The sequence below is a fragment of the Sphingobium sp. genome, from assembly GCF_003248505.1.
Classification (GTDB): domain Bacteria; phylum Pseudomonadota; class Alphaproteobacteria; order Sphingomonadales; family Sphingomonadaceae; genus Sphingobium.
In genome coordinates this window covers 115344-167733 of the sequence record NZ_QFOA01000002.1, presented here as the reverse complement: position 1 = coordinate 167733, position 52390 = coordinate 115344, and the positions used below count along the sequence as shown (strand labels likewise).

General features: G+C 64.7%; 48 protein-coding genes and 2 tRNA genes (1 of these 50 running past the window's edge). 24 read left to right on the top strand and 26 right to left on the bottom strand.

What is annotated here, in order from left to right:
- Window positions 1-330: 330 nt before the first annotated feature.
- Window positions 331-687: a nuclear transport factor 2 family protein gene (locus DI606_RS01890; RefSeq protein ID WP_293979334.1), complete on the top strand. Its 357-nt coding sequence runs from the start codon at window positions 331-333 to the stop codon at window positions 685-687.
- On the opposite strand, the gene DI606_RS01885 is transcribed toward DI606_RS01890, so the two are convergent.
- The 3 genes from DI606_RS01885 to DI606_RS01875 form a co-directional block, all read right to left on the bottom strand.
- Window positions 688-1602 carry an AraC family transcriptional regulator gene (locus DI606_RS01885; RefSeq protein ID WP_293979332.1) on the bottom strand — a complete coding sequence of 305 codons (915 nt, stop codon included), beginning with the start codon at window positions 1600-1602 and terminating at the stop codon, window positions 688-690.
- A gap of 218 nt (window positions 1603-1820) precedes the next feature.
- On the bottom strand, window positions 1821-4181 hold the full coding sequence (locus DI606_RS01880) for a TonB-dependent receptor (RefSeq protein ID WP_293979330.1): 2361 nt from the start codon (window positions 4179-4181) through the stop codon (window positions 1821-1823).
- Window positions 4182-4261: 80 nt separating this feature from the next.
- On the bottom strand, window positions 4262-4603 hold the full coding sequence (locus DI606_RS01875) for a hypothetical protein (protein ID WP_293979328.1): 342 nt from the start codon (window positions 4601-4603) through the stop codon (window positions 4262-4264).
- A gap of 299 nt (window positions 4604-4902) precedes the next feature.
- Here DI606_RS01875 and DI606_RS01870 point away from each other — a divergent pair, with 299 nt between their 5' ends.
- Window positions 4903-5439 carry a hypothetical protein gene (locus DI606_RS01870; protein WP_293979326.1) on the top strand — a complete coding sequence of 179 codons (537 nt, stop codon included), beginning with the start codon at window positions 4903-4905 and terminating at the stop codon, window positions 5437-5439.
- Between the two features lie 67 nt (window positions 5440-5506).
- On the opposite strand, the gene DI606_RS01865 is transcribed toward DI606_RS01870, so the two are convergent.
- Complete coding sequence (locus tag DI606_RS01865; RefSeq protein WP_293979324.1) at window positions 5507-6172, bottom strand: SDR family NAD(P)-dependent oxidoreductase; 666 nt, start codon at window positions 6170-6172, stop codon at window positions 5507-5509.
- A 266-nt stretch (window positions 6173-6438) separates the two neighbouring features.
- Between DI606_RS01865 and DI606_RS01860 the strand changes: the two genes are divergently transcribed.
- Window positions 6439-7524, top strand: coding sequence for a catalase family protein (locus tag DI606_RS01860; RefSeq protein WP_293979322.1), 1086 nt, complete (start codon window positions 6439-6441; stop codon window positions 7522-7524).
- Here the strand turns inward: DI606_RS01860 and DI606_RS01855 are convergent.
- A complete protein-coding gene (locus DI606_RS01855) occupies window positions 7497-8480 on the bottom strand; it encodes a DUF2520 domain-containing protein (protein WP_293979320.1) in 984 nt (327 codons plus the stop codon). The two genes, DI606_RS01860 and DI606_RS01855, sit on opposite strands and share 28 nt — an antisense overlap.
- A gap of 43 nt (window positions 8481-8523) precedes the next feature.
- On the opposite strand from DI606_RS01855, the gene DI606_RS01850 reads away from it, so the two are divergent.
- The 3 genes from DI606_RS01850 to DI606_RS01840 all read left to right on the top strand — a co-directional run bounded on the left by DI606_RS01850 (window position 8524) and on the right by DI606_RS01840 (window position 10787).
- Window positions 8524-9198, top strand: coding sequence for a glutathione S-transferase family protein (locus DI606_RS01850; protein WP_293979318.1), 675 nt, complete (start codon window positions 8524-8526; stop codon window positions 9196-9198).
- A 1-nt stretch (window position 9199) separates the two neighbouring features.
- A complete protein-coding gene (locus DI606_RS01845) occupies window positions 9200-9856 on the top strand; it encodes a hypothetical protein (RefSeq protein WP_293979316.1) in 657 nt (218 codons plus the stop codon).
- A gap of 67 nt (window positions 9857-9923) precedes the next feature.
- A complete protein-coding gene (locus tag DI606_RS01840; protein WP_293979354.1) occupies window positions 9924-10787 on the top strand; it encodes a sulfite exporter TauE/SafE family protein in 864 nt (287 codons plus the stop codon).
- A gap of 40 nt (window positions 10788-10827) precedes the next feature.
- Here DI606_RS01840 and ndk read toward each other — a convergent pair whose 3' ends face one another.
- Window positions 10828-11250, bottom strand: a complete 423-nt coding sequence (gene ndk / locus DI606_RS01835) for a nucleoside-diphosphate kinase (RefSeq protein WP_293979314.1) — start codon at window positions 11248-11250, stop codon at window positions 10828-10830.
- A gap of 155 nt (window positions 11251-11405) precedes the next feature.
- Between ndk and DI606_RS01830 the strand changes: the two genes are divergently transcribed.
- Window positions 11406-12056 carry a YoaK family protein gene (locus tag DI606_RS01830; RefSeq protein WP_293979312.1) on the top strand — a complete coding sequence of 217 codons (651 nt, stop codon included), beginning with the start codon at window positions 11406-11408 and terminating at the stop codon, window positions 12054-12056.
- Window positions 12057-12076: 20 nt separating this feature from the next.
- On the opposite strand, the gene DI606_RS01825 is transcribed toward DI606_RS01830, so the two are convergent.
- Together DI606_RS01825 and DI606_RS01820 are read right to left on the bottom strand one after the other, a co-directional pair.
- Entirely contained in the window at window positions 12077-12514 is a 438-nt protein-coding gene (locus DI606_RS01825; RefSeq protein WP_293979310.1) for a DNA polymerase III subunit chi, read from the bottom strand.
- Between the two features lie 10 nt (window positions 12515-12524).
- On the bottom strand, window positions 12525-13967 hold the full coding sequence (locus DI606_RS01820) for a leucyl aminopeptidase (protein WP_293979308.1): 1443 nt from the start codon (window positions 13965-13967) through the stop codon (window positions 12525-12527).
- 199 nt (window positions 13968-14166) lie between these two features.
- On the opposite strand from DI606_RS01820, the gene DI606_RS01815 reads away from it, so the two are divergent.
- The 5 genes from DI606_RS01815 (at window position 14167) to DI606_RS01795 (ending at window position 20430) form a co-directional block, all read left to right on the top strand.
- Window positions 14167-16437 carry an LPS assembly protein LptD gene (locus DI606_RS01815; RefSeq protein ID WP_293979306.1) on the top strand — a complete coding sequence of 757 codons (2271 nt, stop codon included), beginning with the start codon at window positions 14167-14169 and terminating at the stop codon, window positions 16435-16437.
- Between the two features lie 84 nt (window positions 16438-16521).
- Window positions 16522-17910 (top strand): peptidylprolyl isomerase, encoded by a 1389-nt coding sequence (locus tag DI606_RS01810; protein ID WP_293979304.1) that lies wholly within the window; start codon window positions 16522-16524, stop codon window positions 17908-17910.
- The gene (gene pdxA / locus DI606_RS01805; protein ID WP_293979352.1) at window positions 17888-18916 is read left to right on the top strand and encodes a 4-hydroxythreonine-4-phosphate dehydrogenase PdxA; all 1029 of its coding nucleotides are present in this window, start codon (window positions 17888-17890) and stop codon (window positions 18914-18916) included. The genes DI606_RS01810 and pdxA overlap by 23 nt, the downstream gene beginning before the upstream one ends.
- Window positions 18909-19745 (top strand): 16S rRNA (adenine(1518)-N(6)/adenine(1519)-N(6))-dimethyltransferase RsmA, encoded by an 837-nt coding sequence (gene rsmA / locus DI606_RS01800; RefSeq protein ID WP_293979302.1) that lies wholly within the window; start codon window positions 18909-18911, stop codon window positions 19743-19745. The genes pdxA and rsmA overlap by 8 nt, the downstream gene beginning before the upstream one ends.
- Window positions 19746-19881: 136 nt before the next feature.
- Window positions 19882-20430, top strand: a complete 549-nt coding sequence (locus DI606_RS01795) for a pseudouridine synthase (RefSeq protein WP_293979300.1) — start codon at window positions 19882-19884, stop codon at window positions 20428-20430.
- Window positions 20431-20438: 8 nt separating this feature from the next.
- Here DI606_RS01795 and DI606_RS01790 read toward each other — a convergent pair whose 3' ends face one another.
- The 7 genes from DI606_RS01790 to tilS all read right to left on the bottom strand — a co-directional run bounded on the left by DI606_RS01790 (window position 20439) and on the right by tilS (window position 27479).
- Complete coding sequence (locus DI606_RS01790; RefSeq protein WP_293979298.1) at window positions 20439-20957, bottom strand: tetratricopeptide repeat protein; 519 nt, start codon at window positions 20955-20957, stop codon at window positions 20439-20441.
- A 72-nt stretch (window positions 20958-21029) separates the two neighbouring features.
- The gene (locus DI606_RS01785) at window positions 21030-22208 is read right to left on the bottom strand and encodes an RsmB/NOP family class I SAM-dependent RNA methyltransferase (protein ID WP_293979297.1); all 1179 of its coding nucleotides are present in this window, start codon (window positions 22206-22208) and stop codon (window positions 21030-21032) included.
- Between the two features lie 12 nt (window positions 22209-22220).
- Window positions 22221-23678, bottom strand: a complete 1458-nt coding sequence (guaB, locus tag DI606_RS01780) for an IMP dehydrogenase (RefSeq protein WP_293979296.1) — start codon at window positions 23676-23678, stop codon at window positions 22221-22223.
- Window positions 23679-23841: 163 nt separating this feature from the next.
- On the bottom strand, window positions 23842-24027 hold the full coding sequence (locus tag DI606_RS01775) for a hypothetical protein (protein WP_293979295.1): 186 nt from the start codon (window positions 24025-24027) through the stop codon (window positions 23842-23844).
- Between the two features lie 111 nt (window positions 24028-24138).
- On the bottom strand, window positions 24139-26088 hold the full coding sequence (gene ftsH / locus DI606_RS01770; RefSeq protein WP_293979293.1) for an ATP-dependent zinc metalloprotease FtsH: 1950 nt from the start codon (window positions 26086-26088) through the stop codon (window positions 24139-24141).
- A gap of 100 nt (window positions 26089-26188) precedes the next feature.
- Window positions 26189-26380 carry a hypothetical protein gene (locus tag DI606_RS01765; protein ID WP_293979292.1) on the bottom strand — a complete coding sequence of 64 codons (192 nt, stop codon included), beginning with the start codon at window positions 26378-26380 and terminating at the stop codon, window positions 26189-26191.
- Window positions 26381-26516: 136 nt separating this feature from the next.
- Complete coding sequence (gene tilS / locus DI606_RS01760; protein ID WP_293979290.1) at window positions 26517-27479, bottom strand: tRNA lysidine(34) synthetase TilS; 963 nt, start codon at window positions 27477-27479, stop codon at window positions 26517-26519.
- A 120-nt stretch (window positions 27480-27599) separates the two neighbouring features.
- Between tilS and DI606_RS01755 the strand changes: the two genes are divergently transcribed.
- Window positions 27600-28526, top strand: a complete 927-nt coding sequence (locus tag DI606_RS01755; RefSeq protein WP_293979289.1) for an ABC transporter ATP-binding protein — start codon at window positions 27600-27602, stop codon at window positions 28524-28526.
- Between the two features lie 46 nt (window positions 28527-28572).
- On the top strand, window positions 28573-30177 hold the full coding sequence (nadB, locus tag DI606_RS01750; protein ID WP_293979287.1) for an L-aspartate oxidase: 1605 nt from the start codon (window positions 28573-28575) through the stop codon (window positions 30175-30177).
- Here nadB and DI606_RS01745 read toward each other — a convergent pair.
- Window positions 30174-31013 carry an alpha/beta hydrolase gene (locus tag DI606_RS01745; RefSeq protein WP_293979286.1) on the bottom strand — a complete coding sequence of 280 codons (840 nt, stop codon included), beginning with the start codon at window positions 31011-31013 and terminating at the stop codon, window positions 30174-30176. The two genes, nadB and DI606_RS01745, sit on opposite strands and share 4 nt — an antisense overlap.
- A gap of 175 nt (window positions 31014-31188) precedes the next feature.
- On the opposite strand from DI606_RS01745, the gene DI606_RS01740 reads away from it, so the two are divergent.
- Entirely contained in the window at window positions 31189-32322 is a 1134-nt protein-coding gene (locus DI606_RS01740) for a serine hydrolase (protein WP_293979284.1), read from the top strand.
- Here the strand turns inward: DI606_RS01740 and DI606_RS01735 are convergent, their stop codons facing one another.
- The gene (locus DI606_RS01735; protein ID WP_293979282.1) at window positions 32323-33126 is read right to left on the bottom strand and encodes a transporter; all 804 of its coding nucleotides are present in this window, start codon (window positions 33124-33126) and stop codon (window positions 32323-32325) included. It lies immediately after the preceding gene.
- A gap of 119 nt (window positions 33127-33245) precedes the next feature.
- Between DI606_RS01735 and polA the strand changes: the two genes are divergently transcribed.
- On the top strand, window positions 33246-36032 hold the full coding sequence (polA, locus tag DI606_RS01730; protein ID WP_293979281.1) for a DNA polymerase I: 2787 nt from the start codon (window positions 33246-33248) through the stop codon (window positions 36030-36032).
- 310 nt (window positions 36033-36342) lie between these two features.
- A complete protein-coding gene (cysS, locus tag DI606_RS01725; RefSeq protein ID WP_293979279.1) occupies window positions 36343-37860 on the top strand; it encodes a cysteine--tRNA ligase in 1518 nt (505 codons plus the stop codon).
- Between the two features lie 4 nt (window positions 37861-37864).
- On the opposite strand, the gene DI606_RS01720 is transcribed toward cysS, so the two are convergent.
- From DI606_RS01720 to DI606_RS01700, 5 genes are all read right to left on the bottom strand, one after another.
- Window positions 37865-39733: an ABC-F family ATP-binding cassette domain-containing protein gene (locus DI606_RS01720; protein WP_293979277.1), complete on the bottom strand. Its 1869-nt coding sequence runs from the start codon at window positions 39731-39733 to the stop codon at window positions 37865-37867.
- Window positions 39734-39784: 51 nt separating this feature from the next.
- Window positions 39785-40795 (bottom strand): fatty acid desaturase family protein, encoded by a 1011-nt coding sequence (locus DI606_RS01715; RefSeq protein WP_293979276.1) that lies wholly within the window; start codon window positions 40793-40795, stop codon window positions 39785-39787.
- A 76-nt stretch (window positions 40796-40871) separates the two neighbouring features.
- A complete protein-coding gene (locus DI606_RS01710; RefSeq protein WP_293979350.1) occupies window positions 40872-43148 on the bottom strand; it encodes a glycoside hydrolase family 3 N-terminal domain-containing protein in 2277 nt (758 codons plus the stop codon).
- 204 nt (window positions 43149-43352) lie between these two features.
- Window positions 43353-43428, bottom strand: a tRNA-Lys gene (locus DI606_RS01705).
- A 44-nt stretch (window positions 43429-43472) separates the two neighbouring features.
- A tRNA-Tyr gene (locus DI606_RS01700) sits at window positions 43473-43559 on the bottom strand.
- 103 nt (window positions 43560-43662) lie between these two features.
- On the opposite strand from DI606_RS01700, the gene DI606_RS01695 reads away from it, so the two are divergent.
- The gene (locus DI606_RS01695) at window positions 43663-44403 is read left to right on the top strand and encodes an RNA methyltransferase (protein WP_293979274.1); all 741 of its coding nucleotides are present in this window, start codon (window positions 43663-43665) and stop codon (window positions 44401-44403) included.
- A gap of 18 nt (window positions 44404-44421) precedes the next feature.
- On the opposite strand, the gene DI606_RS01690 is transcribed toward DI606_RS01695, so the two are convergent.
- The gene (locus DI606_RS01690) at window positions 44422-44739 is read right to left on the bottom strand and encodes a 2Fe-2S iron-sulfur cluster-binding protein (protein ID WP_293979273.1); all 318 of its coding nucleotides are present in this window, start codon (window positions 44737-44739) and stop codon (window positions 44422-44424) included.
- Window positions 44740-44819: 80 nt separating this feature from the next.
- Between DI606_RS01690 and DI606_RS01685 the strand changes: the two genes are divergently transcribed.
- The 4 genes from DI606_RS01685 (at window position 44820) to DI606_RS01670 (ending at window position 47703) form a co-directional block, all read left to right on the top strand.
- A complete protein-coding gene (locus DI606_RS01685; protein WP_293979272.1) occupies window positions 44820-45437 on the top strand; it encodes a DNA-3-methyladenine glycosylase 2 family protein in 618 nt (205 codons plus the stop codon).
- Between the two features lie 2 nt (window positions 45438-45439).
- Window positions 45440-45691 carry a DUF2188 domain-containing protein gene (locus tag DI606_RS01680; RefSeq protein WP_293979270.1) on the top strand — a complete coding sequence of 84 codons (252 nt, stop codon included), beginning with the start codon at window positions 45440-45442 and terminating at the stop codon, window positions 45689-45691.
- Between the two features lie 167 nt (window positions 45692-45858).
- Window positions 45859-47202, top strand: a complete 1344-nt coding sequence (locus tag DI606_RS01675) for an IS1182 family transposase (RefSeq protein WP_293979268.1) — start codon at window positions 45859-45861, stop codon at window positions 47200-47202.
- A gap of 27 nt (window positions 47203-47229) precedes the next feature.
- Complete coding sequence (locus tag DI606_RS01670) at window positions 47230-47703, top strand: response regulator (RefSeq protein WP_293979348.1); 474 nt, start codon at window positions 47230-47232, stop codon at window positions 47701-47703.
- Here DI606_RS01670 and DI606_RS01665 read toward each other — a convergent pair.
- Window positions 47651-49177: a PAS domain-containing protein gene (locus DI606_RS01665; RefSeq protein WP_293979266.1), complete on the bottom strand. Its 1527-nt coding sequence runs from the start codon at window positions 49175-49177 to the stop codon at window positions 47651-47653. The two genes, DI606_RS01670 and DI606_RS01665, sit on opposite strands and share 53 nt — an antisense overlap.
- Window positions 49170-50453, bottom strand: a complete 1284-nt coding sequence (gene murA, locus DI606_RS01660) for a UDP-N-acetylglucosamine 1-carboxyvinyltransferase (protein WP_293979264.1) — start codon at window positions 50451-50453, stop codon at window positions 49170-49172. The genes DI606_RS01665 and murA overlap by 8 nt, the downstream gene beginning before the upstream one ends.
- Before the next feature lie 209 nt (window positions 50454-50662).
- On the opposite strand from murA, the gene DI606_RS01655 reads away from it, so the two are divergent.
- The gene (locus tag DI606_RS01655; protein ID WP_293979262.1) at window positions 50663-51394 is read left to right on the top strand and encodes a Crp/Fnr family transcriptional regulator; all 732 of its coding nucleotides are present in this window, start codon (window positions 50663-50665) and stop codon (window positions 51392-51394) included.
- A 15-nt stretch (window positions 51395-51409) separates the two neighbouring features.
- Here DI606_RS01655 and DI606_RS01650 read toward each other — a convergent pair whose 3' ends face one another.
- Window positions 51410-51976: an HNH endonuclease gene (locus DI606_RS01650; protein WP_293979261.1), complete on the bottom strand. Its 567-nt coding sequence runs from the start codon at window positions 51974-51976 to the stop codon at window positions 51410-51412.
- Window positions 51977-52071: 95 nt separating this feature from the next.
- On the opposite strand from DI606_RS01650, the gene gluQRS reads away from it, so the two are divergent.
- A protein-coding gene (gene gluQRS / locus DI606_RS01645; protein ID WP_293979260.1) for a tRNA glutamyl-Q(34) synthetase GluQRS crosses the window boundary here: on the top strand, window positions 52072-52390 show its 5' end (the start). The gene runs 587 nt beyond the window's last position; only the first 319 of its 906 coding nucleotides appear in the window; it begins with the start codon at window positions 52072-52074; its stop codon lies off the right edge, out of view.

The following is a 52390-nucleotide window of genomic DNA, read 5'->3' as shown; positions in this document are numbered from 1 at the left end:
CCATCCATGCCGGCCTCCTTCACCAGCACGGATTCTGAATCAGAAATCGCGTCCGAAGGGAATCCCAGACCGATTCAGAACGGTCGAAAACCGCTCTAATATCGCGACGATTCTTCGTCCGCTCTTATGACTTCCAGGTCTAGCGCCCCCCCGGCAGCGGGCAAGGAAGGCCTATGTCGCCGGGCCGCATCGATATCGCCCAGTTGCACCAGAATTTCGCCTACAGTCTTGCACGTCAACGACGCGCCCGGCACCTCGCGCCCCAGGGTCGAAGATGCCACACAGCCATCAGCCGGCGTCACCGCCGCTTGCATCTTTGAGGAGAATATCATGGCCGCCCCGACATCGGAACAGATCCGGCAGTTCATCGAACAACAGGCCGCCTTGTGGAACGCGGCCGATCACGATGCCTTCTTCGCGCTGTATCACGACTTCTGCCCCGGCGGTTTCAGCTTCGAAAGCCCCGCGAATTCGGGCGTCCACAAGGGCTGGGAGGCTTTGGAAGCGATGTGGCAACGGGCAGCGGGCAAGGTGCGCATCGACATGCGCAACCTGTTCGTGAACGGCCATGAGGCCGCGGCCCTGATGGCCAATGTGTTCGTGGACGGCAGCCAGTCCGACATGCTGACCATCGAAACCTATCATTTCAACGAGGACGGTTCGTTTCACGCCCGCTACTATCAATAGTCAGCTTAACCGTCCCATCCCGGTCTGTTCACGATAGGCGGCGGGCGTCATGCCCGTCGCCTTCCGGAACGCAGCGACGAAGGCGGACGAACTTCCAAAGCCGCTGTCGTAGGCGATCTGCTTCACCAGAGAATCGGACGTTCGCAGCAGGGTCTGCGCCCGCTCCAGTCGCATCGCGGACATGAAGCTGCGCAAGGTGACGCCCGTCGAACGGCGGTAGGATTCCGCCAGACGGCGGCCCGGCATACCGCAGGCACGGGCCAGTTCCGGAACGCTGGGACCAGGCCCGTTCATGTCGAGCAGCATCGACCGGATCAACGCCTGCTGTTTGGGCGACATGACATATTGGCCCTGTTCCTCGGCAGGCTTCGCCGCCTCCGACCGGCCTTCCATGCCCCGCCTCAGATCGGTGGCCACGGAAACGAGGGCCGCTTCGATCCGCGCGACACTGGCAAAGCCGGGCGCCAATATTTCGTCGGCGATACGCCGCATGGCGATCCTGACCTGGTCGCTTCCCGCCGACAGGCTACGTGCCCGGTCGAAGTCGGGCCATTCCCAGTCCAGTTCCCACCGTTCGCCGATCACCGCCATGTCGAACGTGCAGGATACGCTGCGTTGCCGTCCCTTGCGCCACCGGCAATAGAGCGGTTCTTCGCCTGTGAGGAACATCACGTCGCCAAGTGGCCGATAGTCGGCCTCGCTCGACGGCGTGCTGTAGGACGCGCCGACCACCGATCCGTGGCTGAGGAACATCTCGACGAAAGAAGACGGCGACTGGAATACCCCCTCGCCCGTATCGCTCCACCGGGTGTTGTAGATGCTGCAATGGAAACCGGCGCCACTCGCCCCGCCTTCCACAAGGTTATGCATCCCCCCCTTGTGCGCCAGTTCCGCGCCGTTGAGCGAATTCCGCATGCCGATCTCTCCATTTATATGCGAACGCTTTAACCCGGCGCGCCGCTTACGCCGGGATCGTTCGTCAGGTCATACGATGCCAACGTGCAGAGCCGTTGCCAACCCGCTATTTGGAAAGCATCGAGTGACCGGTATGGCATGAAAAAATGCCGGACGAACTGTCGAAAGACAGGTCGCCCGGCACCATGACCTGCGATAGCCCCTTTTCTATTGCAAGCCTATTCCCCGAACCGATAGCGGAGTTGGACGCCATACATGCGCGGCTCTGTATAGATGCCGGAGAGCACCGGGAGAGTCGGCGCAATCAGGGAACCGGTGACCAGCGCCGTCTTGTCGAAGACATTGCGCATGAAGAGGCTGAGGTCGACGCCGCGCCCGCCGACATTGTTCAGATCGATGCGCGCGTTGACGAGCCCATAGGACGGGGCGAGATAGGTGTTGAGCAACACCTTGCCGCTCCAGAAATAATCCACGCCGAAGGCGAGGTTACCCCCGAAAACATCGCCGGGAACGACGTAACGACCGTTGACGGTATAGCTGTGCTTGGCCTGCAGGGTGAACGGAATTTCGGTCGAGGAGGAAATGTTGGACGCGACCGCTGCAGGCGCGTCGAGGCGCGTCGTCTTCTGATTGAGGATAGAGCCGGTGCCTCCGATGGTCAGGCCCGCCACCGGTTCGATGCTCGCTTCGAACTCCAGCCCCTTGACAACCTTGTCGCCGACATTGGTCAGCACCGCAGAACTGGCCGGATCGTTGTTCGGGTCGCAATCGCCGTCGGGCGACGACGGCCGCGTCGGATTGGCCGGATTGCAGAGCGCCAGATTGGTGCTGAAGCCGCTGACGATAAACTGAACGTCCTTGGATTTCCCACGGAATACCGACACGTTCAGCTTGGTGCGCATGCCCGCGACGCGAAAACTGGATTTCGCGCCGAGTTCGACATCGGTCAAAGTTTCCGGTTTGAAGCTCTGGACCGCCGCCAGGCTGCCGCCAAGGCGCGGCTGGTTGAGCCCGCCGGCACGATAGCCGCGCCGTGTCACTGCGTAGACGAACAGGTCCGGCCTCATTTGATAGTCGAGGCCGATCGTCCATGTCGGCGCGCTGGAACTCGTCGCGATCTCGGCACCTGAAAACGGCGCGAAATTGGGATTGGTTACGGAACAATCCTTCGGCTTTATCCGGTAAGGCGCCTGAAATTCACCCGCACCGATGCAGGTGCGGAAATTATCCCACGTATATCGGAAACCGGCATTCAGCTTCAATCCTTCGGCAAGGCTGCCAAGGTTGATCGAAGCATTGCCGAACAGCGCTTTGCTCTTCTGATAATAATATTGATATTTGAAACGACCGTTGGTGGAACCGTAAAACAGATCCAGATCGCTGCCGTTCACGCCATTGGGGCGATTGTCGAGATAGAAGCCGCCCAGCGTGACGTCGGCCCACGGCCTGGGGGACAGCCGCAACTGCACCTCGTTGCTCAACTGCTGCTCATGAAAGACATTGTGCGCGTCGAGGATGCCCACGAAATCGGGCAATCCGTCGGTGTTCAGTTCGGCATACCAGCTTTGCTTGCGAAAACCGAAAATGTTTATGAGGGTTGCACTGTCGCTCATGGTGATCGTCGTGCGGTTGAACAGGCCGAGCGTGCGAACATTGCTGATCGGCTTGAAAGCTCCATAGTCGACGACGCGCGGCCCGCGCGCCAATTGTGCCTGAACGGGCGGCGTCACGCGCCCTGCCACGCCCTGCGTCACCGCGATGGGCAACACGCCGAAGGCCACCGAAGCGGCGCTGTTCTGATCCTGCTTGCGGTAATCGACGATGAAATCGTTGCTCAGCCAGTCGGTCGGGTCCAGCCTCAGCGTGGCGCGCAGACTGTCCGAATGCAGGTCGTCGAGATCCCCTCCCGTGCCCAGATTCTTCGTGTACCCGTCGCGCCGGTCGATGCGCGTGGCCAGTCGCAATGCCACGCGGTCGGCGACGATCGGTATGTTGACCGCTCCCTCCACCGAAATGGCGTCGTAATTGCCGTAAGTCGCTTGCGCATAACCGCCGAATTCATACTCCGCCCGCGCAGGCGTGATCAGGACCGCACCGCCGATCGTGTTGCGCCCGAACAATGTGCCTTGCGGGCCCTTGAGCACCTGGATGTTGGCCAAATCGTAAGTCGGCGCAGAACTCAGCGTCGTCGGCAGCGGCACTTCGGCGAAGTAGGTCACGACGCCCGGCTGGCCCGTGCCCGATGTCGGCCTGCTCTGGGCACGGATCGTATAGGTGGAATTTTCGACGGAGCCTGCACCCAGCAGGAAAACCCCGGGGACCGAGAAACGAATGTCGTTGAGCTGCGTGACGGACCGCTGGCGCAGCCCTTCGGCATTGAGCGCACTGACCGAAACCGGCACCGACTGGATGCTTTCCTCGCGCCGCCGCGCGGTCACGATGATATCGGTGGAATCGGTCGGACTGGGCGCGGCAACGGCAACCGCCCCTCCCCCGGTCTGCGCCATGATAGGTCCGGCCCAGATCGCCGGCGGCATGAATATCGTGGTAAATAACCAGGCTTTTTCAATCGTTTTCATACATTCTCCCCTAAACTAGACTTATTTTTCGTTATTTTATTCATGCTGGATCGTAAGTGCCCTGTCTGGACCGATCCCAATTACTTAGTAAAAATCACGCAACCTCGACCGGTAGCAAAGACCTGCATGTGCCGCTCGGGTCGTTTCCTGTCATGTTCGCGGGATGAAAGGCCTGGCTCGCAGCGGTTCGAACGGGGTACGGTGACCCGATAGGTCAGCGGCGATACCGTCGCCCTCAAACTTTCTGGCCAGCTTTTGCGGAGATATCCGACAAAATTCGACGCCGCATTCGCCGCTTCGACCATCAATCGTTCCTCACCTTCTTTATAACGGAAAGATGAGGGAGAGCCGGTTCGCTCGGCAAGCGGCAAGCGTTGTTCCGACTCGCATCTATCCATGGCAAGTGCAGCGATGAACGCCATCGAGCGGCTCGTATCTATCTCTGTCCGCAGATCACCGAAAAATCCGATGTGGATTGATCGCGTGTCGATCGCGGCAGCGGCAAGGCGGTTATGGCGGCAAACCCATGACAGGTCTTGCCGGTGCGCATAGGACGGCGGGCCGGGGGCGGGTCGCCCGCTGCGGCAGATACCCGCTTGCAGCTTCCACTGTCATTCGATTCCCCCCCGCCGCGATCCTTCAGAACCCGTTCATGGGCGTCGTGCTGAAAGTGCATGGCGACCGGATAGTCGGCCGCCCGCAACCGTAACGAGGATCGTCTATGAAGTCCCTCATTCTGGCCGTCCCGCTGGCGATGCTGATCGCAAGCGCCGCCCATGCACAGCCTGCCCCTTATAATTGCCAGAACGATCCGGTGCGCGTCGACATTCGGGCGCAGGCGCTGCCTACGGCGCTGGACGCCTTGTCTCGGCAGACCAACTGTCCGATCTCGCGGGATGTCGACGTTACCAAGTTGCGCGGCAACGCCGTCCGGGGACGAATGTCTCCCGCGAACGCAATGGTCGCACTGGTTCGCGGCACCGGCCTTGAAGCGCATCCGGTCCGACAGGGGTTGGCGATCGATCGGTCGGGCCAACAGGAAATCGCGGCCCGCGCGGACGCGCTCGACCGCCGCATCCGTGTCCGTCAGACAGCCGGCCATCTGACGCCCGGTCGCGCCAATGCCCTCAGCCGCCAGGTTGCGCAGGTCCGGCGCCAGGCCGTTCTCTTCGCGCGGCAACAGGGCTTCGTCAGCGCTGCTGAAAAGGCGAGCTTCCAGCGGACCTTCAAGGAGATCGACGCCGCGCTGAAGGCGTGAGCGTTGCGACGATCTGGCAAGGCGGACGTTCCGGGCGATAATCGCCCGGAACGTCGACCAAGCCTCTTCACCAGCCAAGCTCATGGCCTTCATAATCGACGAAACGGCAATCTGGTCGATCCATCGCCTCCCGGATGACGCCGATCAGGCCCGCTACGCTATCGGCGACGGTGACAGGCGCTTCGCTTCCCCCCATTTCGGTCTGCACCCAGCCCGGATGGAGCATCAGGACACCGATGCCCGCCGGTAAAGCATCCTTGATCGCAAGGGATCGCCCGAGCGAATTCAGGGCTGCCTTGCTCGCACGATAAAGCTCCATATCGCCATCGGCATTCAGCGAGATGCTGGCGGTGCGCGAAGACATGAAGGCGATGACACCGCCCTTTCGGACGAGCGGCATGACGCGGCGGGCCAGCCGTACGGGCGCCACCGCGTTCGTCCAGAACAGATCGGCCACCTCATCACGCTGCGCTTGAAGGACGTTCTGATGATCCGGACCGAAAATCCCGGCGTTGACGACCAGCGCATCGAGTGTACCGCGTTCCACCGCAGCTTCGAGCGTGCGACCGGCGTCCGGGTCCGAAAAGTCGAGCAGGGGCGACCGATCCCCGCCTCCCCGCATTGTCCGGACCGTCGCCGTCACGGTCGCGCCCTGCTCTGTGAATTTTTCCGCCAGCGCCTTGCCGATGCCTCGGGACGCGCCGATCACCGCTACATGCCTTAATATGTTCATGCCCTCTACCTATCAGAGGAACGCCCCAGGGCGATAGAGAAGCCCGTTCTTTGCGCCATCCCGCTTCGGATCGCTCGCACCTTCGACAATCAGGCCGCGGTCTTGTGCGCGACCCGAGCGACGGTTCGACGGGGTGCAGCCCCCCATCGATACGCGGTCAAAATGCCCCGGCCGTCCAAAAGCGTCTGGGCGTGGCACCTTCCGCACGCTTGACCGTTCATGCGGCGGACCGGCTTGCCGCCGCCGCCATCTTGCAGGAGACCGTGATGCTTCCATCCCCCGTCCGCTTCGACCCCGGCGTCGAACAGCTTCAGCCCGACGAGGCGGAGACCGTCGAGGGATTGAACGATACGTTCGATCTCATCCTCGAACGTACAGCAGAGGATTACGGCCATGCGGTCCGGTCGGTCCATGCCAAGTCGCACGGCCTGCTCGAAGGCGAACTGGCGGTGGACGACGGCCTGCCGCCCGAACTGGCGCAGGGTCTCTTTGCCACGCCGGGCCGCCACAAGGTGCTGATACGCCTGTCGACGAACGCCGGGGATATCCTGCCCGACGCGATCAGCCTGCCACGCGGGCTGGCGATGAAGGTGTTCGATGTGCCCGGCACGCGCCTTCCCGGCGCTGAGGGCACGGCGCAGGACTTCGTCATGGTCAACGGTCCGGTGTTTCAGGCCAAGACCGCCGACAAGTTCCTGGGCAACCTCAAGCTGCTCGCGAAGACGACCGACCGCATCGAAGGCACGAAGAAAATGGTGTCGGCGGTCCTGCGCGGCACCCGGCAGGTGCTGGACGCGGTCGGGCTGGAAACGCCCGCGGCGATCAAGACGCTGGGCGGCGCGCCCAATTCCGAACCGCTCGGCGATACCTATTTCAGCGCGACGCCGTTCCGATACGGGGACCATATCGCAAAGTTCAGCCTGGTGCCGGTCGCCCCTGCGATGACGGCGCTGACGGGCAAGGAGATCGACGTGGACGGTCGCGACAACGCCGTACGCGAAGACGTACGCGCCGAAATGCGCGCATTCGACGCTGTCTGGGAATTTCGCGTCCAGCTGTGCCGCGACCTTGAAAAGCAGCCGGTGGAGGACCCGACGGTCGAATGGGATGAAGACGACGCGCCCTTCGTCCGGGTCGCGACCGTCATCGCCAAGGCGCAGGACAGCTGGAGCGATGCCCATGTCCGAAAGATCAACGAGGAAACCCGCTTCAGCGTCTGGACCGGCATCGCGGATCACCAGCCGCTCGGCAATATCAATCGAGCCCGCAGGGACGCTTACCGCCATTCCGCCGATTTTCGCGCGCGGGTGAACGCCTGCCCCTATCATGAGCCCACCGGCGCGGACGGCTGACGCCGCCCGCACTGACCTCCGCCCGAAGATGCAGACGTGCCGGACCTCGACGGAGCCTCAACGTTAAGCTCCCCCCCATCCAGCAGCGACACGATATCGGATCGTCCGCCACCGCCCCCGTCCTCCAGAGCATCGAGCGTCGCGCGCGCCATGGCGCGATAGGCGGGCAGCAGCCTTGGGCAGTCGCGTTCCAACGCAGCCAGATGGTCCGCCACCGTTCCCGCGTCGCCGCGCAGCAATGGGCCTGAAAGCGCCCCCATCCCCCGGTCCAGCCCGTTGTCGAGCGCCGCGCGCGTCAACGGAGCGAGCAGCGCACCCGGATCGTCCACTCCCGCCGCTGCCAGCGCATCCCGCGCACCTGCGATCAGCGTCACGAGATGGTTTGCCGCATGGGACAGCGCCGCATGGTAGAGCGCCCGGTGCGCTTCGGCGACCGGCACGGGCACCCCGCCCACTCTGCGCACCAGCGCCTGCGCCCATGCGTCCGCCGCCGCGTCCGGCGCGGTCGTGGCGAAGCGCGCACCCGCCATCCGCGCGACTTCGGTCACGGGATCGCCGGTAAAGGTCATCGCCGGGTGGATCGCCGCCGTCATCGCTCCCCGCTGTGCCAGCGGCCGCAGGACGCCCGCGCCGCTGCGCCCGCTCACATGAAAGACGAAGCTGCCCGGTCGCACCGCGCTCGAAAGGTCGTCCACGACCCTGTCCAGGGCATCGTCCGCCACCGCCAGCGCAACGATGTCGCAGCGCGCGACAAGAGCGGCGAGCGTCTCTGCCCCCTGCCCGCCCACAGCCGCCACCGCCGCATCGCGGCGTGCGGCATCGCGGCCCCATATCCCTACCGGCTTCCCCGCGGGATCGGCCAGCGCCAGCGCCAGCGCCAGCGCGCGCGCCACCCGGCCCGTCCCCACGACGCCGATCCGGCACCCTGCCCAAAAATCCGTACCGAAATCCGCCATGCCGCTCTCGACTTCCTGCCGCTGCGCTTTAATCTCTTATGCCATGATGAAACTTTTTATCGGCAACAAGGCCTATTCGAGCTGGTCCCTGCGCGGCTGGCTGGCGTGCAAGCTGTCCGGCCTGCCGTTCGAGGAAGTCACCGTTCCCCTCTATGACGAAGCGTGGGAAAAGCGGCGCGAGGGCGACGAATTCGCCCCATCTTCGGGCAAGGTGCCGATCCTTTGGGACGGCGACGACGTCGTCGTGTGGGACAGCCTGGCCATCGTCGAATATCTGAACGACAGGACGCAAGGCGACCTGTTCTGGCCCGTCGATCCGGCCGCGCGCGCCATGGCCCGCTCCATGGCGGCGGAAATGCATTCCAGTTTCGCCGCGCTCCGGCGCGAGCACAGCATGAACATCCGCCGGTTCTACCCCGCCGTGCCGCCCTCCGAACCGGTTGTGCAGGATATCGCCCGCATCATGCAGCTCTGGGCGCAGGCGCGTGCGCGCCATGGCGGCGACGGCGATTTCCTCTTCGGTGCATTTTCCGCCGCGGACCTGATGTTCGCGCCGGTCGTCACGCGCTTCATCACTTACCAGTTGCCCGTCGCCCGCTTCGCCGAAGCCTATATGCGCGCGATCGTCGCGCACCCTTGGATGCAGGAATGGATCGGCGGCGCGCAGGCGGAAGACTGGGTGATCGACCGGTTCGAAATGCCGCCCCAGATTGCCTGACATGACCGACCCCACATCTAACGCACCGCCCGAAAGCAAGGCCGCCCGCGCGGCGGAGGCTGCCGCCATTCGCCGCCGCTGGATTACGCTGGGCGAAGGTGTCGCGGTGCTCGCCGTGCTGATCTCCGCCGTCACGCTCTATCTCAACTGGGCCGACAAGCGCGAGGAGCGCGACCGGGAAGCGGTCGAAAGCCGCAAGGCGTCGGCCCGCGCCGCGACGCTGGTGCTGCGGGCCGCCTCGGTCGAGGATGGACGCATCGCCCTTGCCCCCAGCGATCCCGGCCAGATCGTCCAGAGCCAGACCGTCCGCTTTCCCTCTGCCCTTGCCCTATCCCCCGTGGACACGAGCGGGGACGCCCGGATCGAGGCGGGCTGGTTCGACGGCACGCTCAAGAGAGCGCGCGCGAAAGCCAAGCTGCCGGACGAAAGCGTGGGCGACGAACGTCTGCCCGTCGCCATTGCGACCCGATTCACCGTGGGCGGCGAAGCGCATGAGGATGTCGCGCTCTACGATATCGGCTACGGCATCAAGGGCGGCTGGATCGCAGGACATCGCGTGACATTGCGCGGCATTGCGCGCGTGAAGGGTCTGTCGGCGTCCGGCGCGCAGGCGGCGGTCGATGCGCGCTGGACGCGCCTGTCTGCCCGGCGGCCCTAGCCCTGCTTCGCGCCCTGAAACCTAAAAGCGCTTTGTCGCATGGCTCCTACTGGACGATGGAGCCATGATGACCATGATCGGATCCATCGACGTCTTCCATGCCGTGGCCGGGCTGCTTGTGGGAATGCTCGTCGGGCTGACGGGCGTGGGCGGCGGGTCGCTCATGACCCCGCTCCTCGTCCTCTTCTTCGGCTATTCGGCCAAGACGGCGGTGGGCACCGACCTGCTCTTTGCCGCCATCACCAAAATCGCGGGCTCCGCCGTCCACGGATCGCGCGAGAGCGTGGACTGGGCCATCGTCAGGCGCATGATGCTGGGCAGCGTGCCCGCTGCGATCCTCACGCTCATCCTGCTGAGGCATGTCGGCGAAATCGGCCAGTCCACCGAAAAGATCATCCTGACGACGCTCGCCTGCCTGCTGGCGCTCACCGCCGTGGGCGTGCTGGCGCGCAGCTGGCTGTTCCGGCACCGCAACGCGGTCGACCTGCCCCAATCGAGGACGGCGATCTTGGCAGGCACGACGCTGCTGGGCGCATTTCTCGGCGCGGCGGTGACGGTGTCGTCGGTCGGCGCCGGGGCCATCGGCGTCACCGTGCTGCTGACGCTCTATCCCCGGCTTCAGGTGTCGCGGATCGTGGGGTCCGATATCGCCCATGCCGTGCCGCTCGCGCTGATCGCGGGCACGGGCCACTGGCTGATGGGCGACGTGAACGGCACGCTGCTGACCAACCTCCTCATCGGGTCGATCCCCGGCGTGATCGTCGGCAGCTACCTCTCCTCGCGGGCACCCGACCGGCTGCTTCAGCCGCTGCTCGCCGCCGTGCTGGCGATATCGTCGTGGCAATTGTTCGTGAAGGCCCGCACGCCCGAACCGCATCGCGTCCACGCCGCCCCGCCTGTCGTGCCCACGAAAAAGCCCGGCGCGCTCTGACAGCGGCCGGGCCTTCGTCGTCGGGTCTGGATCGCGGCGATCAGCCGACGATTTCCTCGGGCTTGAAGAAATAGGCGATCTCGGTCGCCGCATTCTCTTCGCTGTCCGACCCATGGACCGAATTCGCCTCGATCGATTCGGCGAATGCCTTGCGGATCGTGCCTTCGTCGGCATTGGCAGGGTTGGTCGCGCCCATGATGTCGCGGTTGCGCTTCACGGCGTCCTCGCCTTCCAGCACCTGCACGACCACCGGGCCGGAGATCATGAACGCGACGAGGTCGGCGAAGAAGGGGCGTTCCTTGTGCACGGCATAAAAGCCCTCGGCCTGCTCGCGGCTCATGCGGATGCGCTTGGACGCGACGACGCGCAGGCCCGCTTCCTCCAGCTTCGCGGTGACCGCACCGGTCAGGTTGCGGCGCGTGGCGTCGGGCTTGATGATCGAAAAGGTGCGCGTGACGGCCATGGCCCTCGATACTCCGGATTGTTGGAAAGAAAGTTGCGCGCCCTTTAGACGCGCCCGTGCTGCACCGCAAGGGGGCGGCGCGCAACGGCCTTGCGGAGAGGCTGGGGGCAGGGGTAGCTCTCCGCCCGTCATGTCCGACGACAGGGGTTCGCACGATGCGCCGTTATGAAAATCGCTCCCGCCTGCTGGCCATCGGCCTGGCTGCACTGGCTGGCTTCGTCGATGCGCTCGGTTTCCTGAAGCTGGGCGGCATGTTCGTATCGTTCATGAGCGGCAATTCGACCCGGATGGCCGCCGGGGTGGCGACGCCGATCCACGGCAGCCTGTTCGCAGGCGCTCTCATCGCCGCGTTCGTGGTCGGGGTCATGACCGGCACGGTGGGCGGACAGGCGGCGGGCCGCTGGCGCCAGCCTGCGGTGCTAGCCATCGTCCTCTGCCTCCTCGTGGCGGGATGCCTTGCCGAAACGCTCGTCGGCCGATCGACGCCTGCGACCCTGCTGGTGGCGGGCGCGATGGGCGCGGCCAACGCGATATTCCAGCGCGACGGCGAAGTCAGCGTGGGCGTCACCTACATGACCGGCACGCTCGTCAAGTTCGCGCAGCATCTGACCGCTGCGTTGACGGGCGGGCCGCGCCTGGGATGGATGCCCTATTTCCTGCTGTGGCTGGGCCTGATGGCCGGTGCGACCGCCGGCGCGAGCGCCTATCGCCTGATCGGGTTCCAGGCGCTGTGGATGGCGGTGGGCTTTGGCCTGTGCCTTTTGCTTCAGGCCCTCTGGCTCGGACCGTTGCCCGCAAGGGAATGATATCCCGGCAGCAGCAGGGCTCAGGGGCCCTGCACCCACTTCCTGCCCTCCTGCCGCCAGAAGCGCGGCTCGACCCCGTCGGCCTTGCTCAGCGCCCGCCAACTCGTCCGCGCGCCAGCGATGGTGTCGGCGTCGAAAAAGTAGAAAGCCCGCTCGAACCCCAGCGCTTCCTCACGCCATAGACCGTCGGCCAGCGCGACGTGACGCGCGCCGTTCGCCGCCTCGCACCGCTCGCTCAGCAGGATGGGCTGCGCCGCCGCCCGCTCCTCCCCCGCCCGCCCATGCGCGAGGAAGCTTTCGGGCGGCCCGGCCCACAGCCCTTGCGATATCCGCTCCAGCCGCTCGTCCTCGCCCGCCACCACCAGCAGCCGCGCGCCGAGGCCGAGCACGCGCGCCGCAATCGCGGGCAGCACCTGTTCGACCGGATCGCGGCTCAACTGGTAGAAGTCGACCTGCATCGCCCGCGCGTCAGCGCTCGAACCGGTCGGCGACGAAACGGTCGATCAGGCGCACGCCATATCCGGTCGCGCCCTTGTCCCACGTGCCGCCCGGCTTGTCCGCCCACACCATGCCCGCAATGTCGAGATGCGCCCATTTGACGCCGTCCTCGATGAACCGCTTGAGGAACTGCGCCGCCGTGATCGACCCGCCGTAGCGCGGACCGATATTCTTCATGTCGGCAATCGGGCTGTCGATCAGCTTGTCGTAGGCGGGCGACAGCGGAAAACGCCACAGCGGATCGCCCACCGCCTGCCCTGCGGCGATCAGGTCGCCGGCCAAGCCGTCGTCGTTGGAAAAAATGCCCGCATATTCATGGCCCAGCGACACGACCATCGCGCCGGTCAGCGTGGCAAGGTCGACGATCACTTCGGGATCGTAGGTCCGCTGCGCCCAGGTCAGCGCGTCGCACAGCACCAGCCGCCCTTCCGCGTCGGTGTTCAGCACCTCGATGGTCTGCCCCGACATGGATGTCACGATGTCGCCGGGGCGCTGCGCGTTGCCGTCGGGCATGTTTTCGACGAGGCCGCAAATGCCCACGACCCGGGCCTTGGCCTTGCGTCCGGCAAGCGCCTTCATCGCGCCCGCGACCGCGCCTGCGCCGCCCATGTCCCACTTCATGTCCTCCATGCCCGCCGCCGGCTTGATGGAGATGCCGCCTGTGTCGAAGGTGACGCCCTTGCCGACGAAGACCACCGGCTTGATCCCCGATCCGCCGGTCCCGTCCCATTCCATCGCCAGCAGACGCGCCTCGCGCACGGAGCCCTGCGCCACGCCCAGCAGCGATCCCATGCCCAGCTCTTCCATCGCCGCCTTGTCGAGCACGGTGATCTTGATGCCGAGGTCGGCGAGATGGCGGCACCGCTCGACGAAGCTTTCGGGATAGAGGATGTTGGCCGGTTCCGACACCAGTTCGCGGGTGAAGGCGACGCCCTGCGCGATGGCGTCCTGCGCCTGCCATGCGGCATCCGCCTCCTGCGCGACGATGGTCAGCGTCTTGAGCGTGGGCTTAGATTTTTCGGGAAGCCTGGTGCGGTACGTGTCGATGCGCCAGCCGCGCAGCCGCGCGCCGAACGCCAGCGCGGCGGCCAGGTCGCCGCTCGCGTCGCCCACGAACTCGACGGCGGCGTGCGCGGCCCCGCTGGTGGCGAGCTTAGCGGTCAGCGCCGCGCCCGCCTTCTCCATGTCCTGCACGCTGCCAGCGCCCGTGCCCAGCAGCAGCACGCGCACCGCCTTGCCGCCCTCCTCGACGAAGCTTTCGAAGCTCGTTCCCGCCTCGCCCGTGAAGCGGGACGCGGCGGCCCCTGCGCTGAGGGTCGACGCAGCCGCCAGCGGCAGCGCGCTAAAGCCCTTCTGTACGGCAAGGACCAGCGTGTCGGCGTCGGGGCGGGTCGGGGCGAAGCGAATGTCCATCGGGCTCTTATCCTCTTGTCGGCGTGTAGAGTAAGGCGGCGGAACGCCGCGCTCTTGCCTGCCAGATAGTGTGGCTTTGCCGCCGTGGCAAAGGTCGTTCGACCGATTTTGCCCTGCCCGCAGGTTCAGCAGCGATTGCGAAGGAGCAAGTCCTGCGATAGGCGGAAGTCAGATAAGCCCGACGATAAGGCTCCTTCGCTTGCCAAACGCCCTGTTCTCCCCGTCCCTGCGCGCTGTTCTCCTGACCGGTGCGGCCCTTGGCCTCGCGCCGCATGTCCATGCGCAGGACAAGGCGCCCGAACCGCGCCTCAACGAACCGGCCACGCCGATCAGCGCGCCTGATGCGCCCGTGCCCACGGCGGACGACCAGATCGGCTTTGCCGCCGACCAGCTTCAATATGACAGCAATGCCGAAGTCGTGACGGCCAGCGGCGGCGTGCAGTTGCTGCGGGAAGGCAACCGCCTGCGCGCCGACAGGGTGGTGTGGAACCGCACCACGGGCAAGGTGGAGGCGCAGGGCAATGTCTCTGTCATCGATGCGGACGGCAACGTCGCCTATGGCGACCGGTTCGACGTGACCGACACGCTCAAGGACGGCGTGGTGGACAATATGCTGCTCGTGCTTCAGTCGGGTGGGCGGCTGGCGGCGGTGAAGGGCACGCGGGTGAACGGCGTCTACACGCTCGACCGCGCCGCCTACACCGGCTGTTCGGTCGAGGACAGCGACGGCTGCCCCAAACAACCCACCTGGCAAATCAACGCCGTCCGCGTCGTCTACGATCCCGTGCGCCAGCGCGTGACCTATAAGAACGCCAATGTCGAACTGTTCGGCCTGCCGCTCATCCCCCTGCCCGGCCTGTCCCACCCGGCGGGCGAGGGCGGCGGCAGCGGGCTGCTGGTCCCCAACATCCGCTACGACCGCAACAACGGCTTCGAAGTGGCGGTGCCCTATTATACGAAACTTGCGCCCAACCGCGACCTGACCGTCACGCCGCACGTCTATTCCAAAGTGCTGCCGATGCTGGAGGGCAATTACCGCCATCTCTACGACCGCGGCGCCTATCAGGTGACGGGCTATGCCACCTACGGGCGGCGCGTGGGCATCAGCGGTCTCGATCCGGTGGACGCCAACTCTGAAAAAGGCATTCGCGGCTATCTCGATGCCAGCGGCGCGATGCAGCTGACGCCGGAATGGAGCCTCGACGGGTCGATCCGGGTCGCGACCGACCGTACCTTCCTGCGCCGCTACGACATCAGCCGGGACGACCGTCTGCGCAGCACGCTGGGGGTGCAGCGGATCGGCGACGACAGCTATTTCTCGCTGCGCGGCTGGGCGGTCCAGACCCTGCGCCAGGGCGATTCGCAGGGGCAGCAGCCGATCGCGCTGCCCGTGATGGATTACCGCCTGCGCCTTGCCGACCCGTGGCTGGGCGGCGTGATCCAGCTTCAGGCGAACACGCTCGCCATCTCCCGCACCAGCGGGCAGGACACGCAGCGCGCCTTCGCGGCGGCGGAATGGAACCTGCGCAAGCTGACGGGCCTCGGGCAGGAAGTGACTTTCACCGGCTATCTGCGCGGCGACGTCTATCACAGCAACGATGTCGCCCAGAACGCGATCCCCGCCTATGCCGGGGAGCCGGGCTGGCAGGGGCGCGGCATCGCCGCCGCGGCGGTCGACATGCGCTGGCCGTTCATGGGCGAAGCGTTCGGCGGGGTTCAGCGTATCGCCCCGCGCGTCCAGATCGTCGCCGCCCCCCGCCTTGCCAACCTGCGCATCCCCAACGAGGACGCCCGCGCCGTCGATCTGGAGGACAGCAACCTCTTCGCCCTCAACCGCTTTGCAGGCTACGACCGGTTCGAGGACAGCTCACGCGTCACCTACGGCATGGAATATGGCCTCGACCTGCCGCATTTCTCGCTCCAGGCGGTGATCGGGCAGAGTTATCGCCTGTCGAGCCGCGAAAGCATCCTGCCGGACGGCACCGGGCTGTCGGACAAATTCTCCGACGTCGTCGGCCGCACCACGATCCGCTACCGCAATTTCATCAGCCTCACCCATCGCTACCGGCTCGACAAGGACAGCTTCGCCGTCCGCCGCAACGAAATCGACGCGACCGTGGGCAGCACCAAGACCTATGTGATGGTCGGCTATCTGCGCCTTAACCGCAACGCGCTCGCCAGCCTGGAGGATCTCCAGGACCGCGAGGAACTGCGCATGGGCGCGCGCGCGCAATTCGCCCGCTTCTGGTCGGTCTTCGGTTCCACCGTCATCGACCTCACCGACAAGAAGGAAGACCCGATCAGCATGGCGGACGGCTACCAGCCCGTGCGCCACCGCCTCGGCCTTGCCTATGAGGACGACTGCCTGACGCTGGGCTTCACCTGGGTCCGCAACTATCAGGCCAATGGCGACGCGCGAAAGGGCAACAGCTTCCAGCTTCGTCTAGCTTTCCGCAATATTGGCATATAAGGAACAGGCTCCCGCCCCTGTCAGGACCGGTTAAGGCGGACCGGAGCATGACGCTCCGGACCCGATTGGAGATCATTGCGCAAGATGCTGCCTGCCCCCTTCTCGCCCCGCCGCCTCGTACGCGGCGTCCGTCCGGGCCTGAACATGCTGCTCCTCTCCTCGGTGCTTGTCGGGTCGGGCCTCCAGCCGCTGCGCGCGCAGACGGTCGACGACGATCGCGACGATGTCGCGTCGCAGCAGCTCAACCTGCCCAAGGATCTCACGCTCTTCGGCAAGAGCGATCCCAATGTCCGCAAGGCGACAGCCATCGTCAACGGGCGCATCATCACCGGCACGGACGTGGACCAGCGGCTGGCCCTCATCATCACCGCCAACGGCGGCAAGGTGTCGGACGAGGAAAAGGAGCGGCTGCGCGTGCAGGTGCTGCGCAACCTGATCGACGAAACGCTCCAGATCCAGGAAGCCGCCGCCAACGACATCAAGATCGCGCCCGAGGAAGTGAACCAGAGCTATGAGCGCGTGGCGGCCAATTTCCGCCAGTCGCCCGCCCAGTTCGACAGTTATCTGCGCGAAAAGGGCAGCTCTTCGGCCAGCATCAAGCGCCAGATCGAGGGCGAACTGGCCTGGAGCCGCCTCCTGCGCCGCAACATCCAGCCCTTCGTCAACGTGTCGGAAGAAGAAGTGAAGTCGGTCGTCGACCGGCTCAACGCCGCCAAGGGCAGCGACGAATTCCGCGTCGGCGAAATCTATCTGTCCGCCACGCCCGAAAATCGGGCGCAGATCGTCGCCAATGCGCGCAACATCATCGAACAGATCCAGAAGGGCGGCAGCTTCCCCGCCTATGCCCGCCAATTTTCCGAAGCGTCGACCGCGGCGGTCGGCGGCGACCTTGGCTGGATTCGCCCCGCGCAGCTTCCCGCCGAACTGGCGCAGGCCGCCAGTGAAATGCAGGTCGGCCAGATCGCAGGCCCCATCGAAACCGTGGGCGGTGTGTCGATCCTCTACGTCATGGACAAGCGCAAGGTGCTGACCGCCGATCCGCGCGATTCGCTGCTCAGCCTCAAGCAGCTGTCGGTGCTCTTCCCCAAGGGCACGACGAAGGAACAGGCCAGCGCCAAGGCAGCGAGCTTCGCCGCCGCGATCAAGGAGATCAAGGGCTGCGGCCAGGCCAACGAGATCGGCGCAAAGATCGGCGCGGACGTGGTCGACAACGACAATGTCAAGGTCCGCGACCTTCCGCCGCAGTTGCAGGACATTCTCCTCAACCTTCAGGTCGGTCAGTCGACCCCGCCCTTCGGCTCGATCACCGAAGGCGTTCGCGTCCTCGTGGTCTGCGGCCGCGACGATCCCGCTTCCGCCGGCGCGCCCAATGCCGAACAGATTCAGGCGCAGTTGGAGGAAGAACGAGTCAACAAGCGCGCGCGCATCTATCTGCGCGACCTTCGCCGTGATGCCGTCATCGAATATAACTGATCCCGCCCTGCCCGACCCCGCCCCTTTCGCCGTTCCGCTCGGCGACCCGGCGGGGATCGGGCCGGAAATCGTCGCCAAAAGCTGGGTGATGCGCGAAGCGCGCGGCCTGCCGCCCTTTTTCGCGGTCGGCGACGTCGCGTCGCTGCGCGCGGTATGGCTGGGGCCCATCGAGGCGATCGAGACACCGGCGCAGGCCGCCGCCGTCTTCCCCCGCGCGCTCCCCGTCCTCCAGATCGGCGAAAGCCATCCCGTAACGCCCGGCACCCCGACGCAGGACGGTGCGCGCACGGCCTTCCAGTCGCTGGAAGTCGCGGTCGGCCTCGCCCGGCAGGGGTCGGCCGCTGGCATCGTCACAGCGCCGGTCGGCAAGGAACAGCTTTACGGCGTCGGCTTCACCCATCCCGGCCAGACCGAATTCATCGCCGAACGCTGCGGCGTTTCCGCGCACAATGCCGTCATGATGCTCGCCGGTCCGTCGCTCAAGGTCGTGCCTGTAACCATCCATATCGCGCTCGCCGACGTGTCCGCCGCGCTCACTGTCGACCTCATCCGCGCGCGGGCGCTGACCACGGTCAAGGGGCTGCAACGCAATTTCGGCATTGCCCGCCCCCGCATCGCCGTCGCCGGGCTCAATCCCCATGCGGGCGAAAATGGCGCGTTGGGGCGGGAGGAGATCGACGTGATCCGCCCCGCCGTCGAACAGCTTCAGGCCGAGGGGATGGAAATCGTCGGGCCGCTGTCGCCCGACGGCATGTTCCACGCCCGCGCCCGCGAAACCTATGACGCGGCGCTGTGCATGTACCACGATCAGGCGCTGATCCCGATCAAGACCCTCAATTTCGACGAAGGCGTCAACATCACGCTGGGTCTCCCCATCGTGCGCACCTCGCCCGACCATGGCACCGCCTTCGGCATCGCCGGGACCGACAGCGCCAATCCCGGCGCGATGATGGCCGCGCTCAAGATGGCCGCCGAAGCCGCCCGCGCTCGCCTCGCCCATGGTTGAGACCCGCCCGGCGCTCCCCCCGCTGCGCGAAGTGATCGCGCGCCACGGCCTTGCCGCCAGCAAGGCGCTGGGCCAGAATTTCCTGCTCGACGAACAGTTGCTGGATCGTATCGCCGCCATTCCCGGTCCGCTCGACGGCCAGCCCGCGTTCGAGGTCGGTCCGGGGCCCGGCGGCCTCACCCGCGCCATCCTGCGGGCCGGGGCGCGTCTGGTCGCGGTCGAACGCGACGACCGCTGCCTTCCCGCCCTCGCCGAGTTGCAGGACGCCTTTCCCGGCCAATTGCGCATTCTGTCCGACGATGCGATGAAGGTCGATGCGCACGCCGAAGCGGGCGATGGCGCGCATATCGTCGCCAACCTCCCCTATAATGTCGGCACGCCCCTGCTCGTCGGCTGGCTGTCCGCCGACTGGACCCCGCTTCCCTGGTGGTCGACGCTGACCCTGATGTTCCAGATGGAGGTCGCCGAACGCATCGTCGCAAAGCCGGGCACCGACCATTATGGCCGCCTCGCCGTCCTCTCCCAGTGGCGCAGCGACGCGCGCATCGCGATGAAGGTGCACCGCAGCGCCTTCACCCCGCCGCCCAAGGTGATGTCGGCGGTCGTTCACCTGACCCCGAAGCCCGCGCCGGAAGGGGTGGCGCTCAAGCATCTGGAACGCCTCACCGCCGCCGCGTTCGGCCAGCGCCGCAAGATGCTGCGGCAAAGCCTCAAGGGCCTGCCCGGCGCGCTCGACGCACTGGCGTCCCTCGGCATCGACCCGCAACGCCGCGCCGAAACCCTGTCCATAGAGGAATTCGTCGCCACCGCGCGCTTGCTCGGCCGCTGACCGTTCGTGATTTCGAAGCACGAATGCCGTCGAAAACGTCCGCCGGCGCACCGATGAAAATATGCGCGCAACTGTCTACTTCGCTGTATCCTTATCCTCGACTTGCCCCCGCCCGACCGGCTAGATGGCAGCGCCCATGTCGCGCCTCATCCTCCTCAACAAACCCTATGACATGCTGTCCCAGTTCACCGACCGGAACAGCCCGACCGCCCGCGCCACCCTGTCCGACTGCGTCGCCATCCCCGGCGTCTATCCCGCCGGTCGGCTCGACCGCGACAGCGAAGGATTGCTGCTCCTGACCGACGACGGCCGGCTCCAGGCCCGCATCGCCGACCCCCGGTTCAAACTGCCCAAGACCTATCTCGTCCAGGTGGAGGGGATCGTCAGCGACCGGGCGCTCGCCGCGCTGCGGCAGGGCGTCATGTTGAAGGACGGCCCCACCCGCCCGGCACAGGCCGACCGCATCGACCCGCCTGCCCTGTGGCCCCGCGACCCGCCGATCCGCGTGCGGCAAACCGTGCCCGACAGCTGGCTGCGTCTCACCATCGCCGAAGGCCGCAACCGGCAGGTGCGCCGGATGACGGCAGCGGCAGGCTTCCCCACCCTGCGCCTCGTCCGCTGGTCGATCGGCGACTGGACGGTGGAAGGCCTCGCCCCCGGCCACTGGCGCGAAGAGAGGGCGTAACCGTTCGGTCAGGGGGTTTCGGTCGGCACCTTGTCGGGCGCGGGTACCGGGTTCTTTTCCGTCATCGCGACGGCGGGCGGCCCCTTGGCAATGGCGGCGGACAGATGCGACACCGGCGCGCAATCTGCCTTGCACAGCTTCTGCGCCTGCGCCAGCACATCCTTGGCACGGGCGACCGCGCCCTTCTCCACCATCGCCTCGCCCTGCCCCGCGAGCGCCACGACATCGGTGGGATCGAGCAGCAGCGCTTCCCGATAGAGGCGGATCGCCTTCCCTTGAAGTCCCTGTGCCCGCGCGACTTCCGCCAGTTCGACATAGGCCGCCCGGTTACGGGGATCGACCGCCAAGGCGCTTTCCAGTGCATCGGTCGCACCGGTAAGGTTCCCCGCCCGGCGCGCCGCTTCGCCCGCCTTCTGCCATTGGATCGACTGCGGATTGATCTGATTGTCGGGCTTTTGCGACAGCCCGACGCTCGACACGGTGGCGAGCAGAGCGGCAAGGGCAATCGAGGCAGGGGTGAAACGCATGATAAACTCCAGCCATGTTTCAGGCGTTGATTCCCGATCCTCGCGATTTTGCGGGCGCTTGTCCATGGCTGATTAGGCCGCTTCCCGCCGCATCCGCGCAAAGAAGAAACCGTCCGTCCCGTCATGCCCCGGCGTCAGCAGCCAGCCGCCGCCATGCCCGCGCCCAAACGGCAGCGCCAGCGGCTCGGGCGTCCAGCCCGCATGACGGGCGAGGAACGCGTCCACCTGGCCCTTCCCTTCCCGATCGGTCAATGCACAGGTGGCATAGACGAGCGAGCCGCCCGGAGCCACCAAAGGCGCCGCGAAATCGAGGATGCGCGCCTGCTCCGCCACCAGCCGGTCGAGCCGAGAGGGGCTGAGCCGCCAGCGCGCCTCCGGGTTGCGCCGCCATGTGCCCGTGCCCGAACAGGGCGCGTCGACCAGCACGACATCCGCCTTGCCCGTCAGGCTCGCCAGCCCGCGCGCCTCATGCGCCTGATCCAGCAGCATCGTCTCGACGAATGTCGCCCCCGCCCGCTCCGCCCGCGGTTCCAGCCGGGCGAGGCGCGCGCGGATCGTGTCCGTCGCGACCAACCGCCCACGCCCATCCATGGCCGCCGCCAGCGCCAGCGTCTTGCCCCCCGCGCCTGCGCACAGGTCCACCACCGTCATGCCGGGCTGTACGCCGCATGCGTGGACGATCAGCTGGCTGCCTGCGTCCTGCACCTCGACCAGACCGTCCTTCCACGCCGCCGCCTGCTCGACCGGGTGCCCTTCCGGCAGGCGGAGCGCGTCGGGCAGCCCCGCGAGCGTCACCGCGTCGGGAAATAAGGGCGCGACCTTGGCAGGCGCGGCTTTCAATCGGTTCACCCGCAAGTCCACCGGCGCGCGCCCCAGCAGAGCATCCTGCTCCACCGCTTGCGCCAGCAGCGGCGCGATCCAGCCCGGCACAGTCCCCGCGGGCGCCCCTGCCTCCCCCGGCTCGATGGGCAGCGGCCCATGCGCCGATCCGTCGAACAGCTCGGCGATATCCGGTCGCTCCGCGGCAAGGCCGATCATTGCTGCGCGCCCGGTGTCGGGCCGCTCGCCCGCGCGGCGGATCGCGTCATAGACATGATCGCGCACCGCCCGCCGGTCGCGCGACCCGGCATAGCGCCGTTCCTTGAAATAGCGGGCGATCAGTGTGTCCGCCGCCGGCCCGCCATCGCGCGCCGACGCGACGATGGCGTCGAGCAGGTCGATGGCCGCCTGCACGCGCGCGGCGGGGGTCATGCCGCCCGGATCCTAGCGGGTGGGGTAATTGGGCGCTTCCCGCGTGATGGTGACATCGTGGACATGGCTTTCGGACAGGCCTGCGTTGGTGATCTGAACGAAGCGGGCACGCGATTGCAGGTCCTTGATCGTGGCGCTGCCGGTGTAGCCCATCGCCGCCTTCACCCCACCGACGAGTTGATGGATCACATCCTTCGCCGGTCCCTTGAACGGCACCTGCCCCTCGATCCCTTCGGGCACCAGCTTCATCTGGTCCTTGATGTCGGCCTGGAAATAGCGGTCCGCGCTGCCCCGCGCCATCGCGCCGACGCTGCCCATGCCGCGATAGCTCTTATAGGCGCGGCCCTGGTACAGGAACGTTTCGCCCGGCGCTTCGGCGGTTCCGGCGAGCAGCGATCCCACCATGACGCAGCCCGCGCCCGCCGCCAACGCCTTGGCCACGTCGCCCGACGTGCGAAGCCCGCCGTCCGCGATGACCGGCACGCCATGCCGGGCGGCTTCCTCGGCGGAGTCCATGACGGCCGTCAGCTGCGGCACGCCCACGCCCGCAACGACGCGCGTGGTGCAGATCGACCCCGGCCCGATCCCAACCTTCACGCAATCCGCCCCCGCGCCAATCAGCGCCTTGGTCGCTTCGGCGGTGGCGACGTTGCCCGCCACAACCTGAACATGGTTGGACAGCTTCTTCACCGCTTCGACCGCCACGGCGACCTGGCGGCTATGCCCGTGCGCGGTATCGATGACGATAAGGTCGCATTCCGCGTCGATCAACGCCCTGCTGCGTTCCAGCCCCTTGTCGCCCACCGTGGTCGCAGCCGCGACGCGCAGCCGCCCCGCGTCGTCCTTCGTCGCCTGCGGATAGGTAACCGCCTTTTCCATATCCTTGACCGTGATGAGGCCGACGCAATGATAGGCATCGTCCACCACCAGCAGCTTTTCGATCCGCCGCGCATGGAGCAGGCGGCGCGCTTCGTCCTGCCCTACACCGGCCTTGACCGTGGCCAGATTGTCCTTCGTCATCAATTCGCTGACCGGCTGATCCGGGTTTTCGGCAAAGCGCGTGTCGCGGTGGGTCAGGATGCCGACCAGCTTGCCCGATTGCTCCACGACCGGAATGCCGCTGATCCGGTGGCGCTGCATCAACATTTGCGCGTCGGCCAGCGTCGCGGTCGGCAGGATGGTGATCGGGTTGACCACCATTCCGCTTTCGAACCGCTTGACGGCGCGCACGGCGTCGGCCTGCTCTTCGACGGTCAGGTTCCGATGCAGCACGCCGATGCCGCCCAACTGTGCCATCACGATCGCCATATCGGCCTCTGTCACCGTGTCCATCGCGGAAGACAGGATCGGGATATTGAGCCTGATCGCCTTGGTGACATGGGTCGACGTGTCCGCCTGGCTCGGCAGCACATCGGATTCGCCGGGCTGCAACAGCACGTCGTCAAAGGTGAGGCCAAGGCGGATATCCATGGAAACGAGCCACTTTCTGCTGGGGGGCGCCAGCGTCGGCAGCCGCGCCCCGGGGGATTTGTGGCGGCCCATGTAACCACTTCGCCCGCGCGGGGCCAGACCCCGGCGCGATTTTCTTAACGAAGGGTCGGAGCCGCCGTCATCATACGCGCTACCGCTCGGTTCAGAGCCGGTTCCGCTTGTATATGCGCACCAGCCACAGCGCCGTCAGAACCGCCACGGTCAGAACGCGCGGCGGCAGGCTGTCCAAAGCATGCGGCACGCTCCAGAACAAAGCGTCGCCGGTGAAGATCACAGCCAGAACGGCGATCGCGAACAGGACAGGCGGCAAGAACAGGCGGGCGGGCATGGCCCGACCCTAACACGCCAGCCTCGGCATCGCCAAAAACCTTCCTTTCCATGCAAACGAAAAGGGCGGAGCCGCCGGCCCCGCCCTTCGTCGCATCGACTGACCGAATGTTCAGACCCCTAGCGGCGACGGATCGCCGAACGGCCCCTTGCGCTTGCGCGTGCGGGGGATGGAGGAACCCGCCACCGGGACGACCGACGGTTTGATCGTCGTTCCGTCTTCCCGCGTGATCTCTCCCCGCTCCAGCAAGGTCTTGATCTCCTCACCGGTCAGCGTCTCATATTCGAGCATCGCGTTGGCCAGCAGGTGCAATTGCGCCTCATGACCCTTCAGGATGTCCTGCGCGCGGGAATAGCCCTGCTCGACCAGACCACGGATCTCGCTATCGATCAGCTTTGCCGTTTCGTCCGACATATGGACACGCTGGCTTTGCGAATAGCCAAGGAAAGTTTCGCCCTGCTGCTCTTCATATTGCAGCGGGCCCAGCTTGTCCGACATACCCCACTGGGTCACCATGTCGCGAGCCAGCTTGGTCGCATATTGGATATCGCCCGACGCGCCGCTCGACACCTTATCATGTCCGAAGATGATTTCCTCAGCAACGCGTCCGCCCATGGCGACGGCCATATTCGCGTGCATCTTGTCACGATGATAGCTGTAGCTGTCCCGTTCCGGCAGGCGCATCACCATGCCCAGTGCGCGACCGCGTGGGATGATCGTCGCCTTGTGAATCGGGTCGGACGCAGGCTCGTGAACAGACACGATCGCATGGCCCGCCTCGTGATAGGCAGTCATCTTTTTCTCGTCGTCGGTCATGACCATGGAACGGCGTTCCGCACCCATCATCACCTTGTCCTTGGCCGATTCGAACTCGTCCATCGCGACCAGACGCTTGCCGCGCCGTGCCGCCGTCAGCGCCGCTTCGTTGACCAGATTGGCAAGGTCGGCACCCGAAAAGCCGGGCGTTCCACGCGCGATGGTGCGCGGGTCGACGTCGGGTGCCAACGGCACTTTCTTCATATGAACGGCAAGAATCTTCTCGCGCCCTTCAATGTCGGGACGAGGAACGACAACCTGACGGTCGAAGCGGCCCGGACGCAACAGAGCGGGATCGAGCACGTCGGGACGGTTGGTCGCCGCAACGATGATGATACCCTCGTTGGCCTCGAATCCGTCCATCTCGACCAGAAGCTGGTTCAGCGTCTGCTCGCGCTCGTCATTGCCGTTGCCGAGGCCCGCGCCACGATGACGACCGACCGCGTCGATTTCGTCGATGAAGACGATGCAGGGCGCGTTCTTCTTCGCCTGCTCGAACATGTCGCGCACACGGCTTGCGCCGACGCCCACGAACATCTCGACAAAGTCGGAGCCGGAGATGGTGAAGAAGGGCACGCCCGCCTCCCCCGCGATGGCGCGAGCCAGCAGCGTCTTGCCGGTACCGGGCGACCCGACGAGCAGAGCGCCCTTGGGAATCTTGCCGCCGAGCCGGGCGAACTTGGTCGGGTCCTTCAGGAACTCGACGATCTCCTGCAATTCCTCGCGCGCCTCGTCGATGCCCGCGACATCGTCGAACGTCACCTTGCCGTGCTTTTCGGTCAGAAGCTTGGCCTTTGACTTACCAAAGCCCATCGCGCCGCCGGCGCCGCCGCCCTTCTGCATCTGGCGAAGAACGAAGAAAGCAATGCCAAGGATCAGCAGGAACGGCAAGGATTGATAGATCAGGATCATCCAGAAGCTGGGCTGCTCCTCCGGCTGGCCAGAATATTTGACGTTATAATCGTCGAGCAGGCCGGTCAGGCCCGGATCGTTGACGGGAACGGTCGAGAATTTCTGCCCGCTCGACAATGTGCCGCTGATCTTGTTGGGCGCGATCGCAACATCCTTGACCTGCCCCTCCTGCACCTTCGAGCGGAATTCGGAATAGGCGATGCCAGCGCCGGATTGCGAAGCGGTGCGGCTGTCGAACAGAGAGACGAACAACAGCAGCGCCACGATAACGCCGGCCCAAATCATCGCGCTCTTGATCCAGGGATTGCCCTGCGGGTCTTTCTCGTCGTTCATCATCACTCTCTTTCAGTCGACAAGATAGGGCGCGCCGACAAAAGCGCAAGCGGAGCAGGCCGCAGATTCCGCCCCCTCCGCCCGGCTATCGACAGGATCTTCAACCGCCGACGAACAGGGTAACGGCCACATAGGCCAGAGCGATTGCGACGCCCGCGGAAAGGCCGCACAGCAGATAACCCATGTACAGAAGGAGCGGCGGGTGCGGTCGCGCCATCTGCCGGTTCCGTTGCGCCGCCGAAAGTATGACGCTCGCCAGCAAGCCGTAGGTCAGGGCCGCAAATTCCATCATCCGTTTCAAATCCCCGCGTGAAAATCACGCCGTGACTAACCCAAACCGCGTTAAGGATTCATCCTCGCACTGCCAAAAATCGGCGAAGCGAGCCATGACCACGACTGGCCGGGGAACTTTCCGGCACTTGGCGGTCCTACGCTCGGCGGCGGGGCGGCGCATGCGTGATTCGCCATGTCGGCCCACCTTTAAGCAGATATCGGCCAAGGCTGGCCTGCCTTCCCCCCTTCGCTTCTGACAATGCATGGTCCAACGCATCGCCGCGCGGCGGTTCCGCCTCCGGATCGGCGGCCGCCAGCATATGCAGCACCAGCCGACGCAGATATTCGCGCGGAAGTTCGGTGCGGTCGAGCACCCAGCACTCCGGTTCTGCACGGATATGCGCTGTTGCCAGCGCCACGACGCTCCATTCGATCGCCGCCTCCGCCTCGGCCAGCGCAGCAGCGCTTCGGGCCAGCGCCAGCGGTTCGATCCACGAAGCCCCCGCCAACGCGCCGCGAACGACCGCCCGGTCATAGCGCTCATCGCTGTTCGAAGGGTCCTCCACGAACGGCAGAGCGTTGGCCCGAGCGAAATCGATCAACTGCCACTTCCTTAACCCGAGCAACGGTCGGATGATCCGCCCGCTGCAAGGCCGGACCCCCGCCAGCCCGCTGACGCCGGATCCTCGATTGAGGCGCATCAGCAGCGTTTCGGCCTGATCGTCGGCATGGTGCGCCGTCATGATCCAGTCGATGGACCGGGCCGCGCGCCAGCCCTCCATCACGCGATAGCGCATCGCCCGCGCCCATGCGGAAACGTTGCCTTCGACCGGCGCATCGGGTGTCAGGACGGCGTGCGGCACGCCAGCATCGGCGCACCAGCGCGCTACCATAGCGGCTTCGGATGCGGCCTCCGGGCGCAACCCGTGATCGACCGTCACTGCCTCGACCCGTCCCGCAAAGTCCGATGCCGCTAACGCCAGCAGGGCCATGCTGTCCGGCCCGCCAGACACGGCAACGCCAAATCGTGCGACATCGTCATCCTCCGTCAGGCGAAGGACGGCCTTGCGAAAGATGGCGCGCAGCGGTGCGCCCTGTTCGTCGCGGGAGCGGATCATGGGATCAGCCGTTTCCACCAACTGCCCTTCAAAATCCATCCATTCCTCGCGACACCGGGCAACCATAGAGGCAAAACGCCCTCTTCCCTTCCCCAACCTTGATCCCCATAGAGATCAGCCATGACCGACGCACCTGCCCCCGCCATAGAAATCCGCAACCTCACCAAGGTCTACAAGGGTGGCAAGCGCGCGCTGGACGGCATCAATCTGTCGATCCCTCGCGGGCAGATATACGGCCTGCTGGGTCCCAACGGCGCAGGCAAATCGACCACGATCAACATCCTCGCCGGGCTGGTCAACAAAACGCAGGGCGATGTCAGCATCTGGGGCTTCGACATCGACGTAAATCCGCGCAACGCGAAAAACAGCATCGGGATCGTGCCGCAGGAAATCGTGTTCGATCCCTTCTTCACGCCATTCGAGACGCTGGAGAATCAGGCAGGTTATTATGGCGTGCCCAAGGACCGCCGCCGGTCGATGGAACTGTTGAGCGCGGTGCATCTGGAGGACAAGGCCAATGCCTACGCCCGGACGTTGTCGGGCGGCATGAAGCGGCGGCTGCTGGTGGCGAAGGCGATGGTGCATTCGCCGCCGATCCTGGTGCTCGACGAACCGACCGCCGGGGTCGACGTGCAGTTGCGCCAGCAGCTTTGGGCCTATGTCCGCGAACTCAACCGGCTCGGCGTGACCATCGTGCTCACGACACACTATCTGGAGGAGGCGGAGGAACTGTGCGACCGCATCGCCATCATCAACCATGGCCGGGTCATCACTGACAAGCCGACGCGAGAACTCATCGCCATGGCGCAGGAAAAGGTTGTGCAGGTGACAGTCGACCGCGACGTTGGCGTGGTGCCCACCGCCCCATGCTTCGAAAAGGTCGAATTGAGCGACGGACGCACACTGACGATCACTTATATGAAGGACCGCGCCAATGCGGGGCAGGTGCTGAGCGCGGTGCAGGCCAGCGGCCTTGCGATCGTAGACGTTGTGACGCGCGATCCCGATCTGGAGGATGTGTTCCTCAATCTGACTGCGGACGCCTGAAAACCGCTCCTTCCCCCCGAACGGACCGTAAGAGGCCGGAGACCCCATGACCACCACCCTCTACGATGTCGTCATCATCGGCTCCGGCGCGGCAGGGCTTACCGCCGCGATCAACCTGGCGCAGGACCGGAAGGTGCTGGTGATGGCCAAGGGCGCGCTCGACGGTGGGTCGACCAACTGGGCGCAGGGCGGCATCGCCGCCGTGCTCGACGCCGGCGACAGTTTCGAGGCGCATGTCCACGACACGATGGTAGCAGGCGCAGGTCTCAACGACCGCGCTACGGTCGAATTCGTCGTGTCCGAAGCGCCCGCCGCGATCGACCGGCTCGCGGCGCTGGGCGTTCCGTTCAACGGGGGCGAGGAATTCGGCGAACGCTGGCACCTGACCCGGGAGGGCGGGCACAGCCACCGGCGCATCGTTCATGTCGATGACGCGACCGGACACGCAGTGCAGGTCGCCCTGCTGAAGGCCGCTCGCGCCAATCCGAACATCACGCTGATGGAGGACATGGTCGCCATCGACCTTATCACCTCCCGCCATGGCGAACGTTATTCAGGCGATGGCCATGTCTGGGGCGTCTATGCCTTTAACAAGCAGACGAAGCGAGTCGACACCCTGCTCGGTCGCGCGACAATCCTGTGCACCGGCGGCGCGGGGCGGACCTATCTCTTTTCCACCGCGCCGCGCGGCGCGACGGGCGATGGCATCGCCATGGCGTGGCGCGCCGGGTGCCGCGTCTCCAACATGGAGATGAACCAGTTCCATCCCACCTGCCTCTACAATCTGGAGGTCAAGAACTTCCTCATCACCGAAGCTGTGCGGGGCGAGGGCGGACATCTGAAGCTGCCGCCGGGCGTGCCGGGCGGCGGGGAACGTTTCATGCCCCGATTCGACCCGCGTGGCGAGCTTGCGCCCCGCGACATTGTCGCGCGCGCCATCGACCATGAAATCAAGCGCCTCGGCCTCGACTATGTCCATCTCGACATCAGTCACAAAGAGCCGGAGTTCGTAAGGCACCACTTCCCGACCATCTACGCCCGCCTCCTCGACCTCGACATCGACATCACCAAGGAACCGATTCCGGTCGTCCCGGCGCAGCATTACACCTGCGGGGGTGTCATCATCGACCTTGACGGGCGCACGGACCTGCCCGGGCTTTATGCGGCGGGGGAAGTGAGCGAGAGCGGGCTTCACGGCGCAAATCGCCTTGCTTCCAATTCGCTCCTCGAATGCTTCGTGTTCGGAGAGGCGGCAGCGGGGCATATCCGCGCCCACTGGGACGCCTTGCCCCCGCCCCCGGCAATCCGGCCTTGGGACGAAAGCCGTGTTACCAACAGCGACGAAGAGGTGATCGTCCAGCATAACTGGAAAGAAATCCGCCGGTTCATGTGGGATTATGTCGGCATCGTGCGCACCACCAAGCGGCTGGAGCGCGCGCAGCATCGCATCGACCTGCTCTCCAGAGAGGTTGACGACTATTACGGTAACTTCCGCGTCACACCGGATCTCATCGAACTGCGCAACCTGCTGGAGGTCGCCCGGCTTGTCGTCCGCTCGGCGCTGCGTCGCAAGGAAAGCCGCGGCCTTCACTACACGCTCGACTATCCCGAAACGCTACCCAAAGCAGTCGACACCGTCCTTGCGCCTTAGCCTGCCAAAAAGCTTTTGAGCAATGCACCGAACCGTGCGGGCTGGTCGCGCATGACCATATGGCCGCTTGGCCCCACAGGTTTCAGCACCACGCCCTTCTTCCCCGCATAGGCGCTGCGGAAGCGGTCGGCGATGGTGGCGTTCATCTGCGCGTCGTCACCGATCGCATAAACGACCTCCAGCGGTACGGTGAGGCGCGACAGCTGCGGGGACAGGTCGATGTTCGCCAGATCGCGCAACGCGCTCGCGATGACGTCCGGATCGCTGCCCTGCGCGCCGGGCGTCCGCCCGACGATCTGCGCCAGATAGCGCCGCCCTGCCGCTGTCCCTGTGAGATATCCGCTCAACTGGTCGGCGAGGAAGCCCAACCCGCTCGCCGTCCCTCCGACCATCGCAGCCCCCGCCGGCAGCATGTCGACGACCATCACCCTAGACGCCAGTCCCTTCAGCCCCAGCAGCATCGCCAACGTGCCGCCCATCGAATGACCGACTGCGGCGGGGCGCTTCAAACCCGCGGCCACGACATAGCGGGCGATCTCGTCGGCCACCGGCTGCACCACAGGTCCGCTCGCATTGTCGTCCGGCGCGAGGCCGGCGAAACCGCGCACATGGACAAGATGCAGCCGACAGTCGGGCATCGCGTCCAGAACCCCGTTCCAGGCCCCCGGCCCGCTCGCAAGTCCGGGGATGAGCAGCACGTCGCGCCCCGTTCCACGGACCGTAACGGCGATCCGGCGGGAGGCAAAGGACGCAGCTACAGCACGCCCGCTCCCCAATGCCAACCCCCCGATCCCCGCGCCGATTACGAAGCTCCGCCTGTCGATGATGAATGTCATGCCCCGTCTATTGCCCGACCGCCGCTGAACCGCAACTGAGCGGATCGTCGTCCGCGATCAATGGGTTGCCACCATTCATCTTCCCTCCATCGCATTTGAGGAATCATTCGTCGCACGACGCTTGCCGATACGGGTGCGCGCCGCGCCTATGCGAGGAAGAGAGTGCGGGGTATCCATGACATCGAATAAGAACCGGGGCGGGTCCGCGCGCCTCGTCCTGTTGATCGCGGCGCTTTCGGCCTGCGTCAGCGCGCCTGAATCGCGACAGGCGGAAGCCGCTGCCGCCGTGCCCCGGAAGCCGCAACCCAAGACGAATACCTGGCCGATCAGGCCGGTCGCCAACCCGCCCGAACCCTATCGCGACATCGACCAGAACGAAGCGCCGCCCCCCGCGCTGGTCGCGGTCGTGCGCAACCTTGGCCAAAGTTTCAGCGGCAAGGTCGGTATCGCCGTGCGCCGCATCGGTGCGGACTGGACGGTGGCGTGGAACGGCAATGCGCTTTTCCCGCAGCAAAGCGTGTCCAAGCTATGGGTTTCGATGACCTTCCTCGATGCGGTGGACCGCGGCAAGCTGCGCATCACCGACACGACCACCATCACCCGCAACGACCTCACCCTGTTTCATCAACCCAGCGCGATGATGCTGAAGGACGGGATGTGGACGACGAGCTATTCCGACCTCCTGCGCCGCGCGATGACGCAAAGCGACAATACTGCCAACGACGCGCTGCTGCGCGCGGTGGGCGGCCCCGAAGCGGTACGCAGCTACCTAGCCCGAAAGGCGATCCGCGACGTCCGATTCGGACCGGGTGAGCGGCTGTTGCAATCGGCGACGGCGGGTCTCGACTGGCGGCAGGATTATTCGGTCGGTCGAAATTTCTACGCGGCGCGCGCCAAACTGCCCATGACCGTGCGGGTGAAAGCGCTCGACGCCTATCTGGCCAACCCGCCCGATGGCGCGGCACCTTCCTCCATCGTGCAGGCATTGGCTCGCCTCAAGCAGAACCGGATGCTTTCGCCCGCCTCCTCGCGTCTGCTCATGTCCATCATGTCGGAAGCCAAGACCGGACCGAGACGGATCAAGGGCGGAGTACCGCCGGGCTGGACCTATCTACACAAGACCGGCACGGGCCAGGACCTGCCGCCGCGATCCACCGGCTATAACGATATCGGCATCATGACCGCGCCGGACGGCACCAGCTACGCCATAGCGGTGATGATCGGATCGACGACGCAGCCCATTCCGGCACGCATGGAACTGATGCAGGCGGTATCCCGGGCGGTAGCGGCCAATCATCAGGCACACTGATCAGAAGCGGCGGGTGATACCCACATAAAGCTCGCTGTCCGGGCTGTTATCGTTGAGCCCGACGTTGACGCCGGTGTCGAACTGCAAGTCTTTCGAAGGCTGCCAGCCCAGCGACAGTCCGGCCAGCGCCTTCGTGCCGTGCTGCGCAGGATCGTCGTCACGCATCAGCGATGTTTCCAACGTAGCCGTCACCGCCTCGCTCAGATCGAGGTCGATGCCGACGACGCTGCCATAGGCCAGATGACGCCCATGCCGGTCCTCGTCCACCGCAGCGTCGATCTCGGGCGTGAATTCCATCGTTAGGCCGTCACGCAATTCATAGCTGAGGGGAATCACCAGTCCCGCACCCCAGTCGCCGGCGCCGATGGCCGAACCGCCGGTCGGAAAGGTCACATAGGGCAGCAGAGCTACCGAAAAACCCGCCCCGTCCGGGTTGTGCAAATTCTGCTTCAGACCCACGAGTACGTCGCCGGTCCCCGCGCTGCGGTCCACCTGCCCGCTCGCCCTATCGCGCACCCGCTCGTGGCCGTAGGCCGTCCAGCCGATCTGCGCTTCCAGCGTATCGGTGACGCCAATCCGCACCAGCAGATCGCCACTCTCGATCGTGTCGGTTCGGCTCTCCATGTCCCGTTCGCGGGCCCAGTCGCCAAGGCCGAGTTCGGCAACGACCCGCCCCGGTTCGACCGTGCAGGGCGGGGTTCCCATCCCCGGCCGATCGGCGCACAGGTCCCGCTCCTCCTTCGCATACGCCCAGGTCGGCAGGGTGGCGAGCATCGCCGCGAACAAGATCGACCGTTTTTTCATGATGCCCCCTTATCCCGCCGCGCGGGAAACAGAGCAGAAATAATTATCGCCCGCAGGAGTTCCCGCCGCAGCATGTCAGAGCACTGGAGAGCGCCAGCTTTAGCAGCTATCCCCACCCCATGACCCAGAATCATCTCTATCTCGTCGACGGCTCGGGCTATATTTTCCGTGCCTATCACCAGTTGCCGCCGCTGACCAACCGACATGGCCAGCCTGTCGGCGCAGTCTATGGCTATACGACGATGCTGTGGAAACTTGCAGAGGAACTGGGCCGGTCGGAAGGGCCCACCCATATGGCGGTGGTGCTGGACAAGGGGTCGCACACGTTCCGCAACGACATGTACGACCAGTATAAGGCGCACCGCCCGCCGCCGCCCGAGGATCTCGTCCCCCAGTTCCCGATGATCCGCGACGCGACCCGCGCCTTCTCCCTCCCCTGCATCGAGGAGGCCGGATACGAGGCGGACGACATCATCGCCAGCTATACGAAGGCCGCGGTCGCCCAGGGCTGGCATGTCACCATCGTCAGTTCCGACAAGGACTTGATGCAGCTGATCCAGCCCGGCGTCGACATGTACGATACGATGAAGAACGAGCGGCGCGGCGCGGACTATGTGATGGCGAAGTTCGGCGTCGGGCCGCAACATCTGGGCGATGTGCTGGCGCTGATGGGCGACAGCGTCGACAATGTGCCCGGTATCCCGGGCATCGGCCCCAAGACAGCGGCCAAGCTCATCACCGAATATGGCGGGCTCGAAGCGGCGCTGGAAGCAGCGCCGCTCATGAAGAAGTCGAAGATGCAGGAAAACCTCATCGCCCATGCCGACATGGCGCGGCTGTCGCGCAAGCTGGTCGCGCTGCACGAGACTATGGATCTGCCCGAACCGCTGGAAGACCTGACGCTCAAGGGCATCCCCAAGGAACCGTTGCAGGCGTTTCTGGAGCATCACGGCTTCAAGACCCTGCTCGGCCGTCTGGGCGCTCCGGCCGCGGCGGTTGCGGTGGCAGCCGCTGCAGCAGCAATTTCCGACGAAACCGCCCCTGCCGCCCCCGCCTTTGCCGACGAACCGCCCATCGACCGCAGCCTGTATGAGACGGTCGTCACCCAGGACGTGCTCGATCGCTGGATCGCGGCAGCGCGGGCTGAGGGCGTCGTGGCCGTCGATACCGAAACCGACATGCTCGATTGCGTGTCGTGCGGCTTGGTCGGCATCAGCCTCGCGGTTGGCCCGAACGTTGCCTGCTATATCCCGGTCGGCCATGGCGGCACCGACATGTTCGCCGAACGGCCCGAACAACTGCCCAAGGACCTGGTCCTCGCGAAGCTCAAGCCGCTGCTGGAGGATGACGCGGTCCTCAAGATAGGCCAGAACCTCAAATATGACCTCACCGTGCTGCGCCGCCACGGCATCGAAGTTGCGCCCTATGACGATACCATCGTCATGAGCTTCGACCTCGACGCGGGGCAGAGCCTGGCGGGCCACGGCATGGACGAGGCGGCGCGTGTTCACCTCAACCACCAGTGCATCAGCTTCAAGGACGTGGTGGGTTCGGGCAAGAGCCAGATCACCTTCGGCGAAGTACCGCTCGACCGCGCGACCGAATATGCGACGGAGGACGCGGACGTCACGCTGCGCCTGTGGAAGCGGTTCAAGTCCCGCATCGCCAATGAAGGCGCGAACCGGGTCTACGAACTGGTCGATCGGCCTCTGGTCGGCGTGATCGCGGGGATGGAATTTGCGGGCATCAAGGTCGATCGCGAGGCGCTGTCCCGCCTGTCATCCGAATTCACCGCCGGGATCGCCGCGCTGGAAACGGAAATACACGCCATCGCAGGACAGCCTTTCGCCATCGGATCGACGCAGCAACTGGGCGCGATCCTCTTTGACAAGCTGGGGTACAAGGGCGGGAAGAAGGGAAAGTCCGGAGCCTACTCCACCGATGTCACCATTCTCGAACAGCTCAAGGCACAGGGCGCGCCTATCGCGGCCAAGGTGCTGGAATGGCGGCAGTTGTCGAAGCTCAAATCCACCTATACGGACGCACTTCAGGCGCAGATCAACAAGAATACGGGCCGCGTCCACACCAGCTATTCGCTGACCGGCGCGCAGACGGGCCGCCTGTCGTCGACCGATCCCAACCTTCAGAACATCCCGATCCGAACCGAAGTCGGGCGGCAAATCCGCCACGCCTTCGTCGCCGAACCCGGCAACGTCATCCTCGCGGCGGATTACAGCCAGATCGAATTGCGGCTGGCCGCCCATATGGCCGATGTGCCCGCACTGCGCGAAGCCTTCGCAAATGGCGAAGACATTCATGCCGCGACGGCCCAGCAATTGTTCGGAGAGGTCAATCGCGACACGCGCGGGCGGGCGAAGACGATCAACTTCGCCATCCTCTACGGCATCTCGCGCTGGGGCCTTGCGGGTCGGCTGGAAATCGGTGCGGATGAGGCGCAGGACATGATCAGCCGCTATTATGAGCGCTTTCCCGGCATCAGCGTCTACATCAACGAAACGATCGAGAAGGCGCGTCGGCTGGGATATACCGAAACTTTGTTCGGTCGGAAGACCTGGTTTCCGCGCATCGCAGCGCCCATCCAGCATGAACGGCAGGGGGCCGAACGCGCAGCGATCAACGCGCCCATCCAGGGCACCAGCGCCGATATCATCAAACGGGCGATGGCGCGCATGGGACCGGCGCTGGACGCAGCAGGGCTGCCCGCCGTCCGCATGTTGCTTCAGGTGCATGACGAGCTTGTGTTCGAACTGCCCGAACGCGACGTGGAGGCGGCGAGCGCCGTCATCCGCCATGTCATGGAAACCGCCGCCGAACCGATCGTGAAACTCTCGGTCCCGCTGGGCGTGGAAATCGGCACCGGGGCCAGTTGGGGCGCCGCGCACTGACCCGTGCCGCATGGTTCGAGTGGGCCCGGTGCGGTCTTGCACGACACTCGGGAGGGGCCAAGTCGCGCCACCTGACCAGCGCCGAGCACACTCGATGCGAACCGACATCGCGACGGGGATGAGGGGGGGCATCCGCGTCGCCAGAGGAACCCGGCTCGCCCCACCAATCTGGATCGCCCCCTCCCCTGCCGCAAGAGCGGGAGGGCGAAGCAACATTATATTACAGCCCCGCCAAACTTCGATGCCTTGAAGCGCTTATTCCCGCCTATGCCCCGTTGACGCCTGCCTTGTCTCAAGACACAGGATGGGCATGTCCGACGACCAGCACAATGCCGCGCCGCTGCGCCTGTTCAACAGTCTGACCCGCTCGACCGAGCCTTTCACGCCGATCGAACAGGACCATGTGCGCGTTTATAGCTGCGGCCCAACCGTCTATAATTATGCGCATATCGGCAACCTGCGCGCTTATGTCTTCACCGATACGCTGCGGCGGACGCTGCTATGGAAGGGCCTTGCGGTCACGCATATCATCAACATCACCGACGTCGGCCACCTGACGAGCGACGCCGATGCGGGCGATGACAAGATGGAGGCGGCGGCTCGCGCTTCTGCCAAAAGCATCTGGGACATCGCGGCCCATTATACTCAGGCGTTCAAGCAGAATATCGCCGACCTCAACATTTTGCCGCCCAGCGAATGGACGGTCGCGACCGACTATGTGCCGCAGATGATCGCTTTTGCCGAAAAGATCGCGCCGACGCATTGCTATGAGCTGGAGAGCGGCCTTTACTTCGACAGTTCGACCGTTCCCGACTATGGCGCACTGGCGGGAGGGCGCGACGATGCAGCCCATGCCCGCATCGATCCGGTCGTGGGCAAACGCAACGCCAGCGATTTTGCGATTTGGCGAAAATCGCCGCCCGGCGAGCAGCGGCAGATGGAATGGGACAGCCCCTGGGGCAAGGGCGCGCCGGGCTGGCACCTCGAATGCTCTGTGATGAGCCAAGCCCGGCTCGGCCAGCCGTTCGACATTCACACCGGCGGCATCGACCATCGTGAAATCCACCACCCCAATGAAATAGCCCAGAATCAAGCTTTCCACGCCTGCTGCAGACCGGATGTCGGCGCGGGGGAGGCAGGCTTTACCGGCGCGCGGTGGTGGATGCACAACAACTTCCTCGTCGACCGGCAGGGAAAGATGAGCAAGTCGAAGGGCGGGTTCACCACGCTCTTCACGCTGATCGACGCAGGCGTGCATCCCCTCGCCTACCGCCTGCTGTGCCTTGGCGCGCATTATCGCAGCGAACTGGAATTCAGCGCGGACAATCTGGCGGCGGCGCTGACGCGGCTCAAGCGTCTGGTGATGGCGGTAGAGGGCCTCAAGGCCCGTGCCGAGGGCGTCACCTGGCAATCGCCGCGCCTCGATTACCTCCGCGCCAACCTCCACCCCAAACTGGTGCCGCTGCTGGAGCAGTTCGACGCTGCGATCAGCGACGACCTCATGACCCCGCGCGCCGTTCCTCTTTTGGAAGAGGCCGCTGCGATGAAGAAAGTGCCGGTCGATGAAAAGCTTTGCCTGATCGCCGCGTTCGATCAGGCGCTCGGCCTCAATCTGCTGACGCTGACCCGTTCCGACCTGCGCATCGCCCCCAAGGACGCTCGGATCACCCCGGAGGAAATCGAGGTCGAGTTGGAACGGCGCACAGCCGCGCGGGCGGAAAAGAATTTCGCACTGTCGGACGACATCAGGGACGCACTCGCCGCACGCGGCGTCGAGGTGATGGACGGCGATCCGCTGCGCTGGGACTGGCGGCTGACGCTGGGATAAGGCGTCAGCTGGCTTCCAGCGCGGCGCTGGCTTCGATCCAGGTTTCCTCCGCCGTCGCCAGCTTCTTCTCGACCTCGGCGCGTTTTACCATAAGCTGGCTCGTCGTCATCTTCGCTTCCGCCCCGGTCGCTGTCTTGGGGTCGAACAGCGCCTGGTCGATGCGGCTGCGCTCCGCCGACAGCGCGGCCATTTCCCGCTCCGCTTTGCTGACGGCGTTCTTCGCGGCCTTCTGTTTTTCGCGCCATTGCGCTGCGTTGCGTTTTTCGGCCTTGCGGTCGACCTTCGGCGCATCGCCCCCGGTTCCGTTGCCGTCCGCCTTGTGCAGGATGATGTCGGTGTAATCCTCCAACGATCCGTCGAACGGCTGGGCCGTACCATTGTCGACCAAGACGAGCCGGTCGGCGACCAGTTCGATCATATGGCGATCATGGCTGACGATCACCACCGCGCCGCTATATTCGTTAAGCGCCTGAACCAGCGCCTCGCGGCTGTCGACATCGAGGTGGTTTGTCGGTTCGTCGAGGATCAGGAGGTGGGGCGCATCGCGGGTGATGAGCGCCAGGGCGAGCCGTGCCCGCTCACCGCCGGACATCGACCCAACCTTCTGCGTGGCTCGCTCGCCCGAAAAGCCGAAGCGCCCCAGTTGCGCGCGCACCGCCCCGGGCGTCGCGCCTTTCATCACGCGCGTCATATGTTCCAGCGGCGTGTCGGTCACGTCCAGTTCCTCGACCTGATACTGGGTGAAGTAACCGACGTTCATCTTGGCAGACGCGCTCATCTGCCCTTCCATGGGCTTCAATTGCGCGGCGATCAGGCGGGCGAGCGTCGTTTTGCCGTTGCCGTTGCGGCCCAACAGTGCAAGCCGGTCGTCCGGGTCTATGCGCAGGTTGACGCGCCGCAGGACGGGCGTGTCGCTGTAGCCCACGGCGGCCATGTCCATGGTGATAAGCGGCGGGCGCAGTTCAGGAGGGCTCGGAAAGCCGAAATGCAGCGTGGGATCCTCGATGGCTGCGGCGATGGGCTGCATCCGCGCCAGCGCCTTGGCCCGCGACTGGGCCTGTTTCGCGGTCGATGCGCGGGCGGAGTTACGGGCGATATAGTCCTGAAGCTTCTCGCGCTCGGCCTGCTGCTTGGTGCGCGCGGCCTCCGCCTGTGCCAGCCGTTCCGCCCGCTGCCGCTCGAATGCGTCGTAGCCGCCGGGATAAAGCGTGATCTTCCCGCCTTCCAGATGGAGGATATGGTCGACCACATTGTTCAGCAAATCGCGCTCGTGGCTGATGACGACCACGGTCCCCCGATAGGCCTTCAGGAAATTTTCGAGCCACAGCGTCGCTTCGAGGTCAAGGTGGTTGGACGGTTCGTCGAGCAGCAGCAGTTCGGGCTCCGAAAACAACAAAGACGCCAGCGCCACCCGCATCTTCCACCCGCCCGAATAGCTGTCGAGCGCGCGCCCCTGCATTTCCTCGTCGAAGCCCAGGCCTACAAGGATGCGCGCGGCACGGGCAGGCGCGGTATAAGCGTCGATGGCGGTCAACCGTTCGTAGATATGACCGAGGCGATCGGGATCCTCGGTCGTCTCGCTCTCAGCCATCAGCGCCGCGCGTTCGATATCGGCGGCCAGCACAGTGTCGAACGGCGTCGCGGTGCCGCTGGGCGCTTCCTGCGCGATATAGCCAAGACGCGTGTCGCGCGGCATGTCGCAACTGCCCTCGTCAGGGTCGATCTGACCGATCATCACCTTCATGAGCGTGGACTTGCCCGCCCCGTTCCGACCGATCAGGCCGACGCGGCTGCGAGGGGGAAGGGAAGCGGCCGCGCGGTCGAGGATGGTGCGGCCGCCCAGGCGCACGGTGATGGCATTAAGGTTCAGCATGGCCGCCCCCTAACAGAGCCGCGCGCGCTTGTCAGCGGGCAGACACTGCCGTCAGGAATGCGCCTGGGCGGACGTGGAGGAATGCGATGCAGGCATCCGTTGCGTCGTCAGTTCCCGGATAACGCCGCCATATCCCTTCGTTATGTGCGCGTCCGCCGCATAGATCGGATCGGTCATCAGGTGCCGGTGCAGCCGCCTCAAATTGGTCCAGGGCACCGATGGAAAAAGATGATGCTCCAGATGATAGCTGACATTGAAGGGGGCGATCAGGAAACGGTCGACCAAGGTCGGGATGACCGTCCGCGTGCCCTTGATCTCGCTTTCGTCGGTGACGCCATTATGTTCGGCCATCGCGCGGATACGGTTGAAGACGTTTGCCCAGATGAACAGCGGGATGAACATCAGCCCCAATATCTGCCACCGCCATGGCGAAAGCAGGATCGCGCCGTAAAAGACAACGGCCCAAATGACGTAGCGCAGGCGCAGCGACAGACGATAGTCGAAATCGAAGCGGCCCGGATTATGGAAATTGGCGAACGGCACCCACACTCGGCTGTCGCGGGCCATACGATAATAGTTGAAGCCCAGCGCGCTGCGCACCAGCAGCCAGGCCATCGCCGCAGGACGCTTCGGAAAAATCTGGTCTGGATCGCGCCGCTGCACGCGATAGTCGCGGTCGCGCATCGTGTTGGTATGACGATGGTGATGCATGTGGTTGGCGCGGTAGAGATGAATGCTGAAACCCAGGGGAAAGGCAACGAACAGGTCGCCGATCCAGTCGTTGATCTTGCGGTTGCTGAACAGCATCCCGTGGCACGCATCGTGCATCATTACGGCGAGGCATTGGATGCGCGATCCGATCACGACCCCGGCGAGGAGGTAGACAGGAACACTATCCAACCGGATCGCGATCACCACCGCGGCGATCATGATCGCCCATTGCAGAATGAGAAGCACGGCGTTGCGGGGATCGTCTATCACTGAAAGGCGGCGAACGAGATCGAATGTCCCGCGCCGCGAATAGCGATATCCCGGCGGTCGCTCGCCAGCGGTATCAGCCATGCATCATATCTCCGCAGCCCGTTCCATCGCGCAGGACGGTATGGAGCGTGCGCCAAGCCGTCAAGGTGGCGGGCATTCAGCCTTGCGCCGGATCTTGCGCAAACAGGGTAAAACCGCTCTTCAACCCACCGACGCTCGATTGGCCCACCCACAAGTCGAAATCGCCAGGTTCGACGATCCGCCGATTGCGCGCGCCCACGAATTCCAGGTCCACGCGGGACAGCGAAAGGCGAACCGTCCGGCTCTCGCCAGGGGCCAGCGTCACGCGCTCCACGCGCTTGAGTTCGCGGATCGGACGTGTTCGACTGGCGACCTTGTCGCGGATATAAAGCTGCACGACCTCGCTTCCCTTGCGCTTGCCCTTGTTGGTCACGCGCACCGTGATCTCGATGGCCGCGTCCCACCGCAGCGCCGTGTCAGACAGTTTGAGCTGGTCCAGGACGAAGCTAGTGTAAGTGAGGCCATGGCCGAACGGGAAGCGGGCACTGTTATCGGTGGTTGCATAGCGCGCCTTATATTCGGTTTGCCCTGCCCCCGTGACCGGTCTGCCCGTGGATTTGCGGTCGTAGAAGAAAGGCTCCTGCCCGCTTTCCCAAGGAAAACTGACGGGCAGCTTGGCCGAAGGATCAACCTTTCCCAGCAGGATGTCCGCAATGGCATGCCCAGCTTCCGACCCCAGAAACCACGTCGCAAGGATTGCTTGCGCGTTCGCGACGCCGCCATGCAGCGCGAGCGCCCGTCCGTGCCGCAGCACAATCGCGACGGGTTTGCCGGTGGCGGCGATCGCATCGGCCAACGCCTGTTGGGCAGGGGGTAACTCGATGGTGGTGCGAGACTGGGCCTCCCCCGACATCGATTCCGATTCGCCGATGGCGAGCAAGACGACATCCGCCGCCTTCGCCGCTGCGACGGCCTTGGCGATACCGCCATCGACCGGCGCATCGATGGCACAACCCGCCGTCACCGTGAGGCTGGACGCATCGGGCAGCGCCGCGCGCAGACCGCTGGCGATATCCACGCCCTTGTCCGGATCGCCGTAGAACGCCCAGGGACCGTAAAGATTTTTCCGATCTTCCGCGAACGGGCCGATCAGCGCGATCTTTTGTCGTTTCACCGGATCGATGGGAAGCAGTTCGCCGTCATTCTTGAGCAGTACGATGGAGCGTGTCGCCGCCTCGCGGGCCAACGCCCGATGCGCAGGCGTAAAGATGCGGTTCTTTTCCACCTGCTCGTCCAGCGAGCGGTAGGGATTATCGAACAACCCGATGGCAGCCTTCACATAAAGGATACGGCGCACCGCCACATCGACCGTTCCCATGGGCACGGCACCGCTTCTCACCAGATCGGGCAGGTAGCGGATGTAGAGGCCGCTCTGCATTGACATGTCGACACCCGCGAGCACAGCGAGCCGGGCGGCATCCCGATCGTCCTGCGCAAAGCCGTGCGCAACCAGTTCCTCGTCCGCCGTGTAATCGGAAAAGACGAAGCCGCGAAACTTCATCTCGCCGCGCAGGATATCGGTCAGCAATTCGCTGTCGGCGGTGGCGGGAACGCCGTTGATTTCGTTGAACGCCGCCATCGTGGTGAGCGCGCCTGCGGCAAAGGCCGCACCGAAGGGCGGCAGATGCGTCTCGCGCAGCGTCTCCTCGCTGATATCGACCTGTCCATATTCCAGACCAGCCGCGACGGCCCCATAGGCCGCGAAATGCTTGGGGCATGCCAGCAGACTGTCGTCGCGGCGCAGATCGCGTCCCTGAAACCCTCGCACGCGAGCGGCGCTGAGAATAGCGGTCAACGTCGCATCCTCCCCCGCCCCTTCGACGACCCGCCCCCACCGCTGGTCGCGCGCGACATCGACCATCGGCGCGAACGTGAGGTGAAGCCCTGCCGCGGTCGCTTCGACAGCAGCTGCGCGCGCGGTTCGCTGGCAAAGGTCGGGATCGAAGCTCGCCGCTTCGGCAAGCGGCACGGGAAAGATGGTCTTGAGACCGTGGATCACATCACCTGCGAACAGCAGCGGAATGCCGAGCCGGCTTTTTTCGACGGCGATCTCCTGCGCGCGCCTGGCCCCCGCCACGCCGATGCCATTGAAAAGGCAGCCGACGCGACCGCGCCGAATTTCCTCGGCCAGCCGCTTCTCGTCCTGAATGCCGACTTGCGGATTGGGCGGGTTGAAGGGACGGAAACTGTCGGCCAGACACGTCATCTGTCCCGCCTTTTCCTCCAGCGTCATCCGGGCGATCAGCGCATCGACACGCGCCACTTCGTCCGCTGCAAGAGCGCGTCGCGGAGCGGGAAGCGATAGGAAACCGGCAAGGGCGGCAGCGAGAAAAGTGCGTCGGTCTGGGTGCATCGGTGGGGTCAATGTATCCATCGTCATGAACAGAAACTGTGTCCTGCAACATGGGATAGGCGTTTTCCGTTCCCCCTTCGACCCTAGAGAGATGTGAGCAGTCGTTTGCGTGGGTTATCCTGCCCCATATCAGCGGCAACTATTGCCACGAGGAAGACAGTATCCAATTGCCACTGTGCCGGATAGGGTAAAAGGCAATAACGATGGTGGACGCACTAGGGCTCGAACCTAGGACCCGCTGATTAAGAGTCAGCTGCTCTACCAACTGAGCTATGCGTCCATCCGGCACCGTTTCGGCGCGCATCCCTGGTGCGATGCGCAGGATGGTGGACAGGGCTGGATTCGAACCAGCGTACGGGAAACCCGGGCAGATTTACAGTCTGCTGCCTTTAACCACTCGGCCACCTGTCCAGTGCCTGACGCGGTCGGCAAAGCATCGCTTCCCGCGCTGGAGGCGGCTCAATGGCGAAAGGAGGCTTGCCTGTCAATGGCCTCCTGTGAAAAGAGCCTTCCCATGAAAAAGACGCATCGTTCCGCCAAGCCCAAGGGCAACTTCCCCCGCTTCTATGGCCGCCACGCGGTCACCGCCGCGCTCGCCAACCCAGATCGCATCGTGCGCAAGATATGGGGCACGCGCGAGGCTCTGGGTGCGCTCGATCTGCCCCCGGTTCTGCCTATCGTCTACTCCGATGTTGCCGATATGGGGCGCATGGTCCCATCCGACGCGCCGCATCAAGGCATCGTCGCCGAAGTCGAGCCGCTCGACGACGTATGGCTTGGCGACGTGCTGGAACGGGGACAGGACGACAAGCGCCCGATATTGGTGCTCGACCAGGTGACCGATCCACACAATGTCGGCGCGATCCTGCGTTCGGCCGCAGCGTTCGACGCGCTCTGCATCGTGACGCAGGACCGGCATGCGCCGCCCGAATCGGGTGTGCTGGCACGGTCAGCGTCGGGCGCGCTGGAAATCGTTCCATGGGTCAGGGTCGTCAATCTGGCCCGTGCGCTCGACGAGATCGCCGAGGCGGGCTATTGGCGCATCGGCCTCGATGGCGAGGCGGATACGACGCTGGGCGAAGCGATAGGCGATTCGCGTGTCGCGCTGGTGCTGGGCGCGGAGGGCGAAGGGCTGCGCCACAACAGCATAGCCCATTGCGACATCATCGCGAAGCTGCCGATCAGCCCGCGCATGGAAAGCCTCAACGTGTCGAATGCCGCAGCCATCGCCCTCTACGCCGCCACCAACCGGTAGCGGCGCAGAGGCGGGTCGTCAGTCTTCCGGTGCGATGGTGACGCGTAGCCCCTCTAGCGCTCCGGTCATCTGAACCTGGCAGGACAACCGGCTCGTCTCGTTGCGATGGTCGCTGCTGTCGAGCAGATCGTTCTCGTCCTCGCTCATCGGCGGGAGAGCGTCGGTGAACGCAGGATCGATATAGACATGGCAGGTGGCACAGGAGCAGCAACCGCCGCACAAGGCCAGCAACTCGTCGAAACCGTTGTCGCGGATGACTTCCATCACCGACAGCCCGGCATCAGCTTCGATTTCCTGTTCCTCACCTGCACGATTGACCACGATCAGCTTCGGCATCTATCCAGTTCCTCTCAATTTGACTTCGCCGCCTTGGCGGAGCGCCGTAAGGAAAGCAAGGCCCCGGCCTACCCCTTTGCATGGTTACCACCGCCAAACAGATGCGCGCCAGCTTGGACGCGATCGCCCTTATCGAGCCGGGATTTGCCGCCGCCATCGCGCGCGTCGGCTATCCCGAACCGCGCATGAGGGCACCGGGCTACGATACGATGCTGCGCACCATTTTGGGGCAGCAGGTGAGCGTCGCGTCGGCGGCGGCGGTATGGCGCAGGCTGGAAGCCGAATTGGGCGAAGGCTGCGCCCCCGATGCCCTGCTCGCCCGCGACTTCGACACGCTGCGCGCCTGCGGCCTGTCCCGCCAGAAACAGGGCTATGCGCGTAGCCTCGCCGAACTGGTGATATCGGGTGCGCTCGACTTCGGCGCCCTGCCCCAGGACGACGAAGAAGCGATCGCGCAACTGATCCGCGTCAAGGGGATCGGGCGTTGGTCGGCGGAAATCTATCTTCTCTTCGCGGAGGGCCGGCCCGATATATGGCCTGCGGGCGATCTTGCCGTGCAGATCGAGGTGGGCCGAATCCTTGGCCTGCCCGAGCGACCGAGCGAAGCGCTGACCCGGCAACTCGCCGAAGCATGGCGGCCGCATCGGGGCGCCGCGGCGGTGATGGCGTGGCATCATTATAATACGGAGGTTCTCTAGATATGACCGATACGCCCGCTTCCGCCGCCAATCTCCCCCATGCGCGCTACATCGTGCTGGAACATGAGGGCGTGTGGAAGATCAACCTCGACAACCGTTATTACGGCCCGTTCCACACCGCTGACGCCGCCGTGGCAAGCGCAACCGCAACGGCGCGCAAGGCGGCGGAGGGCGGCTATCCCGCGTCCGTGCTGATGATGCGCGGAACCGCTTTCGACACGCTCTGGACCAGCGTAAGTGGCCCATCCGTCTGATATCGGGCGGATATAGGGAACCCGAAGTCATCGTCCGCATTTAACAGCTTCGAAAGTTACGCGGGCCGTGGAATGTCCAAGAAAGTACTGAGACTGTTGAAAAACGGCTGCTTGCGACCGTGACGAGGGCGTGATTCACTCCTGGAAGGCGGCAGGGGGTCACGGACATGATGGGTCGGCAGGTAGCACAGGGCGCACTGTTCTACGGGTTCCAGCTCGACGACCATGTGCCGGCCGGCCACCTGCTCCGACGCATCGACGGGCTGCTCGACTTCGGCTTCGTGCGCGAGGCGCTGGCGGCGAGCTATAGCACGAGCGGGCGGCCCTCGATCGATCCGGAACTGATGCTCAGAATGCTGTTGATTGGCTACCTGTTCGGCATACGCTCGGAACGCCGCCTGTGCGAGGAGGTGCACCTCAATCTCGCCTATCGTTGGTTCTGCCGGCTCGATCTGGCTGACCGGGTACCCGACCATTCGACCTTCTCCAAGAACCGGCACGGCCGCTTCCGCGCCTGCGACCTACATCGTCTGCTGTTCGAGCAGGTAGTCGCGCGGTGCGCCGCGGCCGGACTGGTAGCGGGGCGCGACTTGGCGGTGGACGGCAGCACGATCATGGCCGACGCCAGTCGCGAGAAGAAGCTGAAGGGGGCCGACGCCGCAGACGAGCTCCGTGCCGGGGAAAGCATATCGCGACCCGTCGCCGAATATCTGGCGGCGCTCGATGCCGCGTTGCCGCCAAATCCCGATGAACCTGTGTCCGTCGATCCGACCAGCATCTCGCCGACGGACCCGCAGGCGGCGCTCACCTGCAAGCACGGACCGGCGCGCTACGCATACGCCATCAACCCCCTGCTCGACCTCGACACCGACTGCATCCTCGACGTGGAGGCGACGCCCGCCCGCTTCGCAGCCGAGGTGGCGGCGACCCGGACACTGGTGTCACGCGCCGGCACCAGGCTGGGCATCGAACCCGCCAGTCTCTCGGCCGACAAGGCTTATGGTAGCGGTCCGCTGCTCGGTTGGCTGATCGACCGGAACATCACGCCATACATCCCGGTCATCGACCGGACCCGCCAGCGGGACGCATTCTTCACCCGGGATGCCTTCCGCTACGACCGGGAAGTGGATGCCTACCGCTGTCCGGCGGACAAGCTGCTCGGCTATTGCGGCACCAACCGGACCAAGCAGGTGCGCGTCTACCGAAGCCGGCCGGCCGATTGCGCCGCCTGCGAGCTGAAGCCGCGATGCACCATCGGTCCGAAGCGGGGTGTCACCCGGCTTGTCAGCGAGGAAGCCCGCGATACCGTGCGCGCCCTTGCCGGCACCGACGCCTATGTGCACGCACGGCGTCGAAGACAGCGGATCGAGCGCGTGTTCGGCCACCTGAAACGCAACCTGGGGCTACGAACGCTCAAGCTGCGGGGCCTAGCAGGAGCCGCCGAAGAGTTCACCATGGCCGCCGCGGCATACAACCTTCAGCTGCTCGCCCGGCAAGTCGCGCCGGCCTGATACGCGGCGCATCATCCGGTGTCCGGCATCGCCAGCCATCCGCCACGCCGATTTCGCGCAGGCCTTTTTCAACAGTCTCTACTGATTGTAGAAGACGAAATTTTCGTCGCTCTCGAGATCGAACAGATCGTCGAAGATGCCGGGTTTGCGGTTCAGGCGATCGCCGCCGATCTGGAAGGGGCGATGCGAAGCGCCGCCGATTGCGACATCGCTTTGGTCGACCTGAACCTGCGCGACGGGCCGACAGGGCCGAAGATCGGCACCTTCCTGTCCACCCAACACGGCGTTCGCGTGATTTATGTCACCGCCAACCCGTCGCAAATCGGGGACGCGTCGGTCTGTGCTCTTGGCGTTATCACCAAGCCTTTCCGGGCGCATAGCATCGCTGCGGCCCTTCAATTGGCTGCGGCTGACGAACCCGAACTGACAGCAGCCGAAATTTCCGGCTTCATGCCTTTCCTGCCGCGCGGCTCATTGAACGCGCCGGGATCCAGAGGGTAAGACACAGGCCCTCGTCCTGCCAATTCCGCTCCAGCCTCCCGCCCAGCTGCCGTTCCACGCTCAGCGTCATTAGTCGGCTCCCGAATCCATCTATCCTGCCGGGCTTGGGTGACGGGCCGCCCCGTTCGTTCCAATCTATCCTAACATCATCGCCTTCATGGCCGACGTGCACTTCGACCGTACCGTCATCGACCGATAGCGCGCCATATTTGGCGGCGTTGGTTGCGAGTTCGTGGAATAGCAGAGCCAGGGGCGTCGCCGAGCGGTCGTCGATCTGCGGATCGTCGCCGGTCATCACGATACGCGTGTGCCCCGCTACCTGATAGGGCGCGAAAATCTGACCGAGAATGCCGTACAACCGGCCCAGCCCCTGCCCCAGCTGCGGCGCGGATTCGACGCTGTGCGGCCGCACGAAATCATGCGCACGACCCAAGGACATGATTCGGTCTCGCAGATCGTCAGCGACCTCTCGAATCTCGGGATGTTGTCGCGCGGAAAGGGCAATAAGGCCCGCGATCACCGAAAAGATATTCTTGATGCGATGCGACAGTTCGTGCGCGATCATTTCGCGCTCTTCCATCATCAGCTTTTGTTCGTGAATATCGGTACATGTCCCGATCCAACGGACGATCGTGCCGCTGCTGTCGCGGATCGGCAGCGCCCGGCCCAGCGTCCAGCGATACTGGCCGCTGTGATGGCGCAACCGATATTCGATCTCATAATGTTCACCGGTGTCGAGGCTGCGGCGCCATTTCGCCCAGGCGCGATCCCGGTCGTCGGGATGGAACATGTCGTTCCACCCTTCCCCATCGGTCGATCCGACCGCAACACCGGTATATTCGTACCAGCGCGCATTGTAATAATCGTGGAACCCATCAGGCAATGTCGACCAGACCATTTGCGGCATGGTATCGGCCAGAGTCCGGAACAGGCGTTCGCTGTCCGCTACCGCGGCAGCGTCCATCTGCTGGCGCAGGATAGTGTCCCGGTCGCGACGGCGCCCTTCCAGTTCAGCCATTACCTGCCGCGCCAGAAGCGCCAGCCCATCGCGTTGCAGTGAGGTCAGTTCCTCGCGAGGCACGGTATCGATGACGCACAGCGCGCCCAGCGGGTCGCCATCGGCACCGACCAACGGCGCCCCCGCGTAGAACCGGATATGCGGCGCTCCCGTGACGAGCGCGTTGTCGGAGAATCGCGCATCGCGAGTTGCGTCCGGTACGATGAAGAGATCTTCTCCCATCATCGCGCGTGCGCAAAAGGACACGTCGCGCGGCGTTTCCTCGACATCGAGACCGCATCGGGCAAGGAAGCGTTGGCGCACATCCTCTACGATGCTGACAAGAGCGATAGGCGCATCGCACAATTTGGCGGCAAATGCCGTGATCTCGTCGAGCGTGCGGAAGCCCCCCGCGTCGAGATCGTAAAGGACAAGCAGCGCTGCCCGGTCGGTGGCGAGGCCCCGGCCCTCAGCCATCGCTGACACGCTCGATATCGGCACCGACCGCCGACAGCTTTTCTTCCAGGCGTTCATATCCCCGATCGAGATGATAAACGCGCTGGACCTGCGTTTCGCCTTTCGCCGCCAATCCGGCGAGAATCAGGCTCATCGAAGCGCGAAGGTCGGTGGCCATCACCGGCGCGCCCACCAGCCCGGAAACGCCCCGTACCACGGCGGTACGCCCGTTGACGGCGATGTCCGCGCCCATGCGTGCGAGTTCAGGCACATGCATGTACCGATTTTCAAAGATCGTCTCGGTCAGAACCGACGCGCCGTCCGCCAGCGTCAGCATCGCCATGAACTGCGCCTGCATGTCGGTCGGAAAGGCCGGGAAGGGCGCTGTCGATATCGACAGGGGCTTGAGCTTCCCATCCGACGCGATGCGAATACCGTCGCGATGCGTGTCCACCTGCACGCCCGCTTCGCGCAAGGCGGCGAGGATCGCATGCATGTCGTCGGCATTTGCCCCGATGAGGTCGAGCGACCCGCCCGTGATGGCGGCGGCGCAGGCGTAGCTGCCCGCCTCGATCCGGTCGGGCATCACGCGATATGTGGCTCCATGCAGCCGCTCGCGACCGCGGATCACCAGCTTGTCGGTACCGATCCCCTCGATATCCGCACCCATGGCGACCAGCAGGTTGCAAAGATCGACGATTTCAGGCTCGCGCGCCGCATTTTCCAGCGTACAGATACCCTTCGCGAGCACTGCCGCCATCACGGCATTTTCCGTCGCGCCCACCGACACGACCGGAAAGGTGAAGATCCCGCCGGGCAACCCGCCATCGGGCGCGCTCGCGCGAACATAGCCCGCCGTCAGCTCGATCTTAGCCCCGAACGCTTCCAGGGCCTTCAGATGCAGGTCGATCGGACGGTTGCCGATTGCGCAGCCTCCCGGAAGCGATACCCGCGCCTCGCCCGCGCGGGCGAGCAGCGGGCCGAGCACGAGGATCGACGCGCGCATCTTTCGCACGATGTCATAGGGCGCTTCGGTCGATGTGACGCGGCCTGCCCGCATCGTCATCACCCGCCCGAAATCCTCGGGCCGTGCGCCTTCGATCATCGTCGATACGCCGAGCTGGTTGAGCAGATGACCGAAGCTGTCCACGTCCGCAAGGCGCGGAAGATTGCGCAGCGTGACCGGTTCATCGGTCAGCAACGCGCAGGGAAGCAACGTGAGAGCGGCGTTCTTGGCGCCGGAGATCGGAAGGCGGCCGGACAGCGGCTTCCCGCCCCGAATATGAATACGGTCCATCGGACAGGTTTCATAGCGTGTCCTGCGCCCCGCGCAAGGCGGCTCAGAGCGCTCGTTGCGCCGGATTCGACAGACTTTGGTGCAGCGACAAAGATTATTTCACGGCCCATTCAATCCTTGATCGAGTTTAGTGCGCCACCGGCGAATGCAGCCAAAAGGCGATTAAGGCGTTTTGCCTGCGTAACGACATGCGAGGAAAAGGGTTTTTTGTGTCGACGAGCTGCTTTGCAGAGAGGCTGGCGAAACAGACCCCTCTGACAGACCTGGAGCGGGCCGCGCTGGCCCGGCTGGAGGAAAATCCGCGCAAGGTGAAGCGCGGCGCGATGATCCAGCGGGTCAACGAAACCGTCACCGAACTGTTCGTTCTGCGTGAAGGACGGGTGATGAGCTTCGTCATCCTGCCTGACGGCAGCCGCCAGATCCTGCGCGTTTATTTTCCCGGCGACTTCATTGGCTCGGCGAGCACGATCTACAACCGTGCGCCGGAATCGCTGGTGGCTCTGTCGGACGCTGTGGTATGCCCATTCGACAAGCATGCGCTGCGCCGCCTGCTGGAGGAATCGCCGCGGGTCGCCGCGCTTCTTTTTCTCCTCTCCAATGCGGAGCGGATTTCGATGACGGACCGGCTCGCGGCGTTGGGGCGCACGTCGGCCAAGGCGCGCGTTGCGTCTTTCCTGCTGGACATGTTCGACCGGCTGCGCGTCACCGACGATCGGATCACCGACAGTTTCGAACTGAAGCTGACGCAGGAGGAGATCGGCGACTCGATCGGCCTGACATCCGTGCACGTAAACCGCATGATCCGGCAAATGGAGCAGGAGGGCCTCATCAGCCGCGCCAACGGTCGGATGACCCTGCTCGACCTCGCCCGGCTGGAAGAGATCGGCCACTATACCAACCGGCACAAGGATATGGACCTGGACTGGCTGCCTGTCGGCTGACAGCCGCAACCAAGTTCAGGCCAGCAGTTCGACATCCCAGTAAAGCCAATCGTGCCAGCTTTCATGCAGATAGCCGGGCGGAAAAGCTCGCCCATGTTCCTGAAGCTGCCAGCTCGTCGGACGGATCGGCTGAACGTGAAGCCGCATTCCAGCCTCCTTGGGCGTGCGCCCGCCCTTGCGCAGGTTGCAGGGAGAACAGGCGGTGGCGACATTTTCCCATGTCGTACGCCCGCCTGCCCGACGCGGGACGACATGGTCGAAGGTCAGGTCATGCGTCGCGCCGCAATATTGGCAGGCGAACTTGTCGCGCAGGAACAGGTTGAAGCGAGTGAAAGCGGGATGTTCGGACGGCTTCACATATTGTTTGAGGGCGATGACTGACGGAATCTTCATCTGGAAACTGGGGCTGTGGACTTCCCGCTCGTAGGACGAGACGATGTCCACCCGATCCAGAAAGACCGCCTTGATTGCAGTTTGCCAGGGCCAGAGGCTCAAGGGATAATAGCTGAGCGGCGTATAATCCGCATTGAGGACGAGCGCCGGGCAGTTTTCCGGGTGCCGTATGAGGTCGGGATGGTACATAGAACGCCTTCTACCCCCTTGCCGACGCCGCTGATTGACCAGCAACGTGACACGGGCATGACAGCATCAACGAATATCTCTCGTCAAGAGCCTGTATGACCAAAGCCGCCTGCCCACAGCATATGGTGACCCGCTTCGCGCCCAGTCCGACCGGGCGGCTGCATGTCGGGCACGGCTGGTCGGCGCTGATGGCGCACGACATGGCGCGGGCGGCGGGAGGCACTTTCCGCCTGCGAATCGAGGATATCGACGGCACACGCAGCCGCCCCGAACATGTCGCGGGCATCGTCGAGGATCTGAACTGGCTCGGCATTCGGTGGGACGGCGAAATCCTGTTCCAGTCGCAGAGGCTGCCCGCTTACGATGCCACGCTCGATCGGTTGCGCGCGATGGGATTGCTTTACCCATGCTTTT

Bases quoted from the DNA above. Each gene is read 5' to 3' on its own strand.
- cysS (WP_293979279.1), top strand. From the start codon at position 36,343: ATGTCCGACGACCAGCACAATGCCGCGCCGCTGCGCCTGTTCAACAGT.
- DI606_RS01825 (WP_293979310.1), bottom strand. From the start codon at position 12,514: ATGCAGGTCGACTTCTACCAGTTGAGCCGCGATCCGGTCGAACAGGTG.
- DI606_RS01850 (WP_293979318.1), top strand. From the start codon at position 8,524: ATGATGAAACTTTTTATCGGCAACAAGGCCTATTCGAGCTGGTCCCTG.
- DI606_RS01740 (WP_293979284.1), top strand. From the start codon at position 31,189: ATGACATCGAATAAGAACCGGGGCGGGTCCGCGCGCCTCGTCCTGTTG.
- DI606_RS01765 (WP_293979292.1), bottom strand. From the start codon at position 26,380: ATGATGGAATTTGCGGCCCTGACCTACGGCTTGCTGGCGAGCGTCATA.
- DI606_RS01860 (WP_293979322.1), top strand. From the start codon at position 6,439: ATGCTTCCATCCCCCGTCCGCTTCGACCCCGGCGTCGAACAGCTTCAG.
- DI606_RS01790 (WP_293979298.1), bottom strand. From the start codon at position 20,957: ATGCGTTTCACCCCTGCCTCGATTGCCCTTGCCGCTCTGCTCGCCACC.
- DI606_RS01810 (WP_293979304.1), top strand. From the start codon at position 16,522: ATGCTGCCTGCCCCCTTCTCGCCCCGCCGCCTCGTACGCGGCGTCCGT.
- murA (WP_293979264.1), bottom strand. From the start codon at position 50,453: ATGGACCGTATTCATATTCGGGGCGGGAAGCCGCTGTCCGGCCGCCTT.
- DI606_RS01890 (WP_293979334.1), top strand. From the start codon at position 331: ATGGCCGCCCCGACATCGGAACAGATCCGGCAGTTCATCGAACAACAG.
- DI606_RS01710 (WP_293979350.1), bottom strand. From the start codon at position 43,148: ATGCACCCAGACCGACGCACTTTTCTCGCTGCCGCCCTTGCCGGTTTC.
- DI606_RS01795 (WP_293979300.1), top strand. From the start codon at position 19,882: ATGTCGCGCCTCATCCTCCTCAACAAACCCTATGACATGCTGTCCCAG.
- DI606_RS01855 (WP_293979320.1), bottom strand. From the start codon at position 8,480: ATGGCGGATTTCGGTACGGATTTTTGGGCAGGGTGCCGGATCGGCGTC.
- rsmA (WP_293979302.1), top strand. From the start codon at position 18,909: ATGGTTGAGACCCGCCCGGCGCTCCCCCCGCTGCGCGAAGTGATCGCG.
- DI606_RS01775 (WP_293979295.1), bottom strand. From the start codon at position 24,027: ATGCCCGCCCGCCTGTTCTTGCCGCCTGTCCTGTTCGCGATCGCCGTT.
- DI606_RS01665 (WP_293979266.1), bottom strand. From the start codon at position 49,177: ATGGCTGAGGGCCGGGGCCTCGCCACCGACCGGGCAGCGCTGCTTGTC.
- DI606_RS01675 (WP_293979268.1), top strand. From the start codon at position 45,859: ATGATGGGTCGGCAGGTAGCACAGGGCGCACTGTTCTACGGGTTCCAG.
- DI606_RS01840 (WP_293979354.1), top strand. From the start codon at position 9,924: ATGACCATGATCGGATCCATCGACGTCTTCCATGCCGTGGCCGGGCTG.
- DI606_RS01785 (WP_293979297.1), bottom strand. From the start codon at position 22,208: ATGACCCCCGCCGCGCGCGTGCAGGCGGCCATCGACCTGCTCGACGCC.
- guaB (WP_293979296.1), bottom strand. From the start codon at position 23,678: ATGGATATCCGCCTTGGCCTCACCTTTGACGACGTGCTGTTGCAGCCC.
- DI606_RS01735 (WP_293979282.1), bottom strand. From the start codon at position 33,126: ATGAAAAAACGGTCGATCTTGTTCGCGGCGATGCTCGCCACCCTGCCG.
- DI606_RS01880 (WP_293979330.1), bottom strand. From the start codon at position 4,181: ATGAAAACGATTGAAAAAGCCTGGTTATTTACCACGATATTCATGCCG.
- DI606_RS01680 (WP_293979270.1), top strand. From the start codon at position 45,440: ATGACCGATACGCCCGCTTCCGCCGCCAATCTCCCCCATGCGCGCTAC.
- ndk (WP_293979314.1), bottom strand. From the start codon at position 11,250: ATGGCCGTCACGCGCACCTTTTCGATCATCAAGCCCGACGCCACGCGC.
- DI606_RS01845 (WP_293979316.1), top strand. From the start codon at position 9,200: ATGACCGACCCCACATCTAACGCACCGCCCGAAAGCAAGGCCGCCCGC.
- DI606_RS01650 (WP_293979261.1), bottom strand. From the start codon at position 51,976: ATGTACCATCCCGACCTCATACGGCACCCGGAAAACTGCCCGGCGCTC.
- DI606_RS01755 (WP_293979289.1), top strand. From the start codon at position 27,600: ATGACCGACGCACCTGCCCCCGCCATAGAAATCCGCAACCTCACCAAG.
- DI606_RS01695 (WP_293979274.1), top strand. From the start codon at position 43,663: ATGAAAAAGACGCATCGTTCCGCCAAGCCCAAGGGCAACTTCCCCCGC.
- tilS (WP_293979290.1), bottom strand. From the start codon at position 27,479: ATGATCCGCTCCCGCGACGAACAGGGCGCACCGCTGCGCGCCATCTTT.
- DI606_RS01720 (WP_293979277.1), bottom strand. From the start codon at position 39,733: ATGCTGAACCTTAATGCCATCACCGTGCGCCTGGGCGGCCGCACCATC.
- DI606_RS01885 (WP_293979332.1), bottom strand. From the start codon at position 1,602: ATGCGGAATTCGCTCAACGGCGCGGAACTGGCGCACAAGGGGGGGATG.
- DI606_RS01875 (WP_293979328.1), bottom strand. From the start codon at position 4,603: ATGGCGTTCATCGCTGCACTTGCCATGGATAGATGCGAGTCGGAACAA.
- ftsH (WP_293979293.1), bottom strand. From the start codon at position 26,088: ATGAACGACGAGAAAGACCCGCAGGGCAATCCCTGGATCAAGAGCGCG.
- DI606_RS01865 (WP_293979324.1), bottom strand. From the start codon at position 6,172: ATGAACATATTAAGGCATGTAGCGGTGATCGGCGCGTCCCGAGGCATC.
- nadB (WP_293979287.1), top strand. From the start codon at position 28,573: ATGACCACCACCCTCTACGATGTCGTCATCATCGGCTCCGGCGCGGCA.
- polA (WP_293979281.1), top strand. From the start codon at position 33,246: ATGACCCAGAATCATCTCTATCTCGTCGACGGCTCGGGCTATATTTTC.
- DI606_RS01830 (WP_293979312.1), top strand. From the start codon at position 11,406: ATGCGCCGTTATGAAAATCGCTCCCGCCTGCTGGCCATCGGCCTGGCT.
- DI606_RS01685 (WP_293979272.1), top strand. From the start codon at position 44,820: ATGGTTACCACCGCCAAACAGATGCGCGCCAGCTTGGACGCGATCGCC.
- pdxA (WP_293979352.1), top strand. From the start codon at position 17,888: ATGCCGTCATCGAATATAACTGATCCCGCCCTGCCCGACCCCGCCCCT.
- DI606_RS01690 (WP_293979273.1), bottom strand. From the start codon at position 44,739: ATGCCGAAGCTGATCGTGGTCAATCGTGCAGGTGAGGAACAGGAAATC.
- DI606_RS01745 (WP_293979286.1), bottom strand. From the start codon at position 31,013: ATGACATTCATCATCGACAGGCGGAGCTTCGTAATCGGCGCGGGGATC.
- DI606_RS01820 (WP_293979308.1), bottom strand. From the start codon at position 13,967: ATGGACATTCGCTTCGCCCCGACCCGCCCCGACGCCGACACGCTGGTC.
- DI606_RS01715 (WP_293979276.1), bottom strand. From the start codon at position 40,795: ATGGCTGATACCGCTGGCGAGCGACCGCCGGGATATCGCTATTCGCGG.
- DI606_RS01870 (WP_293979326.1), top strand. From the start codon at position 4,903: ATGAAGTCCCTCATTCTGGCCGTCCCGCTGGCGATGCTGATCGCAAGC.